Genomic DNA, 46309 nt, shown 5'->3' with positions numbered 1-46309 from the left:
GGCGTCTGCGAGACGCTCGCCGAAAGCGGGGCGGAAATCCTGCTCGTGCCCAATGGCTCGCCCTATTATCGCGGCAAGGTGGAGGTGCGCCATCAGACGGCGATCAGGCAGGTGATCGAAACCGGGCTGCCGCTCGTCTTCGCCAACCAGGTGGGTGGGCAGGATGAGCTCGTCTTCGACGGCGCGTCCTTCGGCATCCATGCCGACAAGTCGCTGGCCTTCCAGATGTCGGAGTTCGAGGAACAGCTGGCCGTCACCACATGGAAGCGGGAGGAGAGCGGTTGGGTTTGCGTCGACGGGCCGATGTCGAATATTCCTGAGAAGGAAGAGGCCGATTATCTCGCCTGCATGCTGGGCCTGCGTGATTATGTGAATAAGAACGGCTTCAAGAATGTCGTGCTTGGGCTTTCGGGCGGCATCGACTCGGCGCTGTGTGCGGCGCTTGCCGTCGATGCGCTGGGCGAGGAGCGGGTCCATGCGGTGATGCTGCCATACCACTATACCTCGAAGGATTCGCTTGAGGATGCGGAGGATTGCGCCCGCGCGCTCGGCACCCGCTATGACATCGTGCCGATCCATGCGCCGGTGGAAGGGTTCATGCAGGCGCTCGAGCCTTTGTTCGCGGGCACCAAAGAGGACACGACCGAGGAGAATTTGCAGAGCCGGGCGCGCGGAACCATCCTGATGGCGATCTCGAACAAGTTCGGCTCGATGGTAGTGACGACGGGCAACAAATCCGAGATGTCGGTGGGCTATGCCACGCTTTATGGCGATATGAATGGCGGCTTCAACCCGATCAAGGATCTCTACAAGATGCAGGTCTATGCCTTGGCCCGGTGGCGCAATGAAAATGTGCCGCCCACGGCGCTTGGGCCCTCCGGCACCGTCATTCCGCAGAATATCATCGACAAGGCCCCTTCGGCGGAGCTGCGCGAAAACCAGACGGACCAGGATTCGCTGCCGCCCTATCCGGTACTCGACGATATTCTCGAATGCCTTGTCGAGAACGAAATGGGCGTGGCAGACATTGCGGCGCGGGGCTACGATCCCGAGCTGGTGCGGCGTATCGAGCATCTGCTGTTTCTTGCCGAATACAAGCGGCGGCAATCGGCGCCGGGGGTGAAGATCACAAAGAAGAATTTCGGACGCGATAGGCGTTATCCTGTTACGAACCGGTTCCGGGACCGTGCATAATTAAGGTATAATATGACCATAACCGTTCGTTTCGCTCCGTCGCCGACGGGTTATATCCATATCGGCAATACGCGCACGGCGCTGTTCAACTGGCTGTTCGCGCTAAAAAATGATGGCCGGTTCATCCTTCGTTTCGATGATACGGATGTCGAGCGCTCCAAGACCGAATATGCCGAGGCTATAGCGAGCGATCTCGAATGGCTCGGCATCGCGCCCGCCCGCGTGGAATATCAGTCGAAACGCTTCGCCATTTACGACGCCGCGGTGGAGAAGCTCAAAAAGGCAGGGCTGCTTTATCGCTGCTATGAGACGGCGGAAGAGCTGGAACGCCGGCGGAAGCTTCGCCTGGCGCGCCGGTTGCCGCCGGTCTATGGGCGCGAGGCGCTGAAGCTGACCGATGCGGAGCGGGCTGCCTTGGAGGCGGAGGGCCGCAAGCCGCATTGGCGCTTCCTGCTGCCGAATTTCAAGACCGACCCGTTTTCGCCAGAGCGCACGGAGGTGCATTGGGATGATCTGGTGCGCGGGCCGCAGACCGTCGATCTCGCCTCGATGTCGGACCCGGTGCTGGTGCGCGAGGACGGCACATACCTCTACACGCTGCCATCCGTCGCAGACGATATCGACATGGGCATCACCCATATCATACGAGGCGATGACCACGTCACCAATACCGGCGCGCAGATCGCGCTGTTCCGGGCGCTGGGCGCGGAGCCGCCTGAGTTCGGGCATCATAATCTGCTGACGACCATTTCGGGCGAGGCACTCTCCAAGCGCTCGGGTGCTCTCTCGGTCGGCTCATTGCGCGAGGCGGGCTATGAGCCGATGGCAATTGCTTCGCTGGCGGTCCTGATCGGCACGTCGGAGAATGTGATGGCGGCGCCGGATATGGCTGCGCTGGCTGGGCATTTCGATCCGGCTGCGACATCCAAATCATCGGCGAAATTCGACCCTGCCGAACTCGACACGCTCAACCGCGCGCTCATCCATACGCTTTCGTTCGAGGACGTGGCGGCGCGGCTTGCGGCGCTGGGGATAGAGGGCGACAAGGCAGAAGCGTTCTGGCTTGCCGTGCGCGGCAATCTCGACCGGGTGAGCGATGCGGCGCAGTGGTGGCGGATCGTCCATGACGGTCCCGAGACCGCGCCGGAGCTTTCAGCCGAAGACCTCGACTTCGTGCGGGAAGCGTTCGATCTCCTGCCGCCCGAGCCTTGGGGCCGCGAGACCTGGAAGGTCTGGACCGGCGCGGTGAAGGATAAGACCGGGCGCAAGGGCAAGGCGCTGTTCATGCCGCTGCGCCTGGCGCTTACCGGGCTTCACTCCGGCCCGGAGCTCGCAGACCTTTTGCCTCTTGCCGGTCGGGAAAGAACGTTGGCCCGACGACCCTGACACGCGCCCCGCTCGCGCCGGATATGGCGCCCGGATCTTTTTCCGTCAGCCTGATCAGGTCTTCCCGGTTAAGGCCGCCTTCGGTGTTGAGCACCGTTTCGGGATCGGCCGCCGGGTCAGGGCGCGGGCGCGGAATGCCGATGAAGGGCGACATTTTGGCCGGAGCTGCGTCGCCCTTGCGGCTGTCTTCGCCGGGCGTTTCCTTGCTCTTCAGAAGGTCCTCGGTGCCCTCGACGGGATGGCTCTGACGCGTCGCCGCCTGGCAGCTGCAGCCGGGTGTTGCCGCCAGCTTGCGGTAATTGAAGGCCGTCGGCAGGTCCGTATAGGGCGTGTCGTTTTCCGCCGAAACCATGTCCTCCGAGTCCCCGTCCTTGACGTTGTGGTAATAGAGTTTCACCTCGGTGCCCGGACACATTGCGGAGCACGCGCTTTCGTCGCGGGCAAAAAATTTCTTGTTCGTGGAGAAGGAGATGGGGAAATAATAGCCATCGCAGGTGCGTACGCACAGGGTGCGCAGGCCGCCTTTGACATTATACGGCTTCACGGGCTCTGAGCCTTCATTGGTCGCCGCTATCTTTTCCATGCGCGGCTTGACCGGTTCGCTCTCGCGTTCCCACTCTCTGTCCACGGCACTTTCTCTCACGCGCGCCTGCTGACGCTCGCGGGCGCGCTCCTGCTCGCGTTCTTTCTTGAGGCGAAGCGCGGCTTTGCTGCGGGTGCGCTTGGCTGGCGCATAGGCGGTGTCGGAAAAATAGGTTTCCTCCTGGATTTGCCGCCGTTGATTGACCATTCGTTTGGAGCGTTTCTGGGAGCCGCAATCGTAAGCCTCGAGCGCGGCCATGATGCGCCTGCGCTCCGCGGGTGAGCCGGAGGAGGTGGTGCCATATCTTGCTGCCTGTTTCGCATGAGCGATCTCGGCCTGCAGCCGTGACACCTCCGCGTTGCGGCTGATGCACTCCGGCGAATAATTGGGCTGGCTGAACAATCCCCGCACGCAGCCGTCGTAGCGAGCCCATGCGCGGGCTCGTTTCAATTCATCCTGCAACTGCCTGATATCAGGGACGTAAAAACTCCGGCTGCGGCCGCTCGAGAGAAAAGCCAATTGCCGCTGCAGCTTGACGCAAACGGCGGAGGCAGCCTCGCCCTCGCGCACCGCTGCGGCAAGGGAGGCAATCGTCAGAGCCGCCACGGCAATCAGGAGAAAAAATCTGGTCATCACATCCATCACCCTGTTTCGGTAAACCCGGCAGTTGTGCTTCACCGCCTTTAAGCCCGCTCAGGCGATCCGCCCCTAGCCAAGGCCATACGCTCTTCCGAAATAGCGAGGCTTGATGGTTGTTTTCCCCGGTTGCGCGCCCCGAATCCGTGCTCCCGAATAAAAGGTAAATATAAATGGTTAACATATGGTTAACTTTAAGTATTTCCAAGGTAATGAGTATTAGCGCATTTCACTTTTTTGGTGGAAGCGATCGTGTATTCTTCCTCGTTGAGGCAGCACAGCTGTTGAGGCATGGATTCCTGTGACAAGCACAGGAATGACGGCTGCTTGGCTGTTGGCGGTCCGTTTCAAACCTTCCGTCTGGCAAGAACGGCTTTCAGTGATGCAGAACAATCTCCACCCCGTCATTCCTGTGCTTGTCACAGGAATCCATGCCTCTCCCGCTACGCTACAGCAACGGTGCCAAATGATATCCTATTGATTCCATCAGAATATGAACCGCTCTAATTCATCGCGCTACCTCACCGGGCTGGCCGGTGAGGTAGATGTAAAGCGGGTTCAGCCTTCCAGCTTTTGCGACGCCTCCACCACCGCCAGCGCGGTCATGTTGACGATGCCGCGCGAGGTGACCGACGGCGTCAGGATGTGCGCCGGGCGGGCGGCGCCTAAGAGGATCGGGCCGACGTGGAGGGCGTCGGTGACGCTTTTCACCACTGTCAGTGTGATGTTAGCGGCGTCGAGGTTCGGGAAAACCAGGAGATTGGCCTCGCCGGTCAGCCGCGAAGCCGGGAAGGCGCGCTCGCGCAGGGCTTGGCTTAGCGCGGCGTCGCCATGCATTTCGCCGTCCACTTCGAGCTCCGGATGAAGCTCGCCGAGTATGGCCGTGGCGCGGCGCATCTTCTCGGCGCTTTCGGAATCCTTGGAGCCGAAATTGGAATGCGACAGCAGCGCGGCCTTGGGTTCGATGCCGAAGCGGCGGATTTCATTGGCGGCGAGCACCGTCATCTCGGCGATTTCTTCCGCGCAAGGGTCGACGCTGACATAGGTGTCGGTCAGGAAGAGCGTGCCGCGCTGGGAGATGAGAAGGCTCAGGGCAGAGAAGTTGCGTAAGCCAGGGGCCTTGCCGATGATCTGCTTCACGAGGCGCAAATGGCGCTCGAAGCGGCCTTCGAGGCCGCAGATCATCGCATCCGCCTCGTCGCGCATGACGGCCAGCGCCGCGATGGCGGTGGAATTGGTGCGAACGATGGTGCGCGCCGTCTCGGGCGTCACGCCCTGCCTGCCGGTGAATTTCAGGAAAAGATCGACATAGTCGCGGTAGCGCGGATCGTCCTCGGGGTTGATCAGCTGGAAATCCACTCCGGCGCGGATTTTGAGGCCGTAGCGCTTGAGCCGGGTTTCCACCACTTGCGGACGGCCGATCAAGGTGGGAATGGCGATGCCTTCCTCGACGACGACCTGTGCGGCGCGCAGCACACGTTCATCCTCACCGTCCGCATAGATGACGCGCTTCTTCTCCGCGCTACGCGCGGCGGTGAAGACGGGCTTCATGACGAGGCCCGACCGGAAGACGAAGCGGTTCAGCCGGTCGAAATAGGCTTCCATATCCTCGATGGGCCGCGTGGCGACGCCGGTTTCCATCGCGGCGATGGCGACTGCGGGGGCGATGCGCAGGATCAGGCGCGGGTCGAAGGGCGAGGGGATCAAATGGTTAGGGCCGAAGATCGGCGTCTCGCCGGAATAGGCGCGCGCCACCACATCGGATGGCTCCTCGCGAGCGAGCGCTGCAATCGCGCGGACGGCGGCGAGCTTCATCTCTTCGTTGATGGCGGTGGCGCCGACATCGAGCGCGCCGCGGAAGATATAGGGGAAGCAAAGGACGTTGTTGACCTGGTTCGGGTAGTCGGAGCGACCGGTGCAGATCATCGCGTCGGCGCGGGCGCGGCGCGCTTCCTCCGGCATGATCTCCGGCGTGGGGTTGGCGAGCGCCATGATCAGCGGCTGCGGGGCCATCTGCTTGAGCAGTTCCGGCTTTAGCACGCCGGCGGCGGAGAGGCCGAGGAAGACGTCAGCGCCGCCGATGACATCGGCGAGGGTGCGGGCATCGGTCTTCTGCGCATAGACGGCTTTCCAGCGGTCCATCAGCGTGGTTCGGCCTTCATAGACCACGCCTTCGATGTCGCAGACGAAGATGTTTTCGCGCTTCGCGCCGAGCTTGACGAGCAGATTGAGGCAGGCGAGGGCCGCCGCGCCCGCGCCTGACGCGACGATCTTGGCCGAAGCGATATCCTTGCCGGCAAGCTCCAGCCCGTTCAGGATTGCAGCCGCGACGATGATGGCTGTTCCGTGCTGATCGTCATGGAAGACGGGGATCGCCATGCGGGCGCGCAACTGCTCCTCGACCTCGAAGCATTCCGGGGCCTTGATGTCCTCCAGATTGATGCCGCCGAAGGTGGGTTCCAGCGCGGCCACCACCTCGACCATCCGGTCGATGGTGGTTGCGTCGATCTCAATATCGAACACGTCGATATCGGCGAATTTCTTGAACAGAACCGCCTTGCCTTCCATGACAGGCTTGGAGGCGAGGGGGCCGATATTGCCGAGGCCCAGCACGGCGGTGCCATTGGAAATAACAGCGACGAGATTGCTTCGCGCCGTATATTCGGCAGCGGTGGCAGGGTCGGCATGGATGGCGAGGCAGGGCGCGGCGACGCCGGGTGAATAGGCAAGCGCGAGGTCGCGCTGGTTGCCGAGCGGTTTGGTCGGCTGGATTTCCAGCTTGCCGGGCTTGGGATAGCGGTGGAAGAACAGCGCAGCTTCATCGAAATCGGAAAAGGCGGGTTTAACGGGTTTGCTCATTTTATTCGCTTCCGGTCAAAAGGCGCTGGGATAGGCGCCGCCGTCGATGATCAGATTTTGGCCGGTTATATAGCCGGCCTGGGCGGAACAGAGAAATGCGCAGGCCTGCCCGAATTCCTCAGGTTGTCCGAAGCGGCGAGCGGGAATTTCGCTCATGCGTTTTTGTGCTGCTTCATCCGGGGCAATGCCTGCCTTCTCGGCTCCGAAGCGGATGCCGCTGCGCAAGCGGTCCGTATCGAAGGCGCCGGGAAGGATGTTGTTGATCGTCACATTGTCCTTGGCGACCGTACGGGCAACGCCGGCGAGGAAGGATGTGAGGCCTGCGCGAGCGCCGGAGGAAAGATCGAGGCCGGGGATAGGCTTATAGACCGAGGTGGAGGTGATGTTGACGATGCGGCCGAACCGGCGCGCCACCATGCCGTCGATGACTGCCTTGATGAGCTCGAGCGGGGTCACCATGTTCTGCGTCACGCCGTCGAGGATCGCCTGGCGGTCGAGCTCGCGGAAGTCGCGGTGTGGCGGTCCGCCATTGTTGTTGACGAGGATATCGGGCTCGGGGCAGGCGGCGAGCAAGGCCTTCTGGCCCTCCGGCGTCGCGACATCGGCCACCACCGCCGTCACCGATACGCCGAAGCGGCGCAGTTCCTGAGCCGTGCTTTCCAGCACGGCCACATCGCGGCCATTGATGACAAGATCGCATCCGGCTTCCGCAAGCGCCGCGGCGCAGGCCTTACCCAGCCCTCTGCTCGACGCGCAGACGATGGCCTTGCGGCCCTTGAGTCCCAATTCCATGGCAATGCACTCCTTGTTACAGGCTTCATAGGCCAAAGAGCGCGCTTTGCAAATAAACCCATGCGTTCGTTTTGCCGCATATGTGGTACTGAAGGGTGTTTCAACTGGGGAAATCGGAGGATAGCGACTCGTTACGGCTAGTCTTCGCGTCGCTTGACAGCGATAGCTCCCCGCGCAGCATTAAAGAGGATCTCGTAATCGTAGAATGGCTGGACGCCACGGCTGGCGCCGGTGTCGATCCTCATCTTCGGGCAATCCATCTGCTGTTCGAGCGGTTCTTCGGGACAGTTGGGGATGCGCCCGTCGGCCAGTTGCGGCCTTCCGCCCGGGCCCCTGATGTGGTCCAGCGCCACGCGATGAAAACCGGCCACGTCGCGTTCGTCCGGGTTGATGATCAGATGTCCAGGAGCGCGCTGTCCGGGCTTCGGCAGGATGATGATCCAGCGCCGGTCGCCGTGGTCAGCGAGTGGATTGAGGGCCGCAACCCGCGCCTGTACGCCGCGCAGCGACAGGCCGAGAATCGCGTCGAAGCCCTGATACGGAATGCCGTCCCCGCCCAATCCATATTCTGCCGGGCTCAGCCTTGCGGCGGGGCAACGCGGTTTGGCATTGCTGCATTCTATAGAGCGGACAACTTGAATGGTGGCCGGTATGCGGGGGCCGGGCGTGCCGATCTGCGCCTTTGTCCATGCGAGCGGCCCGGTCAGCACGACGCCGCTCTGGAAGTCGTATCTTCTAACTATGCCGGTCGGCTCATATTGATGGGGCGCGAGCGCCCGCGACAGCACGCGCAAGCCGAAGGAGCCGGTGTCGAGCATTGCGGCCATCGGCCTGCCATCGCCGATGCGGACAGGAACGGTGAACCGCACATTGCCATCAGGCAGGACATGCGCCGTTATCGGAACGTCGAAGCGCCGGGCGGCAAGGGCCGGCAAAGGCAAGAGCATGAGGGCGGCTGCGATGATAGCCGTCAGGCGGCCCGATCGCGATTGTCTGCGCCCGAATTTCCAGCGAACCGAAGCATTCATCCTGGGGGCACTCCAGCATGGAAGACGAAGCAATAAGCTTTATTTCTGGGGCGTTTTTAGGGCGGGCCAATGGGGGAAGCCCATTACGCAAGGCAGCGAATAGGTGTAAAGGGAGCCGTCCCAAAGGCGGGATTCCCCGCTCCATCCTTACCCGCGCAGGTCCGGTTCCACCTGGCCTGCGTCGCTTCGAATCAGGCATTTTCCCGTGCGCAGTTCACTCTCCGCGAACCCCGAGCTTTCGTCTTCATCGCAGCTTAACGCCTTCCAACTCACGCTCGTCATTCTGGCGCTTGCTTGCGGCGGTTTTGGAATAGGAACCGGGGAATTCGCGATCATGGGGCTGCTGCCCGATGTGGCGCGCAGCTTCGGCGTGACCCTGCCGGAAGCGGGCTATGCCATCAGCGCCTATGCGCTGGGCGTGGTGATCGGCGCGCCTATCATCGCCATGATCGGGGCGGGGCGCTCGCGCCGGACATTGCTGCTGGTCCTGATGGGGGTGTTTGCTGCCGGAAACCTCTTCAGCGCCATCGCTCCGTCTTTCTCCACCTTCATCATTCTGCGCTTTGTGACCGGCTTGCCGCATGGCGCCTATTTCGGTGTCGCCGCGCTGGTGGCCGCTTCGCTGGTGCCGCTCGACAGGCGGGCAAGGGCCGTCGGCTATGTGATGCTGGGCCTGACCGTCGCAACCCTTATCGGCACGCCGGCGATGGCGCTTTTCGGGCAGGTTCTCGACTGGCGCGTCATGTTCTTTTCGGTGGGCGCGATTGGCATCGTCACTATCGTCCTGCTGTTCCTCTATCTGCCGCGCGACACCAGCCAAGGGCGCGCCGGAGTCTTGCGGGAACTCGCTGCCTTTACCCACCCGCAAGTGCTGTTGACCTTGGCGGTGGCGGCAAGCGGTTTCGGCGGGATGTTCTCTATCTTTAGCTATATCGCGGCGACGGCAACGGAAGTCGCCGCGATGCCGGTGGCGATGGTGCCTGTCATCATGGCGTTGTTTGGTCTGGGCATGAATGCAGGCAATCTCGTTGGCACCCGCTTCGCCGACCGTTCGCTGATGGGAACGATCTTTGGAATGCTGCTGTTCAACGTCGCCGTCATGGCCATGTTCGGCCTGACGGCGGCGAGCCCGATTCTGCTATCGCTCGCCGTCTTCCTCGTCGGCTGCACCTTCGCGGCAGGCCCGGCCATCCAGACCCGGCTCATGGATGTGGCGCGGGACGGTCAGACGCTCGCCGCCGCCTCCATGCATTCCGCCTTCAACATTGCCAACGCACTTGGCGCCTGGCTGGGTGGACTGGTGATCGCTCATGGATATGGCTACGCGGCCACCGGCTATGTCGGCGCTGCCCTTTCAGTGCTGGGACTCGGCGTTTTCGCCGTTTCCTATGCCTTGGATAAGAGAAGCCAGGGAGCTTGATCTCGCCTATTGCCGCGCTGCAATTGCCGCTGCCGCGCCGCCAATGCACAGGGCTGCGCCGCGGTTCATAATTTTCAGCGCTTTCGGAGATTGGAAGCTGCGTCGGGCGCGGGCTCCGACCAGCGCGAAAGGATATTGCGTAACCGTCAGGATCACGGCGCTCAGCGCTATGAGTGCGAAGGCGTCGGACCATTGCAGTGTGGCGATGTCGATAACGGTGGGCAGGATCGACACGTAGAAGAGAACCGATTTGGGGTTGCCGACCGTGATCAGAATCCCCGAGAGCAGGCTGCTTCCGCTGCGCTGCGCCATGGCCGGCCCGGCTTCCTCGACCTCCGGCTTGGCGCGCCAGAATTGCACGGCGAGGAAACAGAGATAGGCGACACCTGCCCATTTTATGACGATGAGCAACCCTGTGAAAACCTCCGCCACATAGGCGAGCCCCGCCAGCGCCATCGCAAGATAAAGAAGGTCGCCAATCACCATGCCCGCTGTCAGCCAGGCGGCCGGTTTATAGCCAAAGCGAACCGACTGGGCGACGATGGCGACAATTTGCGGTCCCGGAATGATCGCGGCAATCGCAAGAGCGGTGGAAAAAGCAACGAAGCCTGAAAGTGTCACGCATAGCTCCTGCGTATGGAAGTTTTCGAGCTCCTCCTCGATATGTTTGCGGTACTTTCAATCGCGGTGGAAATCAAGGCGGGCGAGGGACCCGAAAGGCGCCGTCATACGCTTGTGACATGAATCGGCTTTTAGTCATGCCAAATATTGAACCATCAAAAGACGGACGGAGTTGGAGATGGGCAAGCAGGCGGATGACGAGGCGAAGAAATACCGCACGTTGTTCATCTCGGACGTGCATCTGGGATCGAAGGGCGCGAAAGCAGATTTCCTGCTCGATTTCCTGCGCTTTCACGATGCGGAGACCATCTATCTCGTCGGCGACATCGTTGATGGATGGCGGCTGCGGCGCAATTGGCATTGGCCACAGGAGCATAATGACGTGGTGCAGAAGCTCCTGCGCAAGAGCCGCAAGGGCGCCAGCATCATCTATATCGCCGGCAATCACGACGAATTCCTGCGCGATTTTCAGGGCACGCATTTCGGTGGCATCGAGGTGATGGATCGCACGATCCACGAAACCGCGGATGGGCGCAAATTCCTGGTCATCCATGGCGACCAGTTCGATGTGGTGGTGCGTAATGCGCGCTTCATCGCCTATCTCGGCGACTGGGCCTATGACGCGGCCATTGCCTTCAACACAGTCATGAACAAGGTGCGCCGCCTGCTGGGCCTTCGCTACTGGTCGTTCTCGCAATGGGCGAAGTTCCGCGTCAAGAAGGCGGTCAATTTCATCGGCGCGTTTCAGGACATTGTCTCTGAGGAGGCGCGGCGCGCGGGTGTGGACGGCGTCATCTGCGGCCATATTCACCACGCCACGATCGAGACCATTGGCGGCGTCGAATATATCAACACCGGCGATTGGGTGGAGAGTTGCACGGCAGTGGCCGAACATTTCGACGGGACGATGGAGCTGATCTCGTGGACGCATCTCATCGGCGAGAAGGCCGGATTCGCGCCGGTCATCGATCTCCAAGACCGCCGTCCGGCGGCGCGCTCCCTGCCAAGGCCGGCAAACGTGGCTTGATGAAGCGCCTTATCATCGTCACCGACGCCTGGCATCCGCAAGTGAACGGGGTCGTCAGGACGCTGACTCATATGCGCGACCTGATGACGGCGCGCGGCTATGCGGTGACGATCCTATCGCCATCCGATTACCGCTCGATCCCGTGCCCGACTTATCCGGAAATCCGGCTGGCGCTGACTCATCCCGGCGCCGTGCGCGCCGCGCTCGCCAAACTCCAGCCGGCCTATGTGCATATCGCGACCGAAGGGCCGCTCGGCATCATGGCCCGGCGCGCCTGCCTCAAGAATGGCTGGCACTTCACCACCAGTTTCCACACCCGCTTTCCGGAATATCTTTCCGAGCGGTTTCCGGTGGTGCCGCTGTCATGGTCCTACGGGTTTCTGCGGCGCTTTCATAACGCCGCCGCCTGCACGCTGGTGCCGACGCCGTCGATCCGGGACGAGCTTGCCGCGCGCGGCTTTACGCATCTTAAAGTCTGGACGAGGGGCGTCGACCGTGCCTTGTTCAAGCCGCGCGCGCGGGTCGATCTCGGCCTGCCGCATCCGGTCTTTCTTTGCGTCGGGCGTGTTGCGCCGGAAAAGAACCTCCCGGCCTTCCTCTCGCTCGATCTGCCGGGAACGAAGCTGGTCGTCGGCGACGGGCCGGTGCTGGAAGAGATGAAGGCTCGTTTTCCCGATGCCGTCTATGTGGGCAAGAAGGAAGGCAAGGAGCTTGCCCGCTATTATGCCGGGTCGGATGTGTTCGTGTTTCCCAGCCGGACCGACACGTTCGGGCTGGTGCTGCTGGAGGCCATCGCCAGCGGTCTGCCCGTGGCGGCCTTTCCGGTGCCCGGCGCGAAGGACGTGATCGGCGCGACGGGGGCAGGGGTGTTGTCCGAGGACTTACGCGAAGCCTGCCTCGAGGCTTTGAAGATGGGCCGCGTCGATCCCGATGCGGCGCTCAAGGAATTCACCTGGGAGCATTGCGCCGATATTTTTGAGCGGGCGCTGACGCCGGTGATGGAGGGGAACGACGCGGAAGTGGCGTGAGTATAAGGGAGTAAGGGAATAAGTGAGTAGGGAGCGTTTCGTATCTGCCTTACGCATTTACTTTCCTATTCCCTTTCCTTTTAAAACTGCTTCCCGATCAGCCCGTCCACCGACTGCCGGTTCGCGCCGCGGATGACGAAGAAGAACAGGATCGCCGTCCAGAGAATGGATTTCTCAGCGCCGGAATATCCTTGACCCTGTACGCCCCAATGGAACCAGACGGTGACAAGGAGCACGATCATTGCCGCGAAGGCGGCTGGGCGGGTGAAAAGGCCTATGGCGATGAGGATGCCGCCGAAGAACTCCGTTGCCGAAAGCAGCGGGGACCAGAAGGCGCCGGGGTAGAAGCCGAGGCTCTCCACCATGCCGCTTGCGCCGAACGGGTTCATGATCTTGCCATAGCCATGGGTCACCAATGCGCCGCCGCCGATGACGCGCAGCAAGGTTTCGGCAAAAGTGTGCAGCGACGAATAAAGGCCGCCGAGGGCCGGAATGAAAAGTCTCTGGTTATCGGTATGATGGCTCACGGTTGTTTCCTCAAAAAAGTGAATCAGTGCCGCCTATCCATGCAACGCGACGATCAATAAAACATGACAATCGGCCCCAAGTAAAATTATTTTGATCAGCAAAGCCTTAAATGGCATTACCCTGGCCGCATTTGTGCGCGCAAACCAATTCCGTTTGGCTGCGGAGTGCTAAAAGTCTCGATCAGAATCGAAAGACTCTATAAGAATAAGAACATGTTGACCGAAGTTGCGGACGAAGCAAGCGCCGCCCCCGACACGACACCCAGGATCGAGGTGACGCATTCCGCCACCGGCGCGACGATTGCGCTCAGCGGGCGCTGGACGTCGCATAGCGTCCATCTGGTCGATGGCACGATGCGCAAGCTGCAGGGCGAACAGGGCTTTTCGAGCGCAACAATCGACCTTTCCGATGTCGTCGGTCTCGACACGGCAGGCGCTTGGCTGATCGAGCGGTTGAGTCACGCTCTTCGGGCGCGGGATGTGGAGGTGAAGCTGCAGGGGCGGCGCGAGGCTTGGAAGCCGCTGCTCTCGGCGGTCGGCGAGGCGGTGGACCGCGAGGCTCAGGACAGGCCGCCGAAGCCGCCCTTTTTCATCATCGGCATGCTGGAGGCGCTGGGTAAGCTTACCTATTCCGCCCGGGATGATTTCCTGATGGCGATGCATATTCTGGGCGCGACCATTCGCGGGTCCCAGATGAAGCTGGGACGGGGCAATGGCATCAGCATAGCTCCCATCGTCAACCAGCTTGATCGCATGGGCGTCGGAGCGGTGCCGATCATCGTGCTGATGTCGGCGATCGTAGGCGGCATCGTCGCGCAGCAGGGCGCATTCCAGCTGCGCTATTTCGGGGCGGAAATCTTCGTCATCGATCTGGTCGGCATTCTGGTGTTGCGCGAACTGGGCGTGCTTCTCACCGCCATCATGGTGGCGGGACGCTCGGGCAGTGCAATCACAGCCGAAATCGGGTCGATGAAAATGCGCGAGGAGACGGACGCGCTCACCGTCATCGGGCTCAATCCCATCGGCGTCCTCGTCTTTCCCCGGCTGGTGGCGCTCGTTATTGCCCTGCCGCTTCTCACCATCGTTGCAGATCTCGCGGCGCTCGCCGGTGCGGGCTTCGTCGTGGCGACCTATTCGCACATTCCGCCGGCCGCGTTTCTGGAACGCTTGCGCGACGCCGTCGACACCTCCACCTATCTCGCGGGCCTCATCAAAGCGCCTTTCATGGCGATCATCATCGGCATCATGGCCTCGGTGGAGGGCATGAAGGTGAAGGGCAGCGCGGAATCGCTCGGGCGGCGCGTGACCGCTTCCGTCGTGAAATCGATCTTCGTCGTGATCGTCGTGGACGGGCTGTTCGCGATGTTCTATGCGGCGATCAACTTTTAGGCGGGACGGATGGCGCAAGCGATGGCAACAGAGCGGGAGGAAGCGGATTACGCCGCCGAGCCGGTGATTTCCGTGCGCGACGTTACCGTTTCGTTCGGCAGCCAGACCGTTCTCGATAAACTCTCGCTCGATGTCTATCCCGGCGAGATCCTGGGTTTTATCGGGCCATCGGGTGCGGGCAAGTCGGTGCTGATGCGCACTATTCTGGGCCTCAATCAGAAATCGTCGGGCGAGATCTGCATTTTCGGTCATGACACCGACAAGGTTTCTGACATCGAGAAGATGGAGATCGACATGCGCATGGGCGTGCTGTTCCAGCACGGCGCGTTGTTCTCCGCCCTCAACGTGCTGGAGAACATTCAGGTGCCGATGCGCGAATATCTCGACCTTTCGCCCCGGCTGATGGACGAGCTGGCACGGCTGAAGATCGATCTCGTCGGCTTGCCGCAGAATGCGGCGGAGAAGCTTCCATCCGAACTGTCGGGCGGCATGATCAAGCGCGCGGCGCTGGCGAGGGCTCTGGCGCTCGATCCGGATATCCTGTTCCTCGACGAGCCGACCTCTGGGCTTGACCCCATCGGCGCGGCGGAATTCGACGAACTGATCGCCAATTTGCGTGATACGATGGGACTGACGGTGTTCATGGTGACACACGATCTCGATAGCCTCTTCTCCGTTTGCGACCGCATTGCGGTGCTCGGTAAGAAGCGGGTTCTGGTCGATGGCACCATAGAAACCATGCTTGAGGTTGATGATCCCTGGGTGAAGGCGTACTTTCGCGGCAAGCGCGCGCGCCAGATCGACCCGTCCGCGCCGACGCGGCGGCGGGCACAGGCCCGCTAGACATGAAAGCCACTGGATAAGAGATGGAAACAAAGGCCAATTACGTTCTGGTGGGGATATTCACGCTGCTGGTGTGCCTGGCGGCGTTCGCCTTCGTCTATTGGGCCGCGCGCTATGGCGAGAACCGCGATACGGCGCCGCTCGAGATTCGCATTCCGGGCTCGGTCAGCGGTCTTTCCATCGGCAGCCCGGTCATGTTCAACGGTATCAAGGTGGGCGATGTGCGCAGGCTCACACTCGACCCGATCAATCCGAACAATGTCAATGTGCTGACCGAAGTGAACCGCACAACGCCGGTTACCCGCTCGACCAGGGCGCAGCTCGGCATTCTCAATCTTACCGGACAGGCCTATGTGGAACTGAAAGGCGGCAGCCGTAACGAGCCGAATCTTCTCGAGGAGGCGGAAAAGGCTGGCCAGGTGGCGCTCATCAATGGCGACCCCTCCGCGGTGACCAATCTTCTGGAAACGGCGCAGGATATCGCCGCCAAGGCTAATAATGTGCTCGACGGGCTGGACGCATTCATCAAGGATGTGCGCCAGCCGCTGACGCAAACAGTGGAGAATACCAAGACTTTCACCGATGCACTCGCCAAGAACTCCAAGATGCTTGACGAGCTTGCGGGCAATACCGGCGATGTGCAGCAGATCGTCAAGGACGCCCGCGAGATGATGGCGCGTCTCAATGCAGCTTCGGCGCGGGCCGACAGCGTGATGCAGAAGGTCGATGCGCTGGTTTCCGACAACGGCAAGGACAGCGTCGTGGCGCAAACCAGGGCGACGCTCCAATCCATCCAGCGCACATCCGATACGCTCAATACGCGGCTCGGGCCCATTGCCGACAATCTGCAGCGATTTTCCGGGCAGGGCCTGCGCGACGTGCAGGCGCTGGTCACCGACAGCCGCCGCTCCATCCAGCGCATAGAGCAGGCGATCACCGACCTCGAACGGGACCCGCAACGGCTCATTTTCGGTGGACAGGGCAATGTCCCGCAATATGACGCACGCAACCGGCGTTGATCCCGTTGAATTTCCATGAGATTAAGTAAACGTGAAAAGGGGCGGTCGCACTTGACGATGGTTTCACACACCGCGCGTATCGCCGGCATGGTGCTGCTGGCCGTGACTGTCGCTTCTTGCGGCACGGTTCCGCTTGACACTTTCGACCTCAACGCGTCGCGGCCGGTGGTATCGGCGAAGAGCCGCAAGAATGTGCAGATCCTGATCCAGAACCCGGCAGCGCTCAAAGCGCTGGACGGGCAGAATATCGTCGTCAATACCTCCCCCGACGAGATCGAATATCTGAAGGGCGCGCAATGGGGCGACCGGCTGCCGAGCATCGTGCAGTCGCGCTTGGTGCAGGCGTTCGACAATACCGGCCTTCTGGGTGGCGTCGGGCGTCCGGGCGAAGGCCTTGCCATCGATTATCAGATCATCACCGATATCCGCACCTTCGGCGTTGACGCTTTTGGCGGTAGGCCGATCGCGATCGTCGAGATCGGCGCCAAGGTGATGAACGATAAGAACGGTGAAATCCGCGCCACCCGCGTCTTCACCGCCTCCGTGCCGGTCAACGGCACCGGCAATGCCGCCTATGTGCAAGCTCTCAACGCCGCCTTCGACAAGGTCACTGGCGAAATCGTGAGTTGGACGCTGTCGGTGATCTGACGGTTGAGGGCGCGCTGGAAGCGGTTATGCTTCCCCTGAACGCTGAGTTGTGCGCTCTCATCTTCGACAGTCATCCCTGAATGCGAAGCGGAGCGAATCTTCGAAAGACGAGAGCGCTTGGCGATCCCACAATAAGAACAACCTGAGCGCCAGACCTCCAAACAAAAACGCGGCCCGTGAGAGCCGCGTTTTCTGCTTCAGTATCTATCCAGCTATTACCGCAACCGCCCGCTGGCATGGGCGAGCATGGTGTAGACCTTGCCGGTATCGGAGGTCAGGTAGGTCTGCGTCACCATGTTGTCGCGGTCGTTGCGGGCGACGTCTTCGATCAGGCGCTGGAAGTCGTCCATGTAACGGTCCACTGCGCGGCGAAATTCGCTGTCCGACTGGTACTTGCGCTTGATCTCGTCGAAGGTCTGCTGGCCCTTCATCGTGTAGAGGCGGCGGGTGAAGACGTTGCGCTCGCCGCGGCGGTAGCGTTCCCAGAGCTCAACCGAGGCATCGTGATCGATGGCGCGGGCGATATCCACTGAGAGCGAATTCAGCGACTCGACCACATGAGCCGGGGAACGCGACGTGCTGGGTGCGGGCGCGCGGACCGGCTCGGGCTCTTCCTCACGCGAGGCGCGTGCGAGAAGGTCGGAGACCCAGCTGCCGCTGCTGCGCGCGGCGGAGGACACCGGTGCGGGGGCGGCGCGCTCCCGGTCACGCTCGCGGCTGTTGTTCAGGACGATCTGGTCTTCCAGACCGAAGCCGCGTTCAGCCGCGCGGGGAGCCGGGGCGGGCGCTGGCGCCGGCGCAGGGCGAGGGGCCGGGCGCGAGACGGGCCGGTCGGCCTTGCTCTCACCGACATCGATGAGGCGACCCGACTTGTTGACGATCTCGGCCAGCTCACGCAGCGCGTTGATCTGCTCGGATACCGCTTTGCGCATGGCCGTGGTGGATTCCTTGGCCTGAGCGGGCATGTCGAGCACGCCGCGTTTCAGTTCGCCGCGCGTCTCGTCGAGCTCGGCGCGGATTTCCGCCGCCGTGCGGCGGATTTCGTCGGTGGCGTTGGCAAATTTCTGCGACGCCTGTTCCACCACGTCGGAGATGGTGGCGCGCAGCTGCTCCGCCGACATGCGGGTACGGCCTTCGGCGCGTTCGAATGCGGTCGAGACCAGCTTCTCGAACGAGCGCATGACATGCTCGATGCCTTCCGAGCGCTCGGTGAGGCCGGCGGCCAGTTCCTGCAGCGCATGGGCGCGTTCTTCCAGCGTGGCGGCGAGATTGTCCTGCGCCGAACCGATCATCGCATTGGCAGCGCCGAGCATGCGGCCATGTTCCTCGAAACGCTCGGCAATGCTGCTGATCTGCTTCAGCGTCTCGTTGGAGAGGCCGCTCAGCGTATTGAGATTGCCGTCGATGAGGCGGCCCGCGGAGGCAAAGGTCTGCGCCGCGCGGTTGGTGTTTTCCGCAAAGGACGATGTGGTGTCGAGAAGGCGGGTGTCGATATCGCCAAGATTGCGCGTGGCGCTGTCGATGAGGTCGCCAAGCTTGGCGTTGGAAGCCGCCAGACGGTCGATGAGCTCGCCGACATTGTCCGCAAGGCCGCTCTTGGCCTCCTGGATGGCGGAGATGGTTTCCGCCGTGCGGCTGGCGAGCGCGCTGACGAGCGCCGCATTTTCGGCCCGCAGCCGGTCGGTCGCGGCATGGGTGGCTTCCTCCAGCTGGGTGGCGAGGCCGCGGCCACTGTCGGCAAGGCGCTCGACCAGCGGTTCCGCCGTGTCGGCGAGAATGCGGGTGATCTCCTGCGAGCGGGCGGCGAGCACGGCATTGAGCTCGCGGGTGCGTTCTTCCAGCGTGGCGGAGGTGCTTTCCGTCACGTGGTTGATGCGGGCCTCGATGGAGCCGAGCTCGGTGGCGACGCGCGAGCCGATCTCGCCCAGATTCATGGCGATGGCATCGGCGCGCTCGTTGAGGCGGGCTTCCGTCGCGCTCAGATTCTCGATGAGATGGCTGCTGAAGAACTCGCCATAGCCGTCGAGCGCCTCGCCGGCCTTCGCGGCCTCGGCGGAAAGCGTGCCGGCTGCCTCGACGATCTTTTCGCGCAGCGCGCCGGCAACCACCTGCGCGCTCTGCTCCAGCGACTTGCGCACATTGTCGACGCCGATGGTAAGCGCCTTCTGCATGGTCGAGGTACGCTCGTCGATGACGCCGGTCTGCTCGTCGAAGACCCGGCTGATGGCTATGCTGCTTTCGCCGATGGTCTGCTGCAGCATGGCCGTGCGCTGCTCGAGGATTGTATTCTGATCCATAAGCGTTTCGCCAAGCGTCTCGGCAGTCTGGGCGAGGGCGGAACGGATTTCCGCGGCGCGGTCTTCAAGCAGGCGCTCATGGCCGCCGAGCGTATCGGCAATGACGGCCTGGTTCTGTGCAAGCACCGAGCCGAAGCCTGCCGTGCGCTCGTCGAGGGCTCGGGCGTGCTCACTGAGGCTTGCATCCAGCATGTCGCGGCTTTGGCCCAGCGTCGCGCGGATTTCGGCGGTGCGTTCCTCCAGCGCGCGGGCGAGCCCGTCCTGGCCGGCGACGAGAACGCCATGCACGTTCAGGGTCTTCTCGTCGATGGTGCGGGCAATCGCATCCTCGCTGCCGCTGAGGATTTCGCGAATGCCACGAGCGCGCTCGTCGAGCGCCTGAACGAGCGCCTGCTGGCTCTCGCCAAGGAGATCACGGACGCCATGGGTGTGCTGATCGATGGAGCGGGCATAGGTTTCGAAAGCGTTCTGCAGAACGGCGTCGTTTTCCGCCAGCGCGGCACGCAGGCCCACGACGCGGTCGTCGAGCAGGCTGCCATGCCTTTCGAAAGTCTGATCTAGGAGCGCGCTGTTTTCGGCAATCGCGGCGCGGACCGCGGCGGTGCGTTCCTCGAGCAGAGAGGCATGGCGCTCGGTAACACCGTCGAGCATCGCCGCGCTTCCAGCCACCGCATCCTGGATGCGGTTGGTGTGGGTGGCGAGCGTGTCGGTATGATCGCGGATGATGGCCGAGACGCGGTCCGTTTCGCCGGCGAGCGAGGCGGCGAGCGCGTTGCGGCCCTCGGCGAGCTGGCCAGCGAAGTTCAGGGCCTTTTCGTTGAGCAGGCTCGACACCGATTCGGCAATGCCGGAGAGGTCGCTCGAAATCCGCGTCTTGGTCTCGTCCATGACTTCGCTGATCGTCGTGCGGCCTTCGGAGAAGGTTTCGGCGATTTCGCGGGTACGGGCGATGAGGTTCTCATTGATCTGACGAGCACGCGCTTCCAGCGCCGCGTTGAGCTTCTCGGTGCTGGCGTCGAGCGACTGGGCGCGGGTCTCGAATTCGTTGAGGAGGGAGTGTCCGCGCTCGGCCAGCGTACTGTCGAGGGCCGCAAGGCGGGCGTCGAACTCGCTCACCATGTTCTGGGTGGTGTCGCCCAGCAGCGAGGCGATGCTGCCGGTGCGCCGGTCGAGCACGTCTGCGAGCGTGGACACCACCGTCTCGGTCTGTGCACCAAGGGTGGCGATGCGGGTATCGAGCACATTGGTCAGCGCTTCGCCTGACGCGGCGATGCGGGACGAAACGTCATTGGCGCGCGTGTCGATGGCGACTGTGATGGAATTGCCGCTGTCATTGAGGCGATCCACCAAATTGTCGCCGGAGCGCATCATCTGCTCGGTCAGTTGCGACGTTGCCCCTGCGACGCTTTCGCGGATGGCGTTGGTGGCGACGGACAGCTCTTCCTTCAGGTGCTCATGCGCACCGGAAATCGAGGAGCGAACCCGCTCGGCGTGAGTCAGAACGGCCTCGCGCTCATTGCCGAGTTCGCTGACCAGCGTGCGGATGCGGATTTCGTTGTCGGTATAGGCGCGCTCGAGCTCGTTGACCTCGGTCTGCACAAGGGTTTCCAGCTCGACGGCGCGGGCGAGGGTGCGCTCGATGCCCTCGCTCATCGCCGCCACTTCGCGGCGCACTGCCTGGCCCAGAGTTACCACGCGCTCGCCGGCCACCGATTCGGGCTCGGCAAGGCGCAAGGCTGCTTCGGTCATGGTGCGCGCGGCGAACTGCATTTCCTGCGCGCGGCGCAGCATGTGGGCAAAGCCCCAGAACATCAGGACTGGAACGGCAATGCCGGTTGCGACGGCAAGACCCGCAGGGGACGTGAAGAAATTGCTGAGCGCCCCGGCCGAGGTAAGGCCGGACGGGCTTAGCGAATGGCCGACGGCAAGGCCTCCAGCGGTCCAGAGCGCGGAGAGAGCCGTGGTTGTCCAGTAAATGCGGTTCGACGGGCGTTGCGCCAGCCCGCGCGGAAGCGCGCCTTCGCGCCGAAGATCGTCATTGGCGGGCGTGAGCGAAGCCGCCTTGGGCTGGGTTTCGGCAGATTTGGTCAGGAAAGCGGGCGGCTCGCCCATCGGCTCCGCCTTCGGCGCGGACGCTGCCGACATCTCCGAAACGGGCGCCGCCGTCACACGGGGCGGGGCGGGCGGCGGAGGAGGCGCGGCGACATCGGCCGGCGCCGTGGGCGCGGGCTGCTTCTTCGCGATATCCGCGGCGGCGCTTTCCGTGGCGCGAATTGGCCGGGCCGGAGAGGCGGGCGCTTCCTTCTTCTCATTGGCGAGCTCGGCAGCAGCGCGCGAGATCTGCTCCTCGAGATCGGACAGCGAGAAATTTTCATCGAGCGAGCCGAGGTTCATGTCGATTCCCAGGTCATCGTCGAAATCGAAATCGAGAGCTTTTTCCAGCGCTTCCTCGACTTCGAGGTCGATCTTCTCCGCCTTGGTCTTTGGGGCCATCACCGTTACTTACCTCGTACTCACGCTGATGCGCATCGGCGCGGATGCTGCATCGGACTCTATCAACGCCACCCTGCATCGTACCGGCTGATTTACCGGAATGAAACAGCTGAATTCGCAACTGCTTAAAAGTTTAAATACAGGGTTAACGCGCTTGGCCGCTAGGGCCTCGTTCTGCAATTCACATCATTCGACATAAGGCTCCGGACGCACTTCCAGATCGAGCCGGCGCCGAGACCTTATAAAACTCAAGTCCCTTGCGATTACGCACTGTTAACCAGAGTGTGGAAATCTTGATCCCCGGCACAGGCGCGAGCCGTGAATATGCCACTTTTCAAGCCAAACGAAAATGCACAGCGCGGCTGCGTCCACAGCGGATTTACGGCATGAACAAAGCGTTCATGGGCTGTTCATTTGTAAAGAAATAGACCGCTCTCAGATTTGTTTCAGGCGTACTCATTCGCCGTCCGCAAAAGAACCAAGGAGAATTAACAATGGCGGTTGCCCATCAAAGCCAAGCTCAGGTTTCCCGTCTATCAAACCCTGCGATAGCCTTCACCCAGCCGGGCGGCGAAGGTGTCGCCAGCCGGTCCCGTGCGCGGGCCATCGATCTGGTCCATCTGGCACGCCAGACGCTCGGCGACCGCGCGCTGGAGGCTGAGGTGCTGTCGCTGTTTTCGCGGCAGGCGAGCGGCGTGGCCAACCGGATCGGCCAGGTGACGGGCAAGGAGAGAGGGCTTCTCGCTCACTCGCTGAAAGGCTCGGCACGCTCCATCGGCGCTTTCCGGGTGGCGGAGCTTGCCGAAAAGGTGGAAGCCAATCCCTCCGATGAGAAGTCCGCGGCTGCGCTGCGCGATGCGCTGACGGATGTGCAGGAGTTCATTGCCGCAATCAGCCGGTAATTCGCTTTGGCCGCCCAAGCGGTTGCACTCGACCATGCAAAGCAGTATCTGCCTGGATCAGAGTACCGCTTGGGGCTAGGCATGACAAAAATCACCTTTGTTTCGTTCGACAGCGCGACGCGCACGCAGGTGGAGGCGGAAAACGGCTCCACCGTGATGGAAAACGCCATTCGCAATGCCATTCCCGGCATCGATGCGGAATGCGGCGGCGCCTGCGCCTGCGCGACCTGCCATGTCTATGTGGACGAGGAATGGACCGATATTGTCGGCGAGCCGTCTCCCATGGAAGAAGATATGCTGGACTTCGCCTATGACGTCCGCCCCAATTCGCGGCTCTCCTGTCAGATCAAGGTCAAGGACGAGTTGGACGGCCTCGTGGTGCATATTCCGGAACGGCAGAGCTGAAGCAATGATCCCAAAGCAGATCATTGCCAGAAAATGAAGGGGTTGGGACGACCAAATGAGTGACATTATCCGCACGGACGTGGTGATCATCGGGGCGGGGCCGGTCGGGCTCTTTGCCGTTTTCGAGCTGGGACTCTACGATCTCAAATGTCACCTCATCGATATTCTCGACCGTCCGGGCGGGCAATGTGCGGAGCTGTACCCGGAAAAACCCATCTATGACATTCCGGCCTGGCCGGAAATCTCTGGGCAGGCGCTGGTCGACCGGCTGATGGAGCAGATCAAGCCGTTCTCGCCGCAATTCCATTTCAACCGCATGGTCACGCGGGTCGAGCGGCAGGCGGATGGCGGCTTTCATGTGGAAACCGACGAGGGAGAGATCTTCGAGACCAAGGTGGTGGTGATCGCCGCAGGCGGCGGGTCGTTCCAGCCGAAGCGACCGCCCGTCCCTGGCATCGAAGCCTATGAGGGCAAAAGCGTCTTTTATTCCGTGCGCCGCATGGAAGCGTTCCGCGACCAGGATGTAATGATCGTCGGTGGCGGCGATTCCGCGCTTGACTGGGCGCTGAACCTGCAACCCATCGCCAAAAGCCTGACGCTGGTGCATCGCCGCGCCGAGTTCCGCGCTGCGCCCGACAGCGTCAAGAAAATGTTCGAGCTGGTTGACAGCGGCGGTATCGCCTTCGAGCTTGGCCAAGTGACCGGCCTCAAGGGCGAGAATGGCGAACTCTCTGGGGTGACGATCAAGGGGCCGGATGGCGAAAAGGAGCTTGCGGCGACGCGGATGCTGCCATTCTTCGGCTTGACGATGAAGCTCGGCCCCATCGCGGATTGGGGACTCAATCTCCACGAAAACCTCATTCCCGTCGACACGGAGAAGTTCGAGACGTCTGAGCCCGGCATCTTTGCCATCGGCGACATCAACTGGTATCCCGGCAAGCTGAAGCTCATCCTCTCGGGCTTCCACGAGGCGGCGTTGATGACCCAGGCGGCGAAGCGGATCGTCAACCCCGGCGAGCGCGTGGTGTTCCAGTATACGACGTCTTCGACGAGCTTGCAGAAGAAGCTTGGGGTGCAGTAGACCATAGGCCGTCCCTAATAGGGGGAGGCTGCGACTAATCCACCGCCTTCGTCAGCGTCCGCTCCAGCCGGTAGGTGAGCAGACGCTCGAAGCGCTTTTCGAAGTTGAGCGTCTCGACATAGTCAAATCGCTTCTGCGCGATGTCATGCGCTTTCATCAGCCGTTCGGTCACCTTGTTGATGTCGTCCCGGAGCTGCGCGCAGTCAGGGCGCGAGGGTAGGGCGCGGATCGCCCGTTCGATCTCGCTCGCATGGCTGTGGGCAATGCTGATATGGCTCTCCTCGTGGCGCTTGATGTCCTGCGCCAGCGTGTCCCAGACGAGCGCCAGTTCCGGCCCGGCCCGGCGCCGCTGCTTCCAGCGCGGCAGCATAATTTTGGCGTAGACATTGACATAGACACCGGTCACGCGGCACGCGCCCTTGTCCGAACGGTAGCGCGCCTTGGCATCGAAGCGAATCTGCGCCGCGCCCGGATGATGCTGTCCCGTGCTTTTCAACAGCGGACCGCCGCGCGCGAGGGCTCGGTCGAGATCGGCCGCGGTCTTGCCCTGGACGGTGTAGTAGCTGTAGCTGCGAAAAACGGTTGCCGCATCCGCCGCAGTGGCCGCGCCGGCAAAGAGAGCCGTTGCGACCAGAACCTTATGCATAAACATTATCTTCAACCCGGTTCCTTTGCGGCTTATGCCAATGAAATCGCCCATATAACAATCGGGTGGCGGATAGGTTCACCATGACGCACAATCGTCAAGACAAATATAATTGTCGCGGGAATCGATAAAGGAAACGGACGCATGCGAAGGGAATGGCAGCTCGCCCATGGGCGCAGTCTTATCTTGGGAGAGGAGGCCATCATCATGGGCATCCTCAATGTGACGCCGGATTCCTTCTCCGATGGGGGTAGCCATGACGACCTGCCGCGCGCGCTCGAAGCGGCCCGCCGCATGCGCGAGGAAGGCGCTGTCATCATCGACATAGGCGGCGAGTCGACCCGGCCGGGAGCTGAGCCCATTGATGCGGCGACCGAGCAGGCGCGCGTCCTGCCGTTGATCGAGGCGCTGGCGCGCGAAACGGACTGCATTATCTCCGTCGATACCTATCGCGAGGAAACCGCGCGGCTGGCGGTTGCGGCGGGGGCGCATATCGTCAACGACGTCTGGGGCCTGCAGCGCGAGCCGGGCATTGCAGATATAGCGGCGGAAACGGGGGCCGGGCTCGTCATCATGCATACGGGCCGGGAGCGGGAGCGCGATCCTGACGTGATCGCCGACCAGTTCGCTTTCCTCGACCGCTCGCTCAAAATCGCCCGCGCGGCCAAGGTCCGGGACGACCAGATCGTGCTTGATCCGGGCTTCGGCTTTGCCAAGGATACCCATGAGGGCGTGGCGCTGATGGCGCGGTTCGGGGAATTGCGCGCGTTCGGCTTTCCGCTGCTCGTCGGCACCTCGCGCAAGCGGCTCATCGGCGCGCTGACGGGGCGCGACATGGCGGAGCGGGATGTGGGCACGGCAGCGACCTCCGCCATTCTGCGGCTCGAGGGCGCGGATGTTTTCCGGGTGCACGATGTGCCGGTAAACCGCGATGCGCTCAAGGTCGCCGACGCGGTTCTAAAGGCGCGCGGGGATAAAGCAGTATGAAGCGCGCATGGCTCGGCCTCGGCGGCAATATCGGTGATCCCGTCGCGGCGATGGGACAGGCGCTGCGTATGCTGGACGAGCGCAAGGATGCGCGCGTGGTCAAGGTCTCATCCGTCTACCGCACGCCGCCCTGGGGCAAGACGGATCAGGCCTGGTTCCACAATGCCTGCGCGGAAATCGAAACGGCGCTTTCTCCCGTAGCGCTGCTTGATGCGTGCCTCGATATCGAGAAAGGCTTGAAGCGGCTGCGCTTGGAGCGCTGGGGACCGCGCACGATTGATATCGACGTGCTGGCATTCGAGGGTGTGGAGCATCTGGACGCGCCGACGCTCACGCTGCCGCACCCGCGCATGACCGATCGCGCCTTCGTGCTGGTGCCGCTGGCGGAAATCGCGGCGGGGCTGGCGGTGAATGGCCGGACGGTGGCGGAATGGCGGGACGCGTGTGATGATAAGGGGGTGGAGAGGCTGGCGGGAGAGAAAGTGTGGTGGCATCTCGGATAGCTTTGCCGGGTTGCAACCAAATTTCAGTTGCAGAATTCTGTGGAGATCATTAATTTGGGGGCGCAGTGACGCAGTTAGACAAGCTGATCGAGGAGTTTAAGCAATGTGTGGGACCATTTAGGTATAAAAAACTGGTCCGTATTCTGGAAGGGCTTGGATATGAGGAGAAAACCACCCGCGGAGGCAGCAGGAGGCGCTTCCTCAATCGTGATACCGGCCACATCATCACCTTGCACGAACCGCATCCCGGCAATGAAATTCAGCTTTACTTGGTCAAGCAAGTTCGGGATGCATTAATATCGAAGGGGTTGATATGAAGACGCTGCATTATAAAGGCTATCAAGGTGCCGTCGAGTTTGAGGACGGTCATCTGTTCGTGCGCGTTCTCCATATAGACGACGTTCTGGTGGCCCAGTTCGACAATGCGAGCGAAGCCGACCAGGTTTTTCGTGAGATGGTCGACGGATATCTGGCGGATTGTGCAGAATTCGGGCGAGAGCCAAACAAGCCATTCAAGGGCTCGTTCAACGTCCGCATTCCGCCAGAACTACATCGCCGCGCCGCGATGATGAGCGCGGAAAGCGGCGTTTCGCTTAACACATGGGTGTCTGAAGCAATTTCAGAGAAAGCCGGTCTAGGGTCGCATCGTTAAGGGCGCTGATAGCACAGGGGTTCCTGCGCTATGGCACTTAATTTTTCGCGATGCTGCTAACTGCCGCGGCGTCGACGCGCTTCAGGCTCATGCCGATGACGGGGACGAGCTCTTTGTCGACGCGCACGGAGACGGTGACGTTCATGGTGTTCTCGTCGGCGATGCGGGCGAGCATGGCGCCGTTCAGTTGTTTGCGGTTGAGGCCGAAGACGACACGGTCGCCGCTGACAGTACCCGAGGTTACGTCGAGGCCCTTGCCCGCCGCGCCGTCGTTGAAGATGCCAGTATAGGTGCCGCCCTTGCGGGTGACTGTCGCCTTCATGGGCTGGGAAAAGACGCCGACCCGGCAGGAGCCGTCGAGTGTCATGCCGACATCGTTTTCAGGCGTGGTGCCGGCAAGGGTGCAAATGAATTTCGTGCCCTTGTATTTGCCCGCGACGATTTCGCCGGGCCCGGTCCATTGTCCCTCAACATTGCGGAAGAAGCGCTCATCCTTGTCGGCGGCGGCAGCCGGAGAAACCGCGCCTGCCAGCGGCAACAGAAAGAGACAAGCGGCAACGCAATTTTTCATGGGACGGACTCGGGAGCTCTGCACGGGGCGTTTCAATGCCGAATAATCGGCGCGATTGGTTAATGCTTGGTTTGCGCCGCGCTGAATGTCAATCCTTCTTCTTGCCTGTCTGTTCGCCTGTGAGCCTGGCGAGGTCGCCGATAAAGTCGCCAATGCCCGGCCGTTTCTCCGCTATGAAGGGGAAGGGGCGCACGATATCCATGGCAGAAATCCCGATACGCGCGGTCATCAGGCCATTGATGACGCCTTCGCCGAGCTTCGCGGAAAGCCGCGAGGCGAGGCCGTGGCCGATGATCTGCTGCACGAAACTATCCCCAACTGCGATGGTGCCGGTGACGGCGAGATGGGCGATGACGCGGCGCGTGAGCCTGACGAAGCCGAGCGTGCCGGGCCGGCTGCCATAGAGCTCCGACAGGCGGCGGATGAGCCGCGCCGCTTCGAAAATCACATAGCCGATATCCACAAGCGCGCGGGGGCTGACCGCCGTCACCACGGAAACGCGCTTGGCGGCGGCGAGGATAAGCCCGCGCGCCTCGCGGTCGAGCGGGCGCAGGATTTCCGTTTCGGCGAGGCGGATGAGGTCGCGCCCGTCGATGATATCGCCTTCGAGCGAGTTCAGCATTTCGCGCCCGCGCGCCGTGGCGGGAAGGGTGGAGGCGATAGCTGTGAGCCTGGCCACGGAGTCGCGGGCAAGGCGGGCATCGTCGCGCGCCGCCGCATCCGCCGCTTCCTCGCGCAGGGATTGGACGGAGGCGAGCCGTCGCAGCGCCAGCGCCTCGCGGGTTATGACGATCAGAAATGCCAGTAGCGCGACGCCGGCGGCGCCGAGGCCAACCCAGCCGAGCCAGGTGGAGCGGTCGAAGAGGGCGCGGATCAGGTCATCCGTCCAGATGCCGATGGCAAGCGACAGGAGAATGCCCAGCGCGCCCGCGAGAATGCCGCCGAAGGGGAATTTCCTGCGCGGCGGCAAGGCCGGTGGCGGGGTGAGCGCGTCCATCTCGTCGCGGTCGAGGCCTTCGGCTTCGAAGACATCGACGGGTGCGGGTGTCACCACGGCCATGTCGCGGATCGCGGTCGGCTTGCGCGCGGGCTTTTTCTCCGGCGCGGCGTCGTCCTCTTTCTTGCCGCCCTCGGCGGAGACGGACGGGCTGTCGAGGCGGAAGGCGGCGGGCCTGCGAGGCGGTGTCCCGGTCATGCGAGGCGGTCTCCGATCAGGAATTGCAGCGCACGGTCGAGCCGGATGTGCGGCAGCGACAGTGTCAGCCCCTCGGCGGTTCGCTCCAGCCTCGGCGGGCGGAAGCGGACGAAGCGGATGATGTCATGGGCGGGGTGGGCGGCTTCTTCAAAGATCGATTCCGGATTTTTGGGTAAGTCCCCGGGAAATATCGCGGTTTCCGTTTTTCCGTCGAAGATTTCGCCGTCGATCATTTCGCCCTTGAGCGGCGTGCCGATGATGACGGGCAGGGTGTCGCGGCCTTGTGTCACCGTCGCCTCGCGGGTGGCGCGGACGGCGGCCATGGCGAGCACATCCACTTCCGCGCCGGAAAAATCGGCGCGCTTGATTGCCCGGTCGACCAGGCGGCGAACGATCGCCTCCAGCCGGTCGTGGCTTTCGTGGTGCAAATGGTCCGCCTTGGTGGCGGCGACGAGGATGCGCCCGATGCGCCGCTGCACGAGGCCGGTCAGGAAATTGGTGCGGCCTGGGCGGAAGCAGGAAAGGATTTCGGTCAGCGCCCGTTCGAGATCGGCAACGGCAGGCGCGCCGGCATTCATCGCCTGCATGGCGTCGATCAGCACGATCTGGCGGTCGAGCCGGGCGATATGCTCGCGGAAGAAGGGCTTCACCACATGGGTCTTGTAGGCCTCGTAACGCCGCTCCATCATGGCGGCCAGCGAGCCGGCGGCGTGTTTGCCCTGGAGGTCAGGAAGGGGCGCGAAGGTGAGGGCGGGCGAGCCGTCGAGGTCGCCGGGCATCAGGAAGCGGCCGGGCGGGAGGGTGGAAAGCGCCCGCTCATCCGCCTTGCCGGCGCGAAGGTAGGCAGTGAAGCTTTTCGCGAGCCGCTGCGCCGTCAGTTCGTCGGCTTGTGCTTCCGGGTCGGCGGTGCGCGCCTCGGCAAGCCATTGCGCCGCCGGTTCGGCATGGGCGGGCAGGCGGGCCAGCTCAAAGGAATCGCGCGAAAAATCCGCATAGGTCTTGCTCAGAAGCGGCAGGTCGAGCAGCCATTCGCCAGGATAATCGACGATATCGACTGAAAGCCTCCCCTTGGAGAACATCCGGTTCCAGGCGGAGGCGGATTCATATTCAATGGTCAGGCGCAGTTCGGAGACGGCACGGGTCGATTCCGGCCATTCCCTGAGGTCGATCAGCGCCTTCAGATGCTCCTCATACTGGAAGCGCGGCACGGCATCATCCGGCTGGTGCTCCAGAAACGCGCGGGCAATGCGGCCCTGCTTCTGCGCCTCGAACAGCGGCAGCCGCCCTCCGGCGATGAGATTATGCACCAGCGCGGTGATGAACACCGTCTTGCCGGCGCGGGAGAGGCCGGTTACGCCGAGGCGCAGCGACGGGGAAACGAGGCCGCCCGTACGGTCGACCAGCGTATCCAAGGCAATCTTCGCCTCGTCCGTCAGGGTGGTCAGAGTCGCCAAATTGCCCTCATCGAAATCCAGTCCGGTTCGAAATATACTTAGGAAAGCCGGTGAAACGGTTAAATATCAGCGATGTCGTCAGGCGTGATGAAAGCGTGGAGCGTTCCGGCGCCTGTCTCAGCTTCTGCGAGCGGACCATGAAAATCAATCACCGCGAGGGCGGCGGTGGGATACCCTTCCGAAAGCCGTCGTAGCGCGAGCGGATCGCCTTGCCCTACGAGCATGAGCGCCAATTCGGCGATGGAAGGATTGTGGCCGATCACCAGCAGCGAGGCCGCTGCCGGCGCCGCTTCCCGGATGATTTCGAGATATTCATCCGCGCCGGCTGAATAAAGCTCCCGGCTGTCGACGATGGGGAAGGGAAGGTTCAGAGCGGGACGCAACTGCTCGAGCGTCTCGCGCGTGCGCTTCGCAGTGGAACAGATCGCCATATCGAAGACAAACCCAGCTGCTTCCATGGCCTTGCCGATTATGCGTGCTTCCTGCCTGCCTTCTTCGGTCAGCGGGCGGTCGAAATCATCCATTCGGGGTGCAGCGCGGACGGCTCTGGCGTGACGGAGGAGATAGAGGCGAGTCATTTCGATATCCCGGTTGGCAACGCAATTCATAACCTACACGCTGCCTCATTGTCGCCGGGGTGGCGATGCAAAAGCGCATCATCGTTGACGGTAATAAAGGAAACGCTGCAATTTTCAGCAAAATCAATGCACTAAAAAGTGGTGCTGCTTGTTCGTTTCTTGTTGTGCGTTGTTGCATCTGGACCTATATAGGCGCTCGCGTCTCCTAGATGTGGGGTGATTCAGACATGAGTGAATTGATCGACCTTGACTACAGGCCCACTGAAGACGAGCCGTTCATGAATGAGCGGCAGAAGTCTTACTTCCGCGCAAAGCTGATAGCCTGGAAAAATGACATACTCCGCGAGGCCCGCGAAACGCTCGAAGCCTTGCAGCAGGAAAACGCCAATCATCCCGACCTTGCCGACAGAGCTTCATCGGAAACAGACCGCGCCATCGAACTGCGCGCCCGTGACCGGCAGCGCAAGCTGATCGCCAAGATCGACGCCGCCCTCCAGCGCATCGAGGACGGCACATATGGCTATTGCGAGGAAACCGGCGAGCCGATCAGCCTGAAGCGGCTGGACGCCCGCCCGATCGCGACGCTGTCCATCGAGGCGCAGGAGCGGCACGAGCGGCGGGAAAAGGTTTATCGCGACGATTAATGTCCGATCTCGAGAGGTCGCAGACTTTTCGAGAATCGTGTGCAAACTTGAATATTGAACAGGATGCCCGATTCAATCGGCATCCTGTGCTGCCCGGTGGCGAATTGCCCTATTTCCTGGCCGGGAGCTTCATATGCCGCGTCACCATATGAGCGACCAGGACGAATAGCACGCCGATAATTCCTCCCAGAATGACGTTGAGCACGCGCTCGCTGGCTATTGCAACCGATTGGCCGGAGAGCAGCAAGGCGAGCGCGATCAAAGCGCAGCGCGTGCCGAAGCCGATGACATAACGCTCGAACGCCACAAGCGTCAGGATTGCGCCCAGCGAGGCGAGGCCATACGCAATCGCGGAGTGCGGCATGGCGAAGCCGAGGAGAATCCCGACCGGAACGCCGATCAGTGCACCCGTCGTCCGGTCGCGCAATTTCAACCGCGAGCTTGCCGTATCGCCCGTCACGACGCTGGCAGCCGACCAGATCACCCATTGTCCATGATCGAGGCCTTGCCACTCGACGAGAAATGCAGCCGTGCCGACGGCAAGAATGACCGCCGCCATGTCTTCCAGGTAAGGGCTGCGATTTCCGTGCGATTTGTCTCGGGTCAGCCGTATGAGATGGCGGAGGCCGTCCGGATGAGCTCTTCCCGCGCGCATATGCTCTATCCCGGCCTGGATAATAACGGGGATGATCGCAAGGGTGATGTAGGGAAGAAAGGCCAGCGCCGTTGGCCAGTAAAGATCATGGGGCAGGTTTTCTCCCGTCTCGCAGGCGAGATAGAGAGCGGGGATGAAAGTGAAATTGCCGAGCGAGCGGAATTTGCTGCCCTCGGCTGCAAGGCGGATTGTTCCAGCCGCCATCAACGCACAAGCTGCGACAAAAACTGCCGGGACGAGAAGCGCAAAGAACAGAAGCAGAAAGCCGGAGGCTATTGCGACCCCGTGCAGGATTACCCCAAGGGGCGCCAATCCAGTGCGTTCCCATGCTATTTGCGCTGAAATCGCCACTAAGGCGGCCTGGAGCCAGACAGGCTGGCTCAAGATCAGTGATAGAAGGACGAATGGTGCTACCGATACCAGTGCCCGCAGAAGCGGACGCCATGTGATGCCGGGAAGTGCAATCCTCATGCGGGGCGGATCACAGAGTGTGCATATCGCCGACGTGGATGATCTTGGCGATGCGGGCGAGCCGCTTCATCGCGGCTTCGTGCTCTTCCGCGCGCGCGGCGGCGCAGGCGTCCTCGGCAATATAGACCTCGTAATCCCGGTCATGCGCGTCGCGCGTGGCGGCTTCGACCGCCCATGGGCTGCTGACGCCTGCAATGATGAGCCGTTCTATCCGGTTCGCGCGCAGAGCCGCCTCGAGGCCGGTGCCGTAGAAGGGGCTCACCCTTGGCTTGACCATGATGAGATCAGCGAAATCCGAGCGAAGGTCTTCATGAAAACCGGTGCCCGGACCGTCGAGCGCCAGCGCGTCCAGCTCATTGGCGCGGCCGAAGAGCGGCGAGTTTTTCGGCTGGTCCTTGTATCCGCGGGAGAAGCCGACTTTGACCAGAATGCTGAGCCAGCCCTTGTCGCGGGCGATCTTCAAGGCTTCATTGGCCTTGGCGATCACACCGTGCTCTTTTACCTGCTGAGCCGAGGCGGCAATCTTGCCGTTCGGGTCCACGATATCGACGATGTAATCGAGGCCGATGAAGGCGGTGTTCATGCTGCGCTCTCCTGTGGTGACATCTGCCTATGGTATCGCGGCCCCTTATTTCCTGCCGTCAGTTCCTCCTGCTTCTCGACAATTCGCCGAGCAGCTTTTCCATTTCGTCCTCAAGCTGGTTGACCGCTTCGTCCTGCGGCTCATGTCCGGCAGCGGAGATGTTGAGTTCGTTCGAGGGTTCGTCATCCAGCTGGATCTCGTCGAGGGTTAGCTCGTCGAACATGGAATCGTGCAAATCGTCTGCGAACGTATCGAGCTTGCCGGAGACGTCCTCCCGCGCAGCCGGAGCCGAAGGGAAGGGCGTGACGGAGGTCTCCTCGATGCGGGGCGCGCGGGCCTCGGGCTGGTCGAAATTTGCGAAGGACGGGGCGGTCCGTGCCGGGGTCGTCTCGGCGCGCGGCTGCGGCGTTTCGCGGGCAGGGGCGACGTTGAGGCCCGCCGTGCTGCTGCTTCCCGAGGCGGCGGCAAGGCCCGACGTGGCGCTGATCACACCCTGCGCCACCTGGCTCAGCGGATAGGCCGGATGAGCGCGCACGGGCTGGGGAGCAGCTGGTTGGGGCGCGGTCGTGCGGGACTGCGGCTGCGGCGGAACCGGCGCCGGGCGCGGCGGCTGGCTGAATTGCGGCACGGGCCGGGCGGCGGCGGGCGCAGGCGAGTGCTGCGCCGATTGGGCCGGTTGTTGCGGCTGCGGCGCCGGCCTGACCGCTGCGACGGTGGGACGCGGACGCTCCGGATGCCTTTCGGGGAATGGCGTCACCGAAGCCGGAGGAGCCTGCCTCGCGGCGGGCGCCGGATTACTCACCGGCGCGGCGACGGCGGGTGCGGCAGGGGCCGGTTCAGGCGCGAGGGAGGGTTCGGCTTCCTGCGCTTCGGCAACAGGAGCGGCGGGTGCAGGGCGCTCGGCGCGCGGTTCCGGTTCCGCTAGTTCCGTCTTCGCGGCGGATGGGCGGTCTTTCGCGCGGGCCGCCTGGATATTTTGCTCCACGACGATATCGGTCGGACCGCCGATAAGGAGCAGGTGCTCGACATCGTCGCGCCGGACCAGGACCAGCCGGCGGCGGCTATCGACCGCGGCCGCGTCCATGACGGAGAGGCGCGGCGCGCGTCCGCGTCCGCCAGCGACGAAAGTTCCGCCGGTCACGCGGCGAATGACCGTCAGCACCGCCACGATCGCCGCAAGGATCAGCAGGAACAGGAGGATGAAGCCCGCCACGCGGGCGGCATTCTCGCCGACAATTCCACTCAGCCACTCGTACATCCACTCTTCTCCTTAAGAACTGCAGCCGTGGCTGCATATCCCCGTTGCCTTGCCGGAATGCTTTTTAATTTTCCCGGTCAGGATATCCGACGAAAGCTGTCGAAGGAAACAATCAGAAAACGAACTATTCTTGTTATCGCCTTGTAACCAACAGAAAACATGGCGAATCGGGCGAGAATGCGGCCTTGTTACACTCAATGGTCGCGCTGCCTGCTTTAATTGCCGGATTTTCCTGCGTATGGGTTCCCGTATCCGGGAATGTATGATCCAAGCCATTGCGAATCGGATATTCGGCATTTCATGGCGGCTGAAAGGCCGATAGAAATAGAATAAAAGGGTTGAGGGCCATATGTCTCAAGACGCACGGACCGATCTTTATCCAAAACCGATCGTCTCGGGACGCAAGGGGCCCGGAGCGGCGATCCGGCTTCTGGTGCTCGGCATCGTCCTGACGGGCGCGGCCTTCCTCTATTTCGTCTTCCGCGACCAGCTGGGCGATGCCTTCCTGCTCGGCCTCCTCGGTGTGCTGACCATGGTTGGCGTCTTCTATCTGTTCGGTGCCGCCATCGGGATCATCCAGTTCACCCCGCGCGTGCTGGGGGACGATCTGGCTCATGCCTTTATCGACTCGCAGCCCGAGGGAACGGTTATCCTCGATAGCCGGGGCCGTGTCGTTTACGCCAACCACGCCTATGCCGCGCTGACAGGCGCGACCGATGCCACCGATGTGCGCACCCTCGATACGATCCTTTCGGGCGAGCCGGCAGCTTCCGACGCCATCTACCGCCTGTCGAATGCGGTGCGCGACGGCGTGCCGGCGCAGGAAGAGGTGCGGCTATCCCATGCGATGGCGCCGGCATCCGACGGTCCTCGGGCGGTGGGGCCGACATGGTATCGCATCAAGGCGCGGCCCATCGCCTCGACCCCCGACCATAAGGGGCCGCTGTTTGCCTGGCAGGTCGCTGACATATCGGATGAGAGGGCGGAGCAGGAGCGCTTCTTTCAGGATCTGCAGGAGGCCATCGACCATCTCGACCATGCGCCGGCGGGGTTCTTCTCCGCCGATGCCGCGGGCCGGATCGTCTATCTCAACGCCACGCTGGCGGAATGGCTGGGCGTCGATCTGACGAAATTCGTGCCGGGTTCGCTGATGCTTAATGATATCGTCGCGGGCAATGGCATGGCGCTGATCAATTCGGTCAAGGCTGATCCGGGTTCGAGCCGCAACACGGTGATCGATCTCGATCTCGCCAAGCTCAACGGGCAGAGCCTGGCGGTGCGCTTTTATCATCGGGTGCAGGCGCAGCGCGACGGGAAGCGCGGCACGAGCCGCACCATTGTGCTCAACCGCGCCGAGGGCGAGGATGCTTCGGCGGCGCTCCGCGCGGCGGAAGTGCGCTTCACGCGGTTCTTCAACTCCGCCCCCATGGCGATCGCCGCCGTGGATGCCAAGGGCAAGACGCTGCGCACCAATGCGCGCTTCCTCGATATCTTCTCTTCCGCTGTCGATAGCGACGCCATCGATGGCGGCATAAAGCTTGCCGATGTCGTGCATGAACGCGACCGTGAGGCCTTCTCCAAGGCGCTCGCGGCCGCCTTTGCCGGTCAGGCGGAAATATCTCCCATCGATACGGTGCTTCCGACCGACGAGCAGCGGCATATCCGCTTCTATGTCAGCCCCGTCTCGGATGTCGGCGGCGAGGCGGCGGAAGAGGCTGCCATCGTTTCCGCCGTGGAGACCACGGAGCAAAAGGCGCTGGAAGGACAGATGGCGCAAAGCCAGAAGATGCAGGCGGTGGGCCAGCTTGCCGGCGGTATCGCGCATGATTTCAATAATGTGCTGACGGCGATCATCATGTCGTCGGACCTGCTCCTTACCAACCATCGCGCGTCCGATCCGTCCTTCCCCGATATTATGAACATCAAGCAGAACGCCAATCGCGCGGCTTCGCTGGTGCGGCAGTTGCTTGCCTTCTCGCGACGGCAGACGCTGCGGCCCGAGGTGCTGGACCTGACCGATGTGCTTGCCGATCTCAGGATGCTGCTCGCCCGCCTCGTCGGCAAGGACATCGAGCTCAAGATCGACCATGGCCGCGACCTCTGGCCCGTGCGCGCCGATCTGGGGCAGTTCGAGCAGGTGGCGGTCAATCTCGCCGTCAATGCGCGCGACGCCATGCCCGAGGGCGGAACCATCACCATCCGGACCCGCAATGTGGACCAGGCGGAGGCGGCGGCTTTCAACTACCGCGACCTGCCCGTTGCCGATTATGTGCTTGTGGAAGTGGAGGATACCGGCACGGGCATTGCACCTGATGTGATCGAAAAGATATTTGAGCCGTTCTTCACCACCAAGGAAGTGGGCAAGGGCACGGGCCTCGGCCTTTCCATGGTCTATGGCATCATCAAGCAGACTGGTGGCTTCATCTACTGCGATTCCGAGGTGGGGAAGGGCACGACCTTCAAGATATTCCTGCCGAGGCATGTGGAAGCTGCCGTCACGGCTGCAGATGGCACGACGGTGGAAAACGGCAAGAAGGAAAAGAAGAAGGAGCCCGAAAAGCCACGCGACCTCTCCGGCTCGGCGACGGTGCTTCTTGTCGAGGACGAGGATGCGGTGCGCATGGGCGGGGTGAGGGCGCTGCAATCGCGCGGCTATACGGTGCATGAAGCTTCGTCCGGCGTGGAGGCGCTGGAGGTGCTGGCCAGCATTGAGGGCGGTGTCGATATTGTCGTCTCCGACGTCGTCATGCCCGAGATGGATGGCCCGACGCTGTTGCGCGAACTGCGTAAAACGCATCCCGACATCAAGTTCATCTTCGTTTCCGGCTATGCGGAGGACGCTTTCGCGAAGAATTTGCCGGCGGACGCCAAATTCGGCTTCCTGCCCAAACCCTTCTCGCTCAAGCAATTGGCGACGGCGGTCAAGGAGATGCTGGAGGCGGAAGATTGATGCTTTCAATAGGCCGCGACCGGAAGATTGCTGCTTCCAACGGCGAAAAATGAGAATATTCATGCGTTTCCGGCCATCTTAGACCGGTTCGCCTCTTGCAACCGGCTCGCAGAACTGCATTAACTCACCGGATACAGGCAGCTCACCCGGCTTCTCGGGCGCGGCCTGCATAGAGTGTTTTGTCGCATGATCCCGCCCAGAAAAGCCAGCAACTTTCAGGGATCGTGCGATATCCAAAGCATGGCCCCAGGGGGGCTGTCATGAAGGAGGAATTCATGCGTTTTTCGTTGTTCTCCAGCGTTACGCTGGCGGCGAGCATCATGTTCGTGCCGCTCGCCCAAGCCGATATCACCATCGGCCTGATCGCGCCGCTGACCGGACCGGTCGCGGCTTACGGCATTCAGGTGAAGAATGGCGCCGAGAGCGCCGTCGAGGCCATCAACAAGGCAGGCGGCATCAAGGGCGAGAAGGTCATTCTCAAGCTCATGGATGATGCGGGCGAGCCCAAGCAGGCCGTTTCGGTCGCCAACCAGATCGTCGGCGACGGCGTCCATTATGTGGTCGGCCCCGTCCTTTCCGGCACCTCCGTGCCCGTTTCGGACGTGCTGGCCGAGAACGGCGCACTCATGGTGACGCCGACCGCTACGACGCCGACGCTCACCAACCGTGACCTCTGGAACGTGTTCCGCACCTGCGGCCGTGACGACCAGCAGGCGCAGGTTGCCGCCGAATATGTCCTGAAGAACCTCAAAGACAAGAAGGTCGCCATCGTCAACGACAAGGGCCCCTACGGCAAGGGTCTGGCCGATGCCTTCAAGGCGACGCTGAATGCGGGCGGTGTCAAGGAAGTGCTCGATGAGTCGCTCAATGTCGGCGACAAGGATTTCGGCGCGCTCGTCACCAAGCTCAAGGAAGCCAAGGTCGATGTGATCTATTTCGGCGGCTATCATCCGGAAGGCGGCCTGCTCGCACGCCAGCTTAAGGATCAGGGTGTGAAGGCGACGATCATCGGCGGTGAGGGCCTGTCCAACACGGAATATTGGGCGATCGGCGGCGACGCTGCCGCCGGCACCATCTTCACCAACGCTGTTGACGCAACGAAGAACCCCGCCGCGGCGGAGGTTATCAAGGCGCTCGAGGAGAAGAAGATCCCTGCCGAGGCGTTCACGCTCAATGCCTATGCCGCAGTGCAGGTGCTGAAGGCCGGCATCGAAAAGGCCGGCTCGGCGGATGACGCACAGGCTGTGGCCAAGGTGCTGAAATCAGGCGAACCCATCGACACGGTCATTGGCAAGCTCACCTATGGCGAGAGCGGCGATCTGTCGTCGCCCAGCTTCTCGCTCTATAAGTGGGAAGACGGAAAGATCGTCGCGGCTGAATAAGCCATTTCGCGTTGAAGATTAGAGAAGCCGCTGTCCACGACCTGGACGGCGGCTTTTTCACGCCTTATCGCTCGTCTTCGTCGTCATCCGTCAGAAGATCGATCAGCTCCGCCGTCCTGCCGCCCGCGCGGGGAATCCCTTGCAGCACCAGCGCCTCTTCATTGGTGATCCAGCCCCAGGCGAGGATCAATTCCTCAAGCGTGGCGCCCGATGCCATGATTTCGGCGATCAAGAATTCATCGACGGGGCCGAGCACAGAAATGATTTCGTCTCGTGTGATGGCCATGCCGCAACCCTCCCTTGGTTCCTCAGGCAGCGGAACGCTTGGCAAACGCTGGCTACGGCTCTTTGTTCCAGAAAGATAAAATAGCCCATTGAAGCGGCAAGCACCTTCGGCTAGAAACGCCTCAAGCATCTGATTTGCTGATGCTTGGCACCCGTAGCTCAGCTGGATAGAGTGCTGCCCTCCGAAGGCAGAGGTCACAGGTTCGAATCCTGTCGGGTGCGCCATTTCAGTACAAAACTGCGAACGCCGAACGCCGCCGATTCCACGCTCGAAGCGGCGACCAGGAAGACGTCGCCGACGTCATCGCCTTCCTCGCATCGAACGAGGCGCGCTGGACGACGGGTCAGATGATTGATGCGACCGGTGGCGCCCGAATCTGAACGATCAGAACGCCCCGCTACGCGGCCATGAGAAGGCGGTCCGATCACGGCCGTGGCGAGCGCATCGCCATTTGGATGCGCGCGCCAACGCTACCTCATAACCGGAACGGGTTGGGTCAGCTCAACTTCTCTTCCGCGAACGCCTGGATGACGGAGGGCATTGCCTTCATGCGGTTCAGGCAATTCTGCAGATTTGCGGGCAGATCAACGCCGCTCCTCGGCGCGACCATCAGGATCCAGAAGAGATAGCAGTCGGCAATCGTCATCTCGTTGCTGATCAAGAATGCCTTGTTGCCCATTTGATTGGCCAGAATAGAGAAAGCCTTCCTGATTTTTTCGCGGGCGCGTTGCTTTTCCGGTTCGGGGAAATCCCTGAAGAACGGGGCGTAGGCTCCATGGATTTCGCTGGACATGTAGGCGAGCGCCTCGAATGTCCGCCACCTGAGCATGCCATCTTCGGGCAGTAGCTTGCCGCTTTTTTCAGCGATATAGGCCAGGATGACCTGGTTCTCCGTCAGGATCGTGCCGTCGTTCATTTCAATGGCCGGAATGTAGCCCTTCGGGTTGAGCGCCAGAAAATCGCGACTGTCCTCGGTCCTTTTTTCGCGATCGATGCTGACGAGCTCGTAGTCAAGCCCGGCCTCGATGAGCGCTATGTGATCGGCAAGGCTGCAGGCGGCGGGATAATAAAAAAGCTTCACGTGTGGTCTCCGTGTTTGAACCCAGCCAGAGGCAACGCCTGGAACCAGGTCTAAAATGTTGACCACAGCTATTTATGGGACTTAAAAGAAGCCGTCAAAAGCATAAATTTCGGAGCAGGTTAGATGGATATGACTGTCAAGCCAGCCGGCGCCGACTGTCGTGCCGTAAGCGAGATCCTCAGTCGCATCGGCGACAAGTGGACGATCCAGGTGGTCGTCGCGCTTCGCTCGGGCTCACACCGCTTCAACGAAATTAAGCGGCGTGTGGGCGGCATTTCGCAGCAGATGCTGACGAGGACGCTCAAGACGCTGGAACGGGACGGTATGGTCGACCGCACCGTGCGCCACACCACGCCGCCGCAGGTCGAATACGCCCTGACGCCGCTCGGACATTCCTTGTCCGAAGCGGCAAGGCATCTCGCCGATTGGGCAGCGGCCCACCGCGAAGCTATTGCAGACAATCGCATCCGTCACGACAACCGCCAGCCTTGAAGCATTCCCGTCGCAATAGGGCCGAAGCCCAGCCAGTCGGCATCGCAACGTCTGCACCGGGCTCCCCGCCTTCGGGACGAGTCGGCGTCACCATGCCACGCTGAGGCGCTGTCCGACTTCGAAGAACTGCCACTGCAACGCAGTTCCACACCCATCGGCGCGCTTTCTGGATCGATTCAACGCTTCAGGAACGCGGCAATCCGCTGGTCTCCCGCAAGTAGCGACGCGGCGGACACCCCATTTCACGTTTGAACGCTGCAGCGAAGGCGTATTCCGACATATATCCCAGCGAGGTCGCGATTTCGGCGATACTGTCGCGGGTTTCGATCAGCCGTTCGCCGGCAAGCATCATGCGCCAGCGGGTGAGATAGGCGATCGGCGTCGCGCCGACCTTCCGCTTGAAGCGTTGCGCGAAAACGGTGCGCGACTCGCCAACCTGCCGGGCCAATGTCTCCAACGTCCAGGCACGTCCAGGCTCCGCGTGAATTGCGTGGATTGACGGGCCGATGTGTGGATCGGAGAGTGCGGCAAGCCAACCGGTCTCGTCTGGGCCTTGTTCCTCCACATGAAGACGCAGCGCCTGGACCAGCATCATATGCGAAAGCTGTTGCGCCATGAGCGAAGACCCGGCGCGCGCCTCCCGCATCTCCTCCATCATCATTTCGATTAAGCCCCGCAGCCGTGCCTGGCCGTCGGTGGCCCGGATTCGAATGAGGGGCGGCAGCGATCGCAGGAGCAGCGCAGCATGGCGTCCGCTGACCTCGAAGCGACTCCCGACCAGGTAGCATTCCCCGCCTCCATTGACGGTGATGACGTTGCCGCTGCTGTCGGGGTCGAGCACCTCGCTTGCCGGACGCGGCGCAACATTAGGGCCGCTGGCGATGATGACGTTCCGCCCGCTCGGCAGCACGAAGCATTCGCCGGCGTCAAGCCGAACGGCCTTTTCCGTCCCCTCCGCCTTCAGCCAGCACGCGCCGCGGATCACCGCGTAGCATTTGATCCGTCCGGCAAGGTCATCGAGTGAAAGCGCCCACTCGCCGCCGGCGTCGAAACCGGCGGTGATGTAGCTCCGGGGTTTCAGCAGTGACAGCAGGTCGGACAACGGGTCCATGGCAAATCCGAACGATCGCGTAAAACTCTGGGACAATCTCACATAGATCGTATGGCCCGACGTGTCTATCTGACAGTCTCGTTTCACATGCCGACAGGCGGCCTTTGCCGCAGGCCGACCTGCATCATTGAAAGGGGCAACACATGACCGAGGTTTGTGCGAGCGGTGTTATCGACGCCGATGCAGATACCGTCTGGGCCGGTTTGAGGGATTTCTCTGGTCCGGCGCGCTGGGTACGCAACATCGCATCGAGCGATATCGAGGGCGAACACGCCGTTGATCAGATCGGCGCGGTCCGTCGCCTGGTGTTCGAAAGCGGCAATGAATTGCGCGAACGCCTGATCGCGCTGTCGGACCACGAGCGATATTTCCGCTACGCCCTTCTGCCGCCGACGTCGCTTCCGATTCACGACTATAGCGGTAAGGTCCAGGTCGTTCCGATTACGGACGGCAACCGCGCGCTCGTTTATTGGTGCGGCAATTTCACCATCCGTGAGGGCGATCCTGACGAAGTCAAAGCCTGGGTCCAGGGCATCTACCAGCGCGACATCGAGGATATGCAGGCCTATTTCGCCAGGTCCTGATCCTTCCGCACAGAACAAGGATACCGAGGCTGCCTCCGGCGGCACCCGGGCAAAGCGGATGGCCATCGGCATCTACGCCTAGAAACTGGAGAACTCATCATGAAGGCCGCGATCATCACATCGTCTGAGGCTGGCCCCCACTACGGCGATTTCAAGGAGCCCGAGGCCGGTGATGGTGAAGCCGTCATTTCCGTAACCGCAGCGCCGATCAGCCCGATCGTGCGTACCCGGGCCTCGATGAAACCGGCGTCAGATGACGGCAACGGCTTCGTGGCCGGCGTCGATGGGGTGGGTAAGGATGCGTCGGGCCGCCGCGTCTATTTTCTCTTCCCGAAAGCTCCCTTTGGCGCTCTGGCGGAGCGGACGCTTGTCCCGGCGACGATGACCGTTCCCCTTCCGGACGGATTGAGCGATACACGCGCCGCTGCTGTCGCAACCGCGGGGCTGGCATCCTGGGTTGCGCTGACCCGCCGAGTGCCGATCAGAGCTGGACAAACGGTCCTGGTCACCGGTGCCAACGGTGCAGCCGGACGCCTGGCACTGAATGTTGCACGCCATCTCGGCGCGGGACGCACCATCGCGGTGGTGCGTTCCGCCGACAAGCTTGAAGGGCTTGCTGCCGACACCGGCATCGCGCTCGACGCACCGGATGCAGATACCGTTCTGAAGGCGACGTTCGACGCCCGCGTCGACATCGTCCTCGACTTCGTCTGGGGATCGGTGGCGGAACGCGTTCTCACCGCTGCCATGGCAGGTCGTGGTTCGCCTACAGGCGAGCCGAGACGTATCTACATGGTTCTCGGAACGCTCGGCGGCGCCACGGTGCCGCTCTCCGGATACGGTCTCCAGAGCTCGGGCCTCGATATTCTTGGCTCAGGTATCGGCTCGGTTCCCGTACGCGATTATCTGGCCTCCGCTGGCGAGCTCATGGCTGCGGCGCAAGAGGCCGGATGGGCGCCGCCCTGTGAGGTCATGCCTCTCGCAGATATCGCCAGCGTATGGAAACGTTCGAGTGACGTGCGCTACATCATGCGTCCGGACGTTGCGAGCTAAGGCCGCGCGGTCTAGTCGCCCGCTTTGTGCAACGGGCAATCGGCACGTTTGCTGAAATCCTGGGGCGAAACTGCTCAAAGGAGGGCTATAGCGTAGACATAGTTCTCATCATCACCCGGCGCGGTGCGCCAAATACCGCCGATTGCCCTCTGCAGTACGCTATAACCGCCGACCATACGCCTTTGCCTCAGGTAGAGAGCCGCCTGTGCGCAAAAAGGCGTAATAACGGCGGTGTTCGGCGGCGAAAAAGTTTGAATCGCGTCCGGTTTTGATTTGTCGACTTACCTCCGCCTAGACGTCGTAGGGGCTTTGAACGGCAGCTATGCGCTCCTTGTCGGTCACTCAGACTGATTTCGCGGTCGCTTGAAACGGACAGCGTCAGCATAGGCTGTCCGTCGTGGTTGCGCCGGGAGCGGACGGTGAGAATGGATTGCGAAGCAGGCTCTCAGAGCTCAACCCGCCGGTTGTCGTGGAGGCAGTGGGGGCCTGCCATATGCTGACATTGGCTGCGGCCCAATGGAGTCAGCATACGGCTCGCCGCGGTCGGTGCGAAGAGTGGGGACAGCGAACCGCATAAGGATCCCTGACTTCCGATACGCCGGAGCAGGCGGGGGTCGTCGGCATCGAAGCCGGTACTCGCAGCCGTCGTTCGGGGCAAAATGCGTAACGTTCGACCATCTGCGTCGAAGAGCCCGAGCTCCCATCCGATCCATGGCACCGCATGGGATGCGTTCTTCATCGAACCCGTGACGTTGTTCAAAGATAGCGCTTCAACGCCGTTTCGAGCTTCTGGTCCGCGTCGGCCTGCTTCTGCTGTGTCGCAGCAATCCACCCCAGATCCATAGTGAGAGAATCATTCTCTTCTGCCTGCAGCTCGGCAATCTCGACAGGATTTATGCTTCCCGTGGATGTTCTGGTACGTCTAAATTCCTCCACATCAAAAGCATTCCGAACGGAGACATCATCCAGATTCGGTTCTTCGATACACAGTTCGCGGGCAGCCTCGTCAAGCAGTGCTCCGTTGAGGTCCGAAACTGCGATGTGCCGGAGCGTCGCTATTCGAACGAGCCGACCAACTATGTTGTGGGCCTCGCGGAACGACGTGCCCCGCTTTCTGACGATTTCATCTGCCAGCTCTGTTGCGGTAGACCAATTTGCCCCCGCTAACTCCCTCATCCGGTTTTCATCGAACTTCACTGTCTTGATGACAGCGGACATTACCGACAGTGAGCCTGATGCAGCTGCGAAGGCTCTATCGAGCAACGGGACCTCCCGCATCACGACATCTCCCGTGCCTTCTGCCCGAAAGGTCGCAAGTGCCGTTGATAGCCAGGTAACCGCGTCTCCGGCCGCGAATTTGACCGCTTCCAACGCGGCAGGATTCTTCTTTTGTGGGAAGATACTGCTTGTGCCGCACAGTTCGTCGGCTGTTTCAGCGAAGCCAAATTCATAACTTGACCAGATATGCAGGTCGGTGGCGAGATCATTGAGGGTGGCCATCAAAAGCGACAAATTCCCTGCCAGATCAGCTGCGTAGTACGCCTCGCGAACCAGCCTCGAATTTTTCACCAAGCCGTCGAACCCGAGGAGTTCGGTGGTTCTCGCCCTGTTGATCGGCCAAGAGGTACCCGAAAGCCCCGCCCCACCAAGCGGATTCATGTTGAGGCGCCGGTAAGATCCGACAAGTCGTTGAAAATCATCCGCAAGTTTATTGCAGAAGCTGAGCAGATACTGGCCTAGAACGCTGGGATGGGCATGTTGAAGGCAGGTGTATCCAGGCATTATGGTCCCATGATGCCTGGACGCCAGTGTCAATAAGTCAGAGCGCAGGCGCACTATCCCTTTGAGAACTTCGAACGTCGCGGCGCGCTTATATAGCCGCCGGGCTGTTGGTCCCTGATCGAGCCGGCTACGTCCGGTGTGCATTCGCCCGCCAATGCGCTCACCGATGCGAGAGAATAGATACCGTTCAATCTGGAACAGCAGACTTCCATGTGACGCGTCCATAGGGACCCTGTCGGGTCCGAGCGCTTCAACTTCTCGCAAGCAGTTTAATATCGCCTGTGCTTCAGACGCCGAAATAATCGCCTGCTCTGCCAGCATCACCGTGTGAGCCAAGTCCACCTTTATATAGAATGGAAACTGGCGTTTCTCTCGCTCAAGGTGAGGCTCTTCATAAAAGTCAAGGAGTTCTTTGGCGGGCCTGGCATCCAGACGTGCTTCTGGACGTTGCTCGCCGATTTCGTGAATCGGATGCATGAGAATTCCTAAAACAACGGTAGTTGGATGAGCCGGATTAAGACCAAGGCTCGATCGCGAGACTTTCCAGGGTGTTCTCGTTGAAGGTCAGACCAAAACCCGGCTTGTCCGGGACTTCGATATGTCCGTCTTTCGGCACCGGGCGATCATTGTAGAGGTTGGCCCAGATGGGATCTCGGCTTGGGTCGGGATAGCATTCAACGAAAGTCGGGTTCGAGATACCTGCCATCAAATGCATGCTGATGTGAGGTTCGCCGACTTGTCCCATCCGGATATCGGCGAATGCAGCGGCAGCAGCGAGCTTCGCCCATCCAGTAATGCCTCCGCCCCGATTATACGTGAGATTGATGACATCCACTGCCTCGGATCTGATGAGCTCGTAGGCATCGAATACCGAAACCTCCGATTGCCCCGCGCCGGTCCGAATTCCGGTCTTAAACCGAACCTCGCGCATAGCTCTTACAAAGTTTCGTGGAAGGGTTGGCTCTTCAAGCCATTCCGGATCATAGGGTTGGATCAGGTGAACGAACCGGATTGCGTCGCGACTTGACCAAGCCATGTTGGAATCGACGACGATTACAAAGTCTGTGACCTGAGACCCAACTTCCCTCCATTTTTCGGGAGAGTCTTGGGTTTTTAATCTGGCCTCATGCGGCCTGTTTTTCCATAGCCATCTTCATTGCGAACTCTCCGGGTGTGATGTTGCCCAGCGACGAGTGGGGTCTGTTCCTGTTGT

The 46309-nt window shown here is 61.6% G+C and carries 42 protein-coding genes, 1 tRNA gene and 1 pseudogene; 24 read left to right on the top strand and 20 right to left on the bottom strand.

The window, feature by feature from the left end; translation table 11 throughout:
- The coding region (locus ACOWVG_RS18470; protein WP_420963828.1) for an NAD+ synthase at positions 1-1194 on the top strand (1194 nt) is incomplete at its 5' end.
- Positions 1195-1206: 12 nt separating this feature from the next.
- The gene (gene gltX, locus ACOWVG_RS18465) at positions 1207-2580 is read left to right on the top strand and encodes a glutamate--tRNA ligase (protein WP_420963827.1); all 1374 of its coding nucleotides are present in this window, start codon (positions 1207-1209) and stop codon (positions 2578-2580) included.
- Here gltX and ACOWVG_RS18460 read toward each other — a convergent pair.
- The 4 genes from ACOWVG_RS18460 to ACOWVG_RS18445 all read right to left on the bottom strand — a co-directional run bounded on the left by ACOWVG_RS18460 (position 2498) and on the right by ACOWVG_RS18445 (position 8478).
- Positions 2498-3796, bottom strand: coding sequence for a DUF2865 domain-containing protein (locus ACOWVG_RS18460; protein WP_420963826.1), 1299 nt, complete (start codon positions 3794-3796; stop codon positions 2498-2500). The genes gltX and ACOWVG_RS18460 overlap by 83 nt on opposite strands.
- Before the next feature lie 561 nt (positions 3797-4357).
- Entirely contained in the window at positions 4358-6658 is a 2301-nt protein-coding gene (locus ACOWVG_RS18455; RefSeq protein ID WP_420963825.1) for an NADP-dependent malic enzyme, read from the bottom strand.
- A 15-nt stretch (positions 6659-6673) separates the two neighbouring features.
- A complete protein-coding gene (locus ACOWVG_RS18450; protein ID WP_420963824.1) occupies positions 6674-7450 on the bottom strand; it encodes an SDR family oxidoreductase in 777 nt (258 codons plus the stop codon).
- Between the two features lie 137 nt (positions 7451-7587).
- On the bottom strand, positions 7588-8478 hold the full coding sequence (locus ACOWVG_RS18445; protein WP_420963823.1) for a hypothetical protein: 891 nt from the start codon (positions 8476-8478) through the stop codon (positions 7588-7590).
- 205 nt (positions 8479-8683) lie between these two features.
- On the opposite strand from ACOWVG_RS18445, the gene ACOWVG_RS18440 reads away from it, so the two are divergent.
- The gene (locus ACOWVG_RS18440) at positions 8684-9898 is read left to right on the top strand and encodes an MFS transporter (RefSeq protein WP_420963822.1); all 1215 of its coding nucleotides are present in this window, start codon (positions 8684-8686) and stop codon (positions 9896-9898) included.
- A 6-nt stretch (positions 9899-9904) separates the two neighbouring features.
- Here the strand turns inward: ACOWVG_RS18440 and ACOWVG_RS18435 are convergent, their stop codons facing one another.
- A complete protein-coding gene (locus ACOWVG_RS18435; protein ID WP_420963821.1) occupies positions 9905-10519 on the bottom strand; it encodes a LysE family translocator in 615 nt (204 codons plus the stop codon).
- A 178-nt stretch (positions 10520-10697) separates the two neighbouring features.
- Between ACOWVG_RS18435 and ACOWVG_RS18430 the strand changes: the two genes are divergently transcribed.
- Positions 10698-11546 (top strand): UDP-2,3-diacylglucosamine diphosphatase, encoded by an 849-nt coding sequence (locus tag ACOWVG_RS18430; protein WP_420963820.1) that lies wholly within the window; start codon positions 10698-10700, stop codon positions 11544-11546.
- The gene (locus tag ACOWVG_RS18425) at positions 11546-12574 is read left to right on the top strand and encodes a glycosyltransferase family 4 protein (RefSeq protein ID WP_420963819.1); all 1029 of its coding nucleotides are present in this window, start codon (positions 11546-11548) and stop codon (positions 12572-12574) included. Before ACOWVG_RS18430 ends, ACOWVG_RS18425 begins: the two co-directional genes overlap by 1 nt.
- A gap of 80 nt (positions 12575-12654) precedes the next feature.
- Here ACOWVG_RS18425 and ACOWVG_RS18420 read toward each other — a convergent pair whose 3' ends face one another.
- The gene (locus ACOWVG_RS18420; protein ID WP_420963817.1) at positions 12655-13101 is read right to left on the bottom strand and encodes a DoxX family protein; all 447 of its coding nucleotides are present in this window, start codon (positions 13099-13101) and stop codon (positions 12655-12657) included.
- Between the two features lie 213 nt (positions 13102-13314).
- On the opposite strand from ACOWVG_RS18420, the gene ACOWVG_RS18415 reads away from it, so the two are divergent.
- From ACOWVG_RS18415 to ACOWVG_RS18400, 4 genes are read left to right on the top strand one after another with little or no spacing between them, the layout of a single operon-like run.
- Entirely contained in the window at positions 13315-14490 is a 1176-nt protein-coding gene (locus tag ACOWVG_RS18415) for an MlaE family lipid ABC transporter permease subunit (RefSeq protein WP_420963816.1), read from the top strand.
- A 9-nt stretch (positions 14491-14499) separates the two neighbouring features.
- Entirely contained in the window at positions 14500-15333 is an 834-nt protein-coding gene (locus ACOWVG_RS18410; RefSeq protein ID WP_420963814.1) for an ABC transporter ATP-binding protein, read from the top strand.
- 23 nt (positions 15334-15356) lie between these two features.
- Complete coding sequence (locus ACOWVG_RS18405) at positions 15357-16352, top strand: MlaD family protein (RefSeq protein ID WP_420963813.1); 996 nt, start codon at positions 15357-15359, stop codon at positions 16350-16352.
- Positions 16353-16409: 57 nt separating this feature from the next.
- Positions 16410-17000, top strand: a complete 591-nt coding sequence (locus ACOWVG_RS18400) for an ABC-type transport auxiliary lipoprotein family protein (protein ID WP_420963831.1) — start codon at positions 16410-16412, stop codon at positions 16998-17000.
- 215 nt (positions 17001-17215) lie between these two features.
- Here the strand turns inward: ACOWVG_RS18400 and ACOWVG_RS18395 are convergent, their stop codons facing one another.
- A complete protein-coding gene (locus ACOWVG_RS18395) occupies positions 17216-21790 on the bottom strand; it encodes a kinesin (protein WP_420963811.1) in 4575 nt (1524 codons plus the stop codon).
- Between the two features lie 494 nt (positions 21791-22284).
- Here ACOWVG_RS18395 and ACOWVG_RS18390 point away from each other — a divergent pair, with 494 nt between their 5' ends.
- The 3 genes from ACOWVG_RS18390 to ACOWVG_RS18380 all read left to right on the top strand — a co-directional run bounded on the left by ACOWVG_RS18390 (position 22285) and on the right by ACOWVG_RS18380 (position 24178).
- On the top strand, positions 22285-22692 hold the full coding sequence (locus tag ACOWVG_RS18390) for an Hpt domain-containing protein (RefSeq protein WP_420963810.1): 408 nt from the start codon (positions 22285-22287) through the stop codon (positions 22690-22692).
- An 81-nt stretch (positions 22693-22773) separates the two neighbouring features.
- Positions 22774-23097 carry a 2Fe-2S iron-sulfur cluster-binding protein gene (locus ACOWVG_RS18385; protein WP_420963809.1) on the top strand — a complete coding sequence of 108 codons (324 nt, stop codon included), beginning with the start codon at positions 22774-22776 and terminating at the stop codon, positions 23095-23097.
- 55 nt (positions 23098-23152) lie between these two features.
- Positions 23153-24178, top strand: a complete 1026-nt coding sequence (locus tag ACOWVG_RS18380; protein WP_420963808.1) for an NAD(P)/FAD-dependent oxidoreductase — start codon at positions 23153-23155, stop codon at positions 24176-24178.
- 34 nt (positions 24179-24212) lie between these two features.
- On the opposite strand, the gene ACOWVG_RS18375 is transcribed toward ACOWVG_RS18380, so the two are convergent.
- Positions 24213-24824 carry a DUF922 domain-containing Zn-dependent protease gene (locus tag ACOWVG_RS18375; RefSeq protein WP_420963807.1) on the bottom strand — a complete coding sequence of 204 codons (612 nt, stop codon included), beginning with the start codon at positions 24822-24824 and terminating at the stop codon, positions 24213-24215.
- Between the two features lie 144 nt (positions 24825-24968).
- On the opposite strand from ACOWVG_RS18375, the gene folP reads away from it, so the two are divergent.
- The 4 genes from folP to ACOWVG_RS18355 all read left to right on the top strand — a co-directional run bounded on the left by folP (position 24969) and on the right by ACOWVG_RS18355 (position 26966).
- Positions 24969-25811 carry a dihydropteroate synthase gene (gene folP / locus ACOWVG_RS18370; protein ID WP_420963805.1) on the top strand — a complete coding sequence of 281 codons (843 nt, stop codon included), beginning with the start codon at positions 24969-24971 and terminating at the stop codon, positions 25809-25811.
- On the top strand, positions 25808-26314 hold the full coding sequence (folK, locus tag ACOWVG_RS18365) for a 2-amino-4-hydroxy-6-hydroxymethyldihydropteridine diphosphokinase (protein ID WP_420963804.1): 507 nt from the start codon (positions 25808-25810) through the stop codon (positions 26312-26314). The genes folP and folK overlap by 4 nt, the downstream gene beginning before the upstream one ends.
- A gap of 65 nt (positions 26315-26379) precedes the next feature.
- On the top strand, positions 26380-26631 hold the full coding sequence (locus tag ACOWVG_RS18360) for a type II toxin-antitoxin system HicA family toxin (RefSeq protein WP_420963803.1): 252 nt from the start codon (positions 26380-26382) through the stop codon (positions 26629-26631).
- Entirely contained in the window at positions 26628-26966 is a 339-nt protein-coding gene (locus ACOWVG_RS18355) for a type II toxin-antitoxin system HicB family antitoxin (RefSeq protein WP_420963801.1), read from the top strand. The genes ACOWVG_RS18360 and ACOWVG_RS18355 overlap by 4 nt, the downstream gene beginning before the upstream one ends.
- A 37-nt stretch (positions 26967-27003) precedes the next feature.
- Here ACOWVG_RS18355 and ACOWVG_RS18350 read toward each other — a convergent pair whose 3' ends face one another.
- The 4 genes from ACOWVG_RS18350 to ACOWVG_RS18335 form a co-directional block, all read right to left on the bottom strand.
- A complete protein-coding gene (locus ACOWVG_RS18350; protein ID WP_420963800.1) occupies positions 27004-27537 on the bottom strand; it encodes a hypothetical protein in 534 nt (177 codons plus the stop codon).
- Between the two features lie 88 nt (positions 27538-27625).
- Positions 27626-28732, bottom strand: coding sequence for a YcjF family protein (locus ACOWVG_RS18345; protein ID WP_420963798.1), 1107 nt, complete (start codon positions 28730-28732; stop codon positions 27626-27628).
- Positions 28729-30186: a YcjX family protein gene (locus ACOWVG_RS18340; protein WP_420963797.1), complete on the bottom strand. Its 1458-nt coding sequence runs from the start codon at positions 30184-30186 to the stop codon at positions 28729-28731. Before ACOWVG_RS18340 ends, ACOWVG_RS18345 begins: the two co-directional genes overlap by 4 nt.
- 59 nt (positions 30187-30245) lie before the next feature.
- Positions 30246-30764, bottom strand: a complete 519-nt coding sequence (locus tag ACOWVG_RS18335) for a SixA phosphatase family protein (protein ID WP_420963795.1) — start codon at positions 30762-30764, stop codon at positions 30246-30248.
- Between the two features lie 227 nt (positions 30765-30991).
- Between ACOWVG_RS18335 and dksA the strand changes: the two genes are divergently transcribed.
- Entirely contained in the window at positions 30992-31408 is a 417-nt protein-coding gene (gene dksA / locus ACOWVG_RS18330) for an RNA polymerase-binding protein DksA (protein WP_420963794.1), read from the top strand.
- 109 nt (positions 31409-31517) lie between these two features.
- Here the strand turns inward: dksA and ACOWVG_RS18325 are convergent, their stop codons facing one another.
- From ACOWVG_RS18325 to ACOWVG_RS18315, 3 genes are all read right to left on the bottom strand, one after another.
- Positions 31518-32267 carry an FUSC family protein gene (locus tag ACOWVG_RS18325; RefSeq protein ID WP_420963793.1) on the bottom strand — a complete coding sequence of 250 codons (750 nt, stop codon included), beginning with the start codon at positions 32265-32267 and terminating at the stop codon, positions 31518-31520.
- 277 nt (positions 32268-32544) lie between these two features.
- Positions 32545-33117, bottom strand: a complete 573-nt coding sequence (locus tag ACOWVG_RS18320) for an isochorismatase family cysteine hydrolase (protein WP_420963792.1) — start codon at positions 33115-33117, stop codon at positions 32545-32547.
- Between the two features lie 58 nt (positions 33118-33175).
- Entirely contained in the window at positions 33176-34375 is a 1200-nt protein-coding gene (locus ACOWVG_RS18315; RefSeq protein WP_420963791.1) for a flagellar biosynthetic protein FliO, read from the bottom strand.
- A 349-nt stretch (positions 34376-34724) separates the two neighbouring features.
- On the opposite strand from ACOWVG_RS18315, the gene cckA reads away from it, so the two are divergent.
- The gene (gene cckA / locus ACOWVG_RS18310) at positions 34725-37325 is read left to right on the top strand and encodes a cell cycle histidine kinase CckA (protein ID WP_420963790.1); all 2601 of its coding nucleotides are present in this window, start codon (positions 34725-34727) and stop codon (positions 37323-37325) included.
- 275 nt (positions 37326-37600) lie between these two features.
- Positions 37601-38707, top strand: a complete 1107-nt coding sequence (locus ACOWVG_RS18305; RefSeq protein ID WP_420963789.1) for a branched-chain amino acid ABC transporter substrate-binding protein — start codon at positions 37601-37603, stop codon at positions 38705-38707.
- 64 nt (positions 38708-38771) lie between these two features.
- On the opposite strand, the gene ACOWVG_RS18300 is transcribed toward ACOWVG_RS18305, so the two are convergent.
- Entirely contained in the window at positions 38772-38993 is a 222-nt protein-coding gene (locus tag ACOWVG_RS18300) for a hypothetical protein (RefSeq protein ID WP_420963788.1), read from the bottom strand.
- A gap of 147 nt (positions 38994-39140) precedes the next feature.
- On the opposite strand from ACOWVG_RS18300, the gene ACOWVG_RS18295 reads away from it, so the two are divergent.
- Both ACOWVG_RS18295 and ACOWVG_RS18290 read left to right on the top strand, forming a co-directional pair.
- Positions 39141-39217: transfer RNA gene (locus tag ACOWVG_RS18295), tRNA-Arg, on the top strand.
- The gene (locus tag ACOWVG_RS18290) at positions 39203-39373 is read left to right on the top strand and encodes an SDR family oxidoreductase (RefSeq protein WP_420963830.1); all 171 of its coding nucleotides are present in this window, start codon (positions 39203-39205) and stop codon (positions 39371-39373) included. The genes ACOWVG_RS18295 and ACOWVG_RS18290 overlap by 15 nt, the downstream gene beginning before the upstream one ends.
- A 116-nt stretch (positions 39374-39489) precedes the next feature.
- Here the strand turns inward: ACOWVG_RS18290 and ACOWVG_RS18285 are convergent, their stop codons facing one another.
- Entirely contained in the window at positions 39490-40140 is a 651-nt protein-coding gene (locus ACOWVG_RS18285; protein WP_420963786.1) for a glutathione binding-like protein, read from the bottom strand.
- Positions 40141-40197: 57 nt separating this feature from the next.
- On the opposite strand from ACOWVG_RS18285, the gene ACOWVG_RS18280 reads away from it, so the two are divergent.
- Positions 40198-40566 (top strand): winged helix-turn-helix transcriptional regulator, encoded by a 369-nt coding sequence (locus tag ACOWVG_RS18280; RefSeq protein WP_420963785.1) that lies wholly within the window; start codon positions 40198-40200, stop codon positions 40564-40566.
- A 184-nt stretch (positions 40567-40750) separates the two neighbouring features.
- On the opposite strand, the gene ACOWVG_RS18275 is transcribed toward ACOWVG_RS18280, so the two are convergent.
- The gene (locus tag ACOWVG_RS18275) at positions 40751-41677 is read right to left on the bottom strand and encodes an AraC family transcriptional regulator (RefSeq protein ID WP_420963784.1); all 927 of its coding nucleotides are present in this window, start codon (positions 41675-41677) and stop codon (positions 40751-40753) included.
- Positions 41678-41820: 143 nt separating this feature from the next.
- Between ACOWVG_RS18275 and ACOWVG_RS18270 the strand changes: the two genes are divergently transcribed.
- Both ACOWVG_RS18270 and ACOWVG_RS18265 read left to right on the top strand, forming a co-directional pair.
- Complete coding sequence (locus tag ACOWVG_RS18270; protein WP_420963783.1) at positions 41821-42261, top strand: SRPBCC family protein; 441 nt, start codon at positions 41821-41823, stop codon at positions 42259-42261.
- 237 nt (positions 42262-42498) lie between these two features.
- The gene (locus ACOWVG_RS18265; protein ID WP_420963782.1) at positions 42499-43314 is read left to right on the top strand and encodes a zinc-binding alcohol dehydrogenase family protein; all 816 of its coding nucleotides are present in this window, start codon (positions 42499-42501) and stop codon (positions 43312-43314) included.
- Between the two features lie 756 nt (positions 43315-44070).
- Here the strand turns inward: ACOWVG_RS18265 and argH are convergent.
- Together argH and ACOWVG_RS18255 are read right to left on the bottom strand one after the other, a co-directional pair.
- Positions 44071-45573, bottom strand: a complete 1503-nt coding sequence (gene argH / locus ACOWVG_RS18260) for an argininosuccinate lyase (protein WP_420963781.1) — start codon at positions 45571-45573, stop codon at positions 44071-44073.
- A gap of 37 nt (positions 45574-45610) precedes the next feature.
- Positions 45611-46195 (bottom strand): annotated as a pseudogene (locus ACOWVG_RS18255) (enolase C-terminal domain-like protein); the annotation flags it as partial.
- Positions 46196-46309 lie beyond the last annotated feature (114 nt).

It is taken from the genome of Brucella sp. IR073, from assembly GCF_049065735.1.
GTDB lineage: Bacteria > Pseudomonadota > Alphaproteobacteria > Rhizobiales > Rhizobiaceae > Paramesorhizobium.
This window is presented reverse-complemented; position numbering and strand designations above follow the sequence as displayed.

Excerpts from the sequence above, each read along its gene's own strand:
- gltX (WP_420963827.1), top strand. The coding sequence starts at position 1,207 with ATGACCATAACCGTTCGTTTCGCTCCGTCGCCGACGGGTTATATCCAT.
- ACOWVG_RS18460 (WP_420963826.1), bottom strand. The coding sequence starts at position 3,796 with ATGACCAGATTTTTTCTCCTGATTGCCGTGGCGGCTCTGACGATTGCC.
- ACOWVG_RS18455 (WP_420963825.1), bottom strand. The coding sequence starts at position 6,658 with ATGAGCAAACCCGTTAAACCCGCCTTTTCCGATTTCGATGAAGCTGCG.
- ACOWVG_RS18450 (WP_420963824.1), bottom strand. The coding sequence starts at position 7,450 with ATGGAATTGGGACTCAAGGGCCGCAAGGCCATCGTCTGCGCGTCGAGC.
- ACOWVG_RS18445 (WP_420963823.1), bottom strand. The coding sequence starts at position 8,478 with ATGAATGCTTCGGTTCGCTGGAAATTCGGGCGCAGACAATCGCGATCG.
- ACOWVG_RS18430 (WP_420963820.1), top strand. The coding sequence starts at position 10,698 with ATGGGCAAGCAGGCGGATGACGAGGCGAAGAAATACCGCACGTTGTTC.
- ACOWVG_RS18425 (WP_420963819.1), top strand. The coding sequence starts at position 11,546 with ATGAAGCGCCTTATCATCGTCACCGACGCCTGGCATCCGCAAGTGAAC.
- ACOWVG_RS18415 (WP_420963816.1), top strand. The coding sequence starts at position 13,315 with ATGTTGACCGAAGTTGCGGACGAAGCAAGCGCCGCCCCCGACACGACA.
- ACOWVG_RS18410 (WP_420963814.1), top strand. The coding sequence starts at position 14,500 with ATGGCGCAAGCGATGGCAACAGAGCGGGAGGAAGCGGATTACGCCGCC.
- ACOWVG_RS18405 (WP_420963813.1), top strand. The coding sequence starts at position 15,357 with ATGGAAACAAAGGCCAATTACGTTCTGGTGGGGATATTCACGCTGCTG.
- ACOWVG_RS18400 (WP_420963831.1), top strand. The coding sequence starts at position 16,410 with ATGGTTTCACACACCGCGCGTATCGCCGGCATGGTGCTGCTGGCCGTG.
- ACOWVG_RS18395 (WP_420963811.1), bottom strand. The coding sequence starts at position 21,790 with ATGGCCCCAAAGACCAAGGCGGAGAAGATCGACCTCGAAGTCGAGGAA.
- ACOWVG_RS18390 (WP_420963810.1), top strand. The coding sequence starts at position 22,285 with ATGGCGGTTGCCCATCAAAGCCAAGCTCAGGTTTCCCGTCTATCAAAC.
- ACOWVG_RS18385 (WP_420963809.1), top strand. The coding sequence starts at position 22,774 with ATGACAAAAATCACCTTTGTTTCGTTCGACAGCGCGACGCGCACGCAG.
- ACOWVG_RS18380 (WP_420963808.1), top strand. The coding sequence starts at position 23,153 with ATGAGTGACATTATCCGCACGGACGTGGTGATCATCGGGGCGGGGCCG.
- ACOWVG_RS18375 (WP_420963807.1), bottom strand. The coding sequence starts at position 24,824 with ATGCATAAGGTTCTGGTCGCAACGGCTCTCTTTGCCGGCGCGGCCACT.
- folP (WP_420963805.1), top strand. The coding sequence starts at position 24,969 with ATGCGAAGGGAATGGCAGCTCGCCCATGGGCGCAGTCTTATCTTGGGA.
- folK (WP_420963804.1), top strand. The coding sequence starts at position 25,808 with ATGAAGCGCGCATGGCTCGGCCTCGGCGGCAATATCGGTGATCCCGTC.
- ACOWVG_RS18355 (WP_420963801.1), top strand. The coding sequence starts at position 26,628 with ATGAAGACGCTGCATTATAAAGGCTATCAAGGTGCCGTCGAGTTTGAG.
- ACOWVG_RS18350 (WP_420963800.1), bottom strand. The coding sequence starts at position 27,537 with ATGAAAAATTGCGTTGCCGCTTGTCTCTTTCTGTTGCCGCTGGCAGGC.
- ACOWVG_RS18345 (WP_420963798.1), bottom strand. The coding sequence starts at position 28,732 with ATGACCGGGACACCGCCTCGCAGGCCCGCCGCCTTCCGCCTCGACAGC.
- ACOWVG_RS18335 (WP_420963795.1), bottom strand. The coding sequence starts at position 30,764 with ATGACTCGCCTCTATCTCCTCCGTCACGCCAGAGCCGTCCGCGCTGCA.
- dksA (WP_420963794.1), top strand. The coding sequence starts at position 30,992 with ATGAGTGAATTGATCGACCTTGACTACAGGCCCACTGAAGACGAGCCG.
- ACOWVG_RS18325 (WP_420963793.1), bottom strand. The coding sequence starts at position 32,267 with ATGGCGGCTGGAACAATCCGCCTTGCAGCCGAGGGCAGCAAATTCCGC.
- ACOWVG_RS18320 (WP_420963792.1), bottom strand. The coding sequence starts at position 33,117 with ATGAACACCGCCTTCATCGGCCTCGATTACATCGTCGATATCGTGGAC.
- ACOWVG_RS18315 (WP_420963791.1), bottom strand. The coding sequence starts at position 34,375 with ATGTACGAGTGGCTGAGTGGAATTGTCGGCGAGAATGCCGCCCGCGTG.
- cckA (WP_420963790.1), top strand. The coding sequence starts at position 34,725 with ATGTCTCAAGACGCACGGACCGATCTTTATCCAAAACCGATCGTCTCG.
- ACOWVG_RS18305 (WP_420963789.1), top strand. The coding sequence starts at position 37,601 with ATGCGTTTTTCGTTGTTCTCCAGCGTTACGCTGGCGGCGAGCATCATG.
- ACOWVG_RS18300 (WP_420963788.1), bottom strand. The coding sequence starts at position 38,993 with ATGGCCATCACACGAGACGAAATCATTTCTGTGCTCGGCCCCGTCGAT.
- ACOWVG_RS18280 (WP_420963785.1), top strand. The coding sequence starts at position 40,198 with ATGGATATGACTGTCAAGCCAGCCGGCGCCGACTGTCGTGCCGTAAGC.
- ACOWVG_RS18275 (WP_420963784.1), bottom strand. The coding sequence starts at position 41,677 with ATGGACCCGTTGTCCGACCTGCTGTCACTGCTGAAACCCCGGAGCTAC.
- ACOWVG_RS18270 (WP_420963783.1), top strand. The coding sequence starts at position 41,821 with ATGACCGAGGTTTGTGCGAGCGGTGTTATCGACGCCGATGCAGATACC.
- ACOWVG_RS18265 (WP_420963782.1), top strand. The coding sequence starts at position 42,499 with ATGAAACCGGCGTCAGATGACGGCAACGGCTTCGTGGCCGGCGTCGAT.
- argH (WP_420963781.1), bottom strand. The coding sequence starts at position 45,573 with ATGCATCCGATTCACGAAATCGGCGAGCAACGTCCAGAAGCACGTCTG.